The 57,304-nt window shown below is 72.3% G+C and carries 49 protein-coding genes and 1 pseudogene (1 of these 50 cut by a window edge); 26 read left to right on the plus strand and 24 right to left on the minus strand.

All coding sequences use genetic code 11. The features are described from left to right. Both AB0G35_RS21230 and coxB read right to left on the minus strand, forming a co-directional pair. Window positions 1–1,031 (minus strand): cbb3-type cytochrome c oxidase subunit I (locus tag AB0G35_RS21230; RefSeq protein WP_360951468.1); only part of this gene is annotated, 1,031 nt, incomplete at its 3' end. Next, window positions 1,028–1,990 carry a cytochrome c oxidase subunit II gene (coxB, locus tag AB0G35_RS21235; RefSeq protein WP_360951471.1) on the minus strand — a complete coding sequence of 321 codons (963 nt, stop codon included), beginning with the start codon at window positions 1,988–1,990 and terminating at the stop codon, window positions 1,028–1,030. The genes AB0G35_RS21230 and coxB, both read right to left, overlap by 4 nt. A gap of 329 nt (window positions 1,991–2,319) precedes the next feature. Between coxB and AB0G35_RS21240 the strand changes: the two genes are divergently transcribed. Next, window positions 2,320–3,774, plus strand: a complete 1,455-nt coding sequence (locus tag AB0G35_RS21240) for an aminotransferase class V-fold PLP-dependent enzyme (RefSeq protein ID WP_360951474.1) — start codon at window positions 2,320–2,322, stop codon at window positions 3,772–3,774. A gap of 48 nt (window positions 3,775–3,822) precedes the next feature. On the opposite strand, the gene AB0G35_RS21245 is transcribed toward AB0G35_RS21240, so the two are convergent. After that, on the minus strand, window positions 3,823–4,800 hold the full coding sequence (locus tag AB0G35_RS21245) for a carbohydrate kinase family protein (protein ID WP_360951477.1): 978 nt from the start codon (window positions 4,798–4,800) through the stop codon (window positions 3,823–3,825). A gap of 257 nt (window positions 4,801–5,057) precedes the next feature. On the opposite strand from AB0G35_RS21245, the gene AB0G35_RS21250 reads away from it, so the two are divergent. Next, window positions 5,058–6,569, plus strand: coding sequence for a hypothetical protein (locus AB0G35_RS21250; RefSeq protein WP_360951480.1), 1,512 nt, complete (start codon window positions 5,058–5,060; stop codon window positions 6,567–6,569). Between the two features lie 109 nt (window positions 6,570–6,678). Here the strand turns inward: AB0G35_RS21250 and erpA are convergent, their stop codons facing one another. Then, window positions 6,679–7,035, minus strand: a complete 357-nt coding sequence (gene erpA / locus AB0G35_RS21255) for an iron-sulfur cluster insertion protein ErpA (protein WP_360951483.1) — start codon at window positions 7,033–7,035, stop codon at window positions 6,679–6,681. 288 nt (window positions 7,036–7,323) lie between these two features. Here erpA and nadA point away from each other — a divergent pair, with 288 nt between their 5' ends. After that, window positions 7,324–8,523: a quinolinate synthase NadA gene (gene nadA, locus AB0G35_RS21260; RefSeq protein WP_201801949.1), complete on the plus strand. Its 1,200-nt coding sequence runs from the start codon at window positions 7,324–7,326 to the stop codon at window positions 8,521–8,523. A 42-nt stretch (window positions 8,524–8,565) separates the two neighbouring features. On the opposite strand, the gene AB0G35_RS21265 is transcribed toward nadA, so the two are convergent. Together AB0G35_RS21265 and AB0G35_RS21270 are read right to left on the minus strand one after the other, a co-directional pair. After that, window positions 8,566–9,054: a hypothetical protein gene (locus AB0G35_RS21265; protein ID WP_360951487.1), complete on the minus strand. Its 489-nt coding sequence runs from the start codon at window positions 9,052–9,054 to the stop codon at window positions 8,566–8,568. A 72-nt stretch (window positions 9,055–9,126) separates the two neighbouring features. Beyond that, window positions 9,127–9,378: a hypothetical protein gene (locus AB0G35_RS21270; protein WP_360951490.1), complete on the minus strand. Its 252-nt coding sequence runs from the start codon at window positions 9,376–9,378 to the stop codon at window positions 9,127–9,129. A 125-nt stretch (window positions 9,379–9,503) separates the two neighbouring features. On the opposite strand from AB0G35_RS21270, the pseudogene AB0G35_RS21275 reads away from it, so the two are divergent. Both AB0G35_RS21275 and AB0G35_RS21280 read left to right on the plus strand, forming a co-directional pair. Further along, window positions 9,504–10,349: pseudogene (locus AB0G35_RS21275) on the plus strand (helix-turn-helix transcriptional regulator). Further along, on the plus strand, window positions 10,328–10,543 hold the full coding sequence (locus AB0G35_RS21280; protein WP_360951493.1) for a DUF397 domain-containing protein: 216 nt from the start codon (window positions 10,328–10,330) through the stop codon (window positions 10,541–10,543). The pseudogene AB0G35_RS21275 and the gene AB0G35_RS21280 overlap by 22 nt, the downstream one beginning before the upstream one ends. On the opposite strand, the gene AB0G35_RS21285 is transcribed toward AB0G35_RS21280, so the two are convergent. The 3 genes from AB0G35_RS21285 to AB0G35_RS21295 are packed head-to-tail and all read right to left on the minus strand — an operon-like array spanning window position 10,540 to window position 14,491. Beyond that, the gene (locus tag AB0G35_RS21285) at window positions 10,540–11,712 is read right to left on the minus strand and encodes a ferritin-like protein (protein WP_360951496.1); all 1,173 of its coding nucleotides are present in this window, start codon (window positions 11,710–11,712) and stop codon (window positions 10,540–10,542) included. The genes AB0G35_RS21280 and AB0G35_RS21285 overlap by 4 nt on opposite strands. Continuing rightward, complete coding sequence (locus AB0G35_RS21290; RefSeq protein ID WP_360951499.1) at window positions 11,709–13,754, minus strand: GMC family oxidoreductase; 2,046 nt, start codon at window positions 13,752–13,754, stop codon at window positions 11,709–11,711. Before AB0G35_RS21290 ends, AB0G35_RS21285 begins: the two co-directional genes overlap by 4 nt. Beyond that, window positions 13,751–14,491, minus strand: coding sequence for a hypothetical protein (locus AB0G35_RS21295; protein WP_360951502.1), 741 nt, complete (start codon window positions 14,489–14,491; stop codon window positions 13,751–13,753). The genes AB0G35_RS21290 and AB0G35_RS21295 overlap by 4 nt, the downstream gene beginning before the upstream one ends. Before the next feature lie 256 nt (window positions 14,492–14,747). Here AB0G35_RS21295 and AB0G35_RS21300 point away from each other — a divergent pair, with 256 nt between their 5' ends. After that, a complete protein-coding gene (locus tag AB0G35_RS21300; RefSeq protein WP_360951505.1) occupies window positions 14,748–15,611 on the plus strand; it encodes a formyltransferase family protein in 864 nt (287 codons plus the stop codon). Here AB0G35_RS21300 and AB0G35_RS21305 read toward each other — a convergent pair. The 9 genes from AB0G35_RS21305 to AB0G35_RS21345 form a co-directional block, all read right to left on the minus strand. Continuing rightward, entirely contained in the window at window positions 15,608–15,997 is a 390-nt protein-coding gene (locus tag AB0G35_RS21305) for a hypothetical protein (RefSeq protein ID WP_360951508.1), read from the minus strand. The two genes, AB0G35_RS21300 and AB0G35_RS21305, sit on opposite strands and share 4 nt — an antisense overlap. Next, complete coding sequence (locus AB0G35_RS21310; protein WP_360951511.1) at window positions 15,997–17,580, minus strand: tetratricopeptide repeat protein; 1,584 nt, start codon at window positions 17,578–17,580, stop codon at window positions 15,997–15,999. The genes AB0G35_RS21305 and AB0G35_RS21310 overlap by 1 nt, the downstream gene beginning before the upstream one ends. A gap of 409 nt (window positions 17,581–17,989) precedes the next feature. After that, window positions 17,990–18,607 (minus strand): DUF6879 family protein, encoded by a 618-nt coding sequence (locus AB0G35_RS21315; RefSeq protein ID WP_360951514.1) that lies wholly within the window; start codon window positions 18,605–18,607, stop codon window positions 17,990–17,992. Further along, window positions 18,600–18,869 (minus strand): hypothetical protein, encoded by a 270-nt coding sequence (locus AB0G35_RS21320; protein WP_360951759.1) that lies wholly within the window; start codon window positions 18,867–18,869, stop codon window positions 18,600–18,602. The genes AB0G35_RS21315 and AB0G35_RS21320 overlap by 8 nt, the downstream gene beginning before the upstream one ends. Window positions 18,870–19,065: 196 nt before the next feature. Next, window positions 19,066–22,239: an efflux RND transporter permease subunit gene (locus AB0G35_RS21325; RefSeq protein WP_360951517.1), complete on the minus strand. Its 3,174-nt coding sequence runs from the start codon at window positions 22,237–22,239 to the stop codon at window positions 19,066–19,068. A 201-nt stretch (window positions 22,240–22,440) separates the two neighbouring features. Further along, window positions 22,441–23,127 (minus strand): response regulator transcription factor, encoded by a 687-nt coding sequence (locus AB0G35_RS21330; protein ID WP_360951520.1) that lies wholly within the window; start codon window positions 23,125–23,127, stop codon window positions 22,441–22,443. Beyond that, window positions 23,124–24,425: a sensor histidine kinase gene (locus tag AB0G35_RS21335; RefSeq protein ID WP_360951523.1), complete on the minus strand. Its 1,302-nt coding sequence runs from the start codon at window positions 24,423–24,425 to the stop codon at window positions 23,124–23,126. Before AB0G35_RS21335 ends, AB0G35_RS21330 begins: the two co-directional genes overlap by 4 nt. 130 nt (window positions 24,426–24,555) lie before the next feature. Beyond that, entirely contained in the window at window positions 24,556–24,834 is a 279-nt protein-coding gene (locus tag AB0G35_RS21340) for a hypothetical protein (RefSeq protein ID WP_360951526.1), read from the minus strand. 64 nt (window positions 24,835–24,898) lie between these two features. Then, a complete protein-coding gene (locus AB0G35_RS21345; protein WP_360951529.1) occupies window positions 24,899–25,678 on the minus strand; it encodes a PspA/IM30 family protein in 780 nt (259 codons plus the stop codon). 284 nt (window positions 25,679–25,962) lie between these two features. Here AB0G35_RS21345 and AB0G35_RS21350 point away from each other — a divergent pair, with 284 nt between their 5' ends. After that, entirely contained in the window at window positions 25,963–26,559 is a 597-nt protein-coding gene (locus AB0G35_RS21350; protein WP_360951532.1) for a DUF3043 domain-containing protein, read from the plus strand. Window positions 26,560–26,626: 67 nt separating this feature from the next. Here the strand turns inward: AB0G35_RS21350 and AB0G35_RS21355 are convergent, their stop codons facing one another. Next, window positions 26,627–26,842, minus strand: coding sequence for a hypothetical protein (locus AB0G35_RS21355; protein ID WP_360951535.1), 216 nt, complete (start codon window positions 26,840–26,842; stop codon window positions 26,627–26,629). 131 nt (window positions 26,843–26,973) lie between these two features. On the opposite strand from AB0G35_RS21355, the gene AB0G35_RS21360 reads away from it, so the two are divergent. From AB0G35_RS21360 to AB0G35_RS21380, 5 genes are all read left to right on the plus strand, one after another. Beyond that, window positions 26,974–28,254: a bifunctional adenosylcobinamide kinase/adenosylcobinamide-phosphate guanylyltransferase gene (locus AB0G35_RS21360; protein WP_360951538.1), complete on the plus strand. Its 1,281-nt coding sequence runs from the start codon at window positions 26,974–26,976 to the stop codon at window positions 28,252–28,254. A gap of 62 nt (window positions 28,255–28,316) precedes the next feature. Then, entirely contained in the window at window positions 28,317–28,946 is a 630-nt protein-coding gene (locus AB0G35_RS21365; RefSeq protein ID WP_360951541.1) for a hypothetical protein, read from the plus strand. Window positions 28,947–28,956: 10 nt separating this feature from the next. Continuing rightward, the gene (cobT, locus tag AB0G35_RS21370) at window positions 28,957–30,003 is read left to right on the plus strand and encodes a nicotinate-nucleotide--dimethylbenzimidazole phosphoribosyltransferase (RefSeq protein WP_360951544.1); all 1,047 of its coding nucleotides are present in this window, start codon (window positions 28,957–28,959) and stop codon (window positions 30,001–30,003) included. Between the two features lie 106 nt (window positions 30,004–30,109). Next, the gene (locus tag AB0G35_RS21375) at window positions 30,110–31,870 is read left to right on the plus strand and encodes a phosphatidylglycerol lysyltransferase domain-containing protein (protein WP_360951547.1); all 1,761 of its coding nucleotides are present in this window, start codon (window positions 30,110–30,112) and stop codon (window positions 31,868–31,870) included. Continuing rightward, window positions 31,867–32,595, plus strand: a complete 729-nt coding sequence (locus tag AB0G35_RS21380; RefSeq protein ID WP_360951550.1) for a hypothetical protein — start codon at window positions 31,867–31,869, stop codon at window positions 32,593–32,595. Before AB0G35_RS21375 ends, AB0G35_RS21380 begins: the two co-directional genes overlap by 4 nt. Here AB0G35_RS21380 and AB0G35_RS21385 read toward each other — a convergent pair. Next, entirely contained in the window at window positions 32,570–33,307 is a 738-nt protein-coding gene (locus AB0G35_RS21385; RefSeq protein WP_360951762.1) for a hypothetical protein, read from the minus strand. The two genes, AB0G35_RS21380 and AB0G35_RS21385, sit on opposite strands and share 26 nt — an antisense overlap. 74 nt (window positions 33,308–33,381) lie before the next feature. On the opposite strand from AB0G35_RS21385, the gene AB0G35_RS21390 reads away from it, so the two are divergent. The 7 genes from AB0G35_RS21390 to AB0G35_RS21420 all read left to right on the plus strand — a co-directional run bounded on the left by AB0G35_RS21390 (window position 33,382) and on the right by AB0G35_RS21420 (window position 44,992). Beyond that, window positions 33,382–34,176: an adenosylcobinamide-GDP ribazoletransferase gene (locus AB0G35_RS21390; protein WP_360951553.1), complete on the plus strand. Its 795-nt coding sequence runs from the start codon at window positions 33,382–33,384 to the stop codon at window positions 34,174–34,176. A gap of 189 nt (window positions 34,177–34,365) precedes the next feature. Then, a complete protein-coding gene (locus tag AB0G35_RS21395) occupies window positions 34,366–35,907 on the plus strand; it encodes a leucyl aminopeptidase (RefSeq protein WP_360951556.1) in 1,542 nt (513 codons plus the stop codon). Between the two features lie 321 nt (window positions 35,908–36,228). Further along, window positions 36,229–37,617, plus strand: a complete 1,389-nt coding sequence (gene lpdA / locus AB0G35_RS21400; protein ID WP_360951559.1) for a dihydrolipoyl dehydrogenase — start codon at window positions 36,229–36,231, stop codon at window positions 37,615–37,617. A gap of 55 nt (window positions 37,618–37,672) precedes the next feature. Further along, window positions 37,673–39,412, plus strand: a complete 1,740-nt coding sequence (gene sucB, locus AB0G35_RS21405; RefSeq protein ID WP_360951562.1) for a 2-oxoglutarate dehydrogenase, E2 component, dihydrolipoamide succinyltransferase — start codon at window positions 37,673–37,675, stop codon at window positions 39,410–39,412. 153 nt (window positions 39,413–39,565) lie between these two features. Continuing rightward, window positions 39,566–40,189 carry a GntR family transcriptional regulator gene (locus tag AB0G35_RS21410; RefSeq protein WP_030414848.1) on the plus strand — a complete coding sequence of 208 codons (624 nt, stop codon included), beginning with the start codon at window positions 39,566–39,568 and terminating at the stop codon, window positions 40,187–40,189. Window positions 40,190–40,485: 296 nt separating this feature from the next. Continuing rightward, window positions 40,486–43,173: a pyruvate dehydrogenase (acetyl-transferring), homodimeric type gene (gene aceE, locus AB0G35_RS21415; RefSeq protein ID WP_360951565.1), complete on the plus strand. Its 2,688-nt coding sequence runs from the start codon at window positions 40,486–40,488 to the stop codon at window positions 43,171–43,173. Window positions 43,174–43,873: 700 nt separating this feature from the next. After that, window positions 43,874–44,992, plus strand: coding sequence for a WYL domain-containing protein (locus AB0G35_RS21420; protein WP_360951568.1), 1,119 nt, complete (start codon window positions 43,874–43,876; stop codon window positions 44,990–44,992). 10 nt (window positions 44,993–45,002) lie between these two features. Here the strand turns inward: AB0G35_RS21420 and AB0G35_RS21425 are convergent, their stop codons facing one another. Together AB0G35_RS21425 and AB0G35_RS21430 are read right to left on the minus strand one after the other, a co-directional pair. Further along, entirely contained in the window at window positions 45,003–45,917 is a 915-nt protein-coding gene (locus AB0G35_RS21425) for an SDR family oxidoreductase (RefSeq protein WP_360951571.1), read from the minus strand. 499 nt (window positions 45,918–46,416) lie between these two features. After that, on the minus strand, window positions 46,417–48,357 hold the full coding sequence (locus AB0G35_RS21430; protein ID WP_360951574.1) for a hypothetical protein: 1,941 nt from the start codon (window positions 48,355–48,357) through the stop codon (window positions 46,417–46,419). 325 nt (window positions 48,358–48,682) lie between these two features. Here AB0G35_RS21430 and AB0G35_RS21435 point away from each other — a divergent pair, with 325 nt between their 5' ends. The 3 genes from AB0G35_RS21435 to AB0G35_RS21445 all read left to right on the plus strand — a co-directional run bounded on the left by AB0G35_RS21435 (window position 48,683) and on the right by AB0G35_RS21445 (window position 51,646). Beyond that, on the plus strand, window positions 48,683–49,201 hold the full coding sequence (locus AB0G35_RS21435; RefSeq protein ID WP_360951577.1) for a DUF4240 domain-containing protein: 519 nt from the start codon (window positions 48,683–48,685) through the stop codon (window positions 49,199–49,201). Window positions 49,202–49,276: 75 nt separating this feature from the next. Beyond that, window positions 49,277–50,167, plus strand: coding sequence for a TIGR01777 family oxidoreductase (locus AB0G35_RS21440; protein ID WP_360951580.1), 891 nt, complete (start codon window positions 49,277–49,279; stop codon window positions 50,165–50,167). A gap of 237 nt (window positions 50,168–50,404) precedes the next feature. Beyond that, complete coding sequence (locus AB0G35_RS21445; protein ID WP_360951583.1) at window positions 50,405–51,646, plus strand: FAD-dependent oxidoreductase; 1,242 nt, start codon at window positions 50,405–50,407, stop codon at window positions 51,644–51,646. Between the two features lie 57 nt (window positions 51,647–51,703). On the opposite strand, the gene AB0G35_RS21450 is transcribed toward AB0G35_RS21445, so the two are convergent. Beyond that, the gene (locus AB0G35_RS21450) at window positions 51,704–53,173 is read right to left on the minus strand and encodes a regulator (protein ID WP_360951586.1); all 1,470 of its coding nucleotides are present in this window, start codon (window positions 53,171–53,173) and stop codon (window positions 51,704–51,706) included. Window positions 53,174–53,455: 282 nt separating this feature from the next. Here AB0G35_RS21450 and lipB point away from each other — a divergent pair, with 282 nt between their 5' ends. The 4 genes from lipB (at window position 53,456) to AB0G35_RS21470 (ending at window position 56,519) form a co-directional block, all read left to right on the plus strand. Then, window positions 53,456–54,283: a lipoyl(octanoyl) transferase LipB gene (gene lipB, locus AB0G35_RS21455; RefSeq protein ID WP_360951589.1), complete on the plus strand. Its 828-nt coding sequence runs from the start codon at window positions 53,456–53,458 to the stop codon at window positions 54,281–54,283. A gap of 120 nt (window positions 54,284–54,403) precedes the next feature. Next, entirely contained in the window at window positions 54,404–55,354 is a 951-nt protein-coding gene (lipA, locus tag AB0G35_RS21460) for a lipoyl synthase (protein WP_360951592.1), read from the plus strand. A gap of 225 nt (window positions 55,355–55,579) precedes the next feature. Next, window positions 55,580–55,798: a hypothetical protein gene (locus AB0G35_RS21465; protein WP_360951595.1), complete on the plus strand. Its 219-nt coding sequence runs from the start codon at window positions 55,580–55,582 to the stop codon at window positions 55,796–55,798. Between the two features lie 10 nt (window positions 55,799–55,808). Continuing rightward, entirely contained in the window at window positions 55,809–56,519 is a 711-nt protein-coding gene (locus AB0G35_RS21470; protein WP_360951597.1) for a DUF4191 domain-containing protein, read from the plus strand. A 318-nt stretch (window positions 56,520–56,837) separates the two neighbouring features. Here AB0G35_RS21470 and AB0G35_RS21475 read toward each other — a convergent pair whose 3' ends face one another. After that, on the minus strand, window positions 56,838–57,304 hold the 3' portion of the coding sequence (locus AB0G35_RS21475) for an RDD family protein (RefSeq protein WP_360951600.1). The gene runs 1 nt beyond the window's last position; the window shows 467 of its 468 coding nt (coding positions 2–468); only part of the start codon is in view: it crosses the right edge, with 2 bases visible at window positions 57,303–57,304; its stop codon occupies window positions 56,838–56,840.

Below are 57,304 nucleotides of genomic sequence, written 5' to 3' on the forward strand. Positions count from 1 at the left end.
AAGAACTTCACACCGGTCGGAACGGCGATGAGGAACGTCATGAAGGAGAAGAACGGCAGCAGTACGCCGCCCGTGACGTACATGTGGTGCGCCCACACCGTGACCGAAAGGCCGGCGATCGAAATCGTCGCCGCGATCAGACCGAAGTAACCGAACATCGGCTTCCGGGAGAACACCGGAATGACCTCGGAAATGATGCCGAAGAACGGCAGCGCGATGATGTACACCTCTGGATGCCCGAAGAACCAGAAGAGGTGCTGCCAGAGCAATGCGCCGCCATTTGCGGCATCGAATACATGGGCACCGAATTTGCGGTCCGCCTCCAGGGCGAACAGCGCGGCGGCCAGGACCGGGAAGGCCAGCAGGACCAGCACACCGGTCAGCAGCACGTTCCAGGTGAAGATCGGCATCCGGAACATCGTCATGCCAGGCGCACGCATGCAGATGATCGTCGTGATGAAGTTGACCGAACCGAGGATCGTGCCGAAGCCGGAGAAGGCCAGACCCATGATCCACATGTCGGCGCCGACGCCCGGCGAGCGGACCGCGTCCGACAGCGGGGAGTAGGCGAACCAGCCGAAGTCGGCGGCACCCTGCGGGGTGAGGAAGCCGGCCACCGCGATCAGCGAGCCGAAGAGGTACAGCCAGTAGGCGAACATGTTCAGCCGCGGGAACGCCACGTCGGGCGCGCCGATCTGCAGCGGCATGATCCAGTTCGCGAAACCGGCGAACAGCGGCGTCGCGAACATCAGCAGCATGATCGTGCCGTGCATCGTGAACGCCTGGTTGAACTGCTCGTTCGACATGATCTGCGTGCCGGGGCGGGCCAGCTCGGCGCGCATGAGCAGCGCCATCAGGCCGCCGACGCAGAAGAACGCGAACGACGTGACCAGGTACATCGTGCCGATGGTCTTGTGGTCAGTGGTCGTCAGCCACTTCACGGCAGCGATACCGGGTTGCTTCTTGCGTACGGGCGGTGCAGCCGGAGCCGTATCGGCGGCGGCACCCTGAGGTTCGTTGAGGATGCTCACTGGTTCTTCGTCTCCGCATTCCTGGCGTGATCCGTCTGCTTGATGCCCGACGGCAGGTATCCGGTCTGGCCCTTCTTCGCCAGGTCCTTCAGGTGCGCCCGGTACCGCTCAGGGGACACGACCTTGACGTTGAAGAGCATCCGGGAGTGGTCGACACCGCAGAGTTCGGCGCACTTGCCCATGAAGGTGCCCTCCTTGTTGGGGGTCACCTCGAAGACGTTGGTGTGGCCCGGGATGACGTCCTGCTTCATCAGGAACGGCACCACCCAGAAGGAGTGGATGACGTCGCGGGAGGTCAGCACGAACTGAACCGTCTCGCCCTTCGGCAGCCACAGGGTCGGGCCGGGGTTGCCGGTCTGCGGGTTCCGCTCGCCCGGGGTACCCGTGTCGTAGACACCGTCGGCACCGGCCGGCGCGGTCTTCTTCCACTTGTCCGGGATCGCGGAGAGCGCGCTGGAGTTGATGTTGGTGGTCGACTTGTTGCCGTCGACGTCCTCCATGTAGTTGAACGCCCAGCTCCACTGGAAGCCCACCACGTTGATCACGTGGTCCGGCTTCTTGGAGGTCTTCAGGAGCGCGCTCTCATCACGCGCGGTGAAGTAGAACAGCACCGCGATGATGATGAAGGGGACGATCGTGTACAACGCCTCGATCGGCATGTTGTACCGGGTCTGCGCGGGGACCTCCACCTTGGTCCTGCTGCGGCGGTGGAAGATCACGCTCCAGATGATCAGGCCCCACACCAGCACGCCCGTTGCGAGGGCGGCGGCCCAGGAGCCCTGCCAAAGAGAGAGGATCCGCGGCGCCTCGTCGGTGACGGGCGTTGGCATGCCGAGGCGGGGGAAGTCCTTGTATGTGCAACCTGTCGCGGTCGCCAGGACCAGGCCCGCAGCAAGCACCTGCGGCAGCTTCCGCCGCATCGGGCGCCGCGACGAGCGGTCGGAGCCGTTGGGACTCACGTAGCGCCTTCCCGAGAGTCTCGCCCGAGCGGTCGGCTGCGGCCTTACTCGCTGGTCGGTCGCCGCCCTGCGTCGGGCAGGGGTTTGGATGTTTATGCGGACCAAACCCTACTGGACGCTATTTGGGGTCGCGCGGGGAGGGTGCCCAACGCGCCGCGCGGCACCCCTAAGGGGTGGCCGGGCCCCTCCTGGACCGCCTTCCGGACACCCGATTACCCGCTCCCACCTGGCATCTGACGGCCTGCCCGGCCCCGGGGTCCGGGCGGGTGGAACGGACCACTCCGGCGGAGGCACCGCCTGCCGCCGCCCGGGGGACTAACGTCGGGTACGTGCCCTACTTCGACGCCGCGTCCGCCGCTCCCCTCCATCCCGTCGCCCGTGAGGCGCTGCTCGCCTCGCTCGACGAGGGCTGGGCCGACCCGGCCCGGCTCTACCGCGAGGGCCGGCGCGGCCGGCTGCTGCTGGACGCCGCGCGGGAGGCCGCGGCCGAGGCCGTCGGCTGCCGCCCGGACGAACTGGTTTTCACCCCTTCGGGTACCCAGGCGGTGCACGCCGGAGTGGCCGGTGCGCTGGCCGGCCGGCGCCGGGCCGGCCGCCGGCTGCTGCACTCCGCGGTCGAGCACTCCTCGGTCCTGCACGCCGCCGAGGCCCATGCCGCGGCCGGCGGCACCCTCGCGGAGCTGGCCGTGGACCGTACCGGCCGGGTGGCCGCCGGGGACGTCGCGGCCGCGCTCACCCCGGACACCGCGCTGGTCGCCCTCCAGTCCGCCAACCACGAGGTGGGCACCGAGCAGCCGGTCGAGGAGGTGGCCGAGCTGTGCCAGGAGGCCGGGGTGCCGCTGCTGGTGGACGCCGCGCAGTCGCTGGCCTGGGGGCCGGTGTCCGGCGCCTGGTCGCTGCTGACGGCCAGCGCCCACAAGTGGGGCGGTCCGCCCGGCGTCGGGCTGCTCGCGGTCCGCAAGGGGACCCGGTTCGCGCCCCAGGGGCCGCGGGACGAGCGGGAGTCCGGCCGGAGCGCCGGTTTCGAGAACATCCCGGCGGTGGTCGCGGCCGCGGCGGCCCTGCGCGCGCTGCGGTCCGGGCCGGGGACCGACACCGAGGCGGCCCGGCTGCGGGCACTGGTGGACCGGATCCGCACCCGGGTGCCGGAGCTGATCCCGGACGTGGAAGTGGTCGGCGATCCGGTGCACCGCCTCCCCCACCTCGTCACCTTCTCCTGTCTCTACGTCGACGGGGAGACCCTGCTGCACGAGCTCGACCGGGCCGGATTTTCCGTCTCGTCCGGATCGTCCTGTACGTCCAGCACCCTGACGCCCAGCCATGTGCTGCGCGCGATGGGGGTGCTGTCCGAGGGCAACGTCCGCATCTCGCTGCCGTACGGCACGGCCGAGCAGGACGTGGAGCGGTTCCTGGAGGTGCTGCCGGGGGTCGTCCGGTCGGTGCGGGAGCGGCTGGGGGTGGCGGCTGCGGAGCCGGCGGCCGGAGCGCCGGAGCCTGCACCGGCCGTCGCGGGGCAGCCGGACGAGCCGGAGGAGCCCGCCGCGGCCGCGGAGGAGCCGGAAGGTGTCGTCGTCGATGCGCTCGGGCGGCGCTGCCCCATCCCGGTCATCGAACTGGCGAAGGCGATCGGGCAGGTGCCGGTCGGCGGGACGGTGACGGTGCTCTCCGACGACGAGGCCGCCCGGCAGGACATCCCGGCCTGGTGCGGCATGCGCGACCAGGAGTACGGGGGAGAGCGGGCAGCCGAGCGCGGCGTCGCGTACGTGGTGCGGCGCCGCGTCTGACGTGCGGAACGGGCCGGGCACAGCGGCCCGGCCCGGGTTTCGGCCGGGTCAGGCGGCCAGGTGCTCCTGGACCTCGGCCGCGGCCTCGTGGCCGTACGCCTTGGTGAAGCGGTCCATGAAGTGGCTGCGGTGCAGCTCGTACTCCTGGGTGCCGACGGTCTCGATGACCAGGGTGGCGAGCATGCAGCCGATCTGGGCGGCGCGCTCCAGGCTGACGCCCCAGGCCAGGCCGGACAGGAAGCCGGCGCGGAAGGCGTCGCCGACGCCGGTGGGGTCGGCCTTGGTCTTCTCCTCGGGGACGCCGACCTCGATGGCGGGCTCGCCGACCCGCTCGATGCGGACGCCGTTGGAGCCGAGGGTGGTGACCCGGGTGCCGACCTTGGCCAGGATCTCGTCGGAGGTCCAGCCGGTCTTGGACTCGATCAGGCCCTTCTCGTACTCGTTGGAGAAGAGGTAGGCCGCGCCCTCCATCAGGGTGCGGATGCCCTCGCCGTCCATCCGGGCGATCTGCTGGGAGAAGTCCGCGGCGAAGGGGATACCTCGGCTGCGGCACTCCTCGGTGTGCCGGATCATCGCCTCCGGGTCGTCCGCGCCGATCAGGACCAGGTCCAGTCCGCCGACCCGTTCGGCCACGTGCTGCAGCTCGATCAGCCGGGCCTCGCTCATCGCACCGGTGTAGAAGGAGCCGATCTGGTTGTGGTCGGCGTCGGTGGTGCACACGAAGCGGGCGGTGTGCAGGACCTCGGAGATGCGGACCGAGCGGGTGTCCACGTTGTGCCGGTCGAGCCAGGCGCGGTACTCCTCGAAGTCCGTGCCCGCGGCGCCGACCAGGATCGGCCGGATGCCGAGCTGGCCCATGCCGAAGCAGATGTTGGGGGCGACGCCGCCCCGGCGGACGTCGAGCTGGTCGACCAGGAAGGAGAGGGAGACCGTATGCAGCTGGTCGGCCACGAGCTGGTCGGCGAAGCGGCCGGGGAAGGTCATCAGGTGGTCGGTGGCGATGGAGCCGGTGACTGCGATACGCACGACGGGTCTGCTCCTGTGGGACGGCGTGAGGGGCGGCGGACGGGGGAAACGGTACCGGTCGGAGGGTGCGCCGGCCGGTGATCCGGAAGAGCTGGCAGCCGGTGGCCGCGCAAACCCTCCCATAGTAGATCCGCCCGGCCGGGCCGCCGGCCGCGGGCGTCGGGGAACCGGATCCGGCCCGGGTCCGTCCCACCGGCGTCCCCCACTCCAGGCGGACAGGCAGGTCAGAAGTTCAGCGGAGCTGAAGGAGCGATGCGGTGAACGCCGAGGACACCCCTGACACCACCCACCCCAAGGAGCGCACGCGGCGCACCCGGCTCGTGGTCGCCTCGATGGCCGCCGCGGTGCTGCTGGCCGGGGGCGGCGCGGCGTACTGGGCCTCGTCCGCGTCCGGCGGCGACGGCTCCGGTCCGGGCTCCGGGCACGGCAGTCCTCCGCCGCTGGCGCTCGACGGCTATTCGGGCGGGTCCATAGCGGCCGGGGAGCCCAACCCGCAGGGGGCGAAGTACCGGGCCGTGGCGAAGCTGCCGGGCGGGCCGGGGTCCGCCCCGGTGTACCGCCCGAAGGGCGAGATCAGCCGGGAGTCGGTGGAACGGCTGGCGAAGGCGCTCGATGTGGCCGGAAAGGTCCGGTCGGAGGGCACCACCTGGAAGGTCGGCGAGGTCACCCCGGACGCCCGGGGACCGATCCTCCAGGTGACCAAGACCGGCTCGGGCGCCTGGACGTTCTCCCAGTACGGCACGCCGGGCGGCACCAACTGCGCGCTGCCCTCCTCCCCCAAGGGCAAGACCGGCCAGGAGCGGCCGGGTGGCGGCGGGCCGTCGAGCCGGCCGGGCTGCCCCTCGTACCGCGGTGGCGGGGACATCGCGACCCAGGACGACGGCAGCGGCGAGGGCGCGGTGTCGCCGGAGAAGGCGAAGCAGGCGGTGCGGCCGGTGCTGAAGGCGCTCGGCCAGGAGGACGCCGCGGTCGATGCGAGCGGGCTGTCCGGCGCGGTGCGGATCGTCACCGCGAACCCGGTGCTCGGCGGTCTGCCGACGTACGGCTGGCAGAGCGATCTGCAGGTCGGCTCGGACGGTCAAGTGGTCGGCGGCAGCGGCCAGTTGGCGAAGCCGGTCAAGGGTGCGGTGTACCCGGTGCTGAGTGCGGACAAGACGCTTGAGCGGCTGAACTCGGGCGACGGCCGCAAGCCCGCCCCCTGCCCCTCGACGCCCGGCCGCAAGGGCGGCCCGGACGGCAAGGACGACCAGATCGCGCCCTGCGAGCCGGCGCCCACCAAGGGCCAGCAGCCGGCCGAGGTGACCGGTGCGGTCTTCGGGCTCGCGGTGCAGTACGTGGACGGCGGTCAGGCGCTGGTGCCGTCGTGGCTGTTCAAGGTGCGCCAGCCGGGCACCGGCAACGGTCCGGACGCGACCACGACGACGGTGACGCACCCCGCGGTGGACCCGAAGTACGTGGCCCACAAGGAGCCCACCTCGAAGCCGCCGTCCGGGAAGCCGGGCGTGATGGCGCTGGAGTCGTACGACGTCGGGGACGGCGGCCGGAAGCTGACCGTGCACTTCTGGGGCGGCGTGTGCAGCGTCTACTCGGTGAGCGTCGAGGAGTCGGCCACCGCCGTGAAGACCAAGGTCGTCGGCCGGGACAAGAAGCCGGGGCAGATCTGCGTGAAGATCGCCCGGGAGTTCACCAAGACCGTGGAGCTGAAGAAGCCGCTGGACGGCCGGAAGGTGATCGACGTGTCGACCGGTGAGTCCGTGCCGAAGCGGTGACGGCCGGGCCGGGCGGGTCTGCGCCCGGCAGCGCGAAGGCGGCGCCCCCTGGAGGGGACGCCGCCTTCGCGCGTTGCTGCCCGGCGCTCCCCGGCGGGAGCGGACTCCTTTAGCTGAAGGAGTCGCCGCAGGCGCAGGAGCCCGTGGCGTTCGGGTTGTCGATCGTGAAGCCCTGCTTCTCGATGGTGTCGACGAAGTCGATGGAGGCACCGCCGAGGTACGGGGCGCTCATCCGGTCCGTGACGACCTTGACGCCGTCGAACTCCTTCACGACGTCGCCGTCGAGCGAACGCTCGTCGAAGAAGAGCTGGTAGCGCAGACCGGAGCAGCCACCGGGCTGAACGGCCACCCGCAGCGCGAGGTCGTCCCGGCCCTCCTGCTCCAGCAGGCTCTTGACCTTCGACGCGGCCGCGTCGGACAGGATGATGCCGTCGCTGACGGTGGTCTTCTCGTCCTGCACGCTCATCTACATCTCTCCCGGGTTGTACGGACCGCTTGTCATCGGATGCCACAAGCTGCAACCGGCGACGCCCCGGAATTCATTCCGGCTGGGCGTTATCTCTTCTCATGCTCGCACACCGGCCGCCGGGAACCGGTGGCCGACGGCACACGGCGGGGTGCTGATGCGTCACATCGACACTATGGCCATCGTCAAAGTGACGTGAAGCAGCTATGATAGATAGCGTCAAATAGACGAAAAGGCATGCACCCGCAGAAAGGCGCGTGCCTCAGAGTTGTCTGCAGAGAAGAGAGGGTGCGTGTCGTGACCACCGCCCAGCCCCTGGACGTCCAGCCGACCCCGCTCGCGCTGCTCCTGCTCGGCCGCGAGGCCGACCCGAAGAGCGAGCGCGGCGTGGAGTGCCCCGGTGATCTGCCGGCCCCGTCGGACCCCGACCTCGTCGAGCGCGCCCGTGCGGCCAAGGCGAAGCTCGGGGACAAGGTCTTCGTCCTGGGGCACCACTACCAGCGCGACGAGGTCATCGAGTTCGCCGATGTGACCGGCGACTCCTTCAAGCTCGCGCGGGACGCCGCCGCCCGGCCGGACGCCGAGTACATCGTCTTCTGCGGTGTGCACTTCATGGCCGAGTCGGCCGACATCCTCACCGGTGACGACCAGCAGGTCATCCTCCCCGACCTGGCCGCGGGCTGCTCGATGGCCGACATGGCGACCGCCGAGCAGGTCGCCGAGTGCTGGGACGTGCTCACCGAGGCCGGCATCGCCGAGCAGGTCGTGCCGGTCTCGTACATGAACTCCTCCGCGGACATCAAGGCGTTCACCGGCAAGCACGGCGGCACGATCTGCACCTCCTCCAACGCCAAGCGGGCGCTGGACTGGGCCTTCGAGCAGGGAGAGCCCGGTTCAACAAAGGTGCTCTTCCTGCCCGACCAGCACCTGGGCCGGAACACCGCGGTCCGGGACATGGGCATGTCCCTGGACGACTGCGTGGTCTACAACCCGCACAAGCCGAACGGCGGCCTGACCGTCGAGCAGCTGCGGGACGCGAAGATGATCCTGTGGCGCGGCCACTGCTCGGTGCACGGCCGGTTCTCGCTCGACTCGGTCAACGACGTGCGCGAGCGCATCCCCGGCGTGAACGTGCTGGTCCACCCCGAGTGCAAGCACGAGGTCGTGGCGGCGGCGGACTACGTCGGCTCGACGGAGTACATCATCAAGGCGCTGGAGGCCGCCCCGCGCGGTTCGAAGTGGGCCATCGGTACGGAGCTGAACCTGGTCCGCCGCCTGGCGAACCGTTTCGCCTCCGAGGACAAGGAGATCGTCTTCCTCGACAAGACGGTCTGCTTCTGCTCGACGATGAACCGCATCGACCTCCCCCACCTGGTGTGGGCCCTGGAGTCGCTGGCGGCCGGCAAGGTCGTCAACCGCATCCAGGTCGACAAGGAGACCGAGAGCTTCGCGAAGCTGGCGCTGGAGCGGATGCTGGCGCTTCCGTAGCGGCGGCGGGCCGGGGCCGGGCGTGCGCCCGGCCCCCCTCGGCTACTCCAGGGACCACTTGACCTTGTCGGTGTCCTTGATCGCGGTGGCGCAGGGACCGGTCGTGATCTTGGTGTCGTTCACGTACGCGGTCCACTTCTTCCCGTTGGCGGCGTCCCCGTGGATGTTGTCGACGACGAAGTCCTTCGCGGTGGCGTCCCAGTGCGCCACCAGGCCGAAGTGGTACTCGTCCTCGGCGTCGACCAGCGCGGTGAACGGCGTGGGGGCGTCGCCGGCCGCCGCGCAGGGGTGGCCGTAGACGGTGCGCCCGGTCGTCCAGATGATGCCGAGACTGGCGGTGAAGAGCCCGCCGGTGATCGCCACCCGTACGCCGGCGAGCGGCCCGGCCGCCGGGCGGGCCGCGGCGGCGGGCGTGGTGACGGGCACGGCGACGGCGGGCGGGGCGACCGCGGGCCCCAGCGCGAAGGCGAGCGCACAGGCGAGCCCGGCGGCGGGCAGGACGGCGGCCTTGCCGGTCGGTGCGGAGAGCACGGGCAACCTGCCTTTCGCGTTCTGACGTCGCTTTGTCGTCTTTTCATACCAGCACTCACGGCTACATTCCCATCACCCCCCGCATTCCGCGAGCCGGTCGCCCCGGCTTACGGCGATCCGGATGACGTCCCGCAGCGCCAGCCGCAGCACCCGCGATTCCGCGGTGGGCTCGTCGAGCAGCAACTCGGCCGCGGCGAGCATCTGCTCCTCGATGTCGTCGGCCAGCATCGGCATCCGGGTCTCCGGGCCGTCCGTGCGCAGGTAGCGGGGCCGACCGTCCGGCCCCGTCCACGGCAACAGCCGCCACGGCGAACCATCGAACATATGACCTACTTTCGCTGAGCTGGTCGGCTGATTACGGTGTGCATTGCCATCGTTGCCGTGTGGGACCTGGTCTCAACAGGGGCCTGACATCCCGCTGTTGAGCTGGGACGATCGGAAGGCACCCCGTGAAATTCATGCCGAAGGAACTGACTCCGTACCTGTCCGCCCGGCACTACTTCGGGTCGGAGCAGCGTCGCCACCGCGAGCTGGCGAGACTGTCGCTGGTGCAGCTGGCGGACATCGTCAACTTCAGCAAGAGCGCGCTGGCGCGGGTGGAGACGGCGGAGCTGATGCCCGCACCGGAGCTGCGAATGCGCTCGATGCGGCCTTCGGCACCGAGCAGTACTTCCACGGCCTGTACCAACTGGCCAAGAGGGAGGCGCATCCGGACCAGTACCGGCGGTTCATGGACTTCGAGTCCCGCGCGGAGGTCATCGAGGTCTACGAGCCGCAAGTGGTCCCCGGCCTGCTGCAGACCAGGGAATACGCCCGGGCGTGCCTGGGCTGCCAGACGGACCTGTCCGCGGAGCAGCTCGAAGAGCGTGTCAACGCCCGGATCTCCCGCCAGGATCGGCTGGGGCTCCGACTCGGCTCCCCACCGGTGGGCCATCATCGACGAGGCCGTGCTCCGGCGGCGGGTGGGAAGCAGCGAGTGCACCCGTAAACAGCTGGCTCGGCTACTCGAACAGGTGGATACTCCGGACAGTAAGGTGCAGGTGATGCCGTTCAACGCGGGCCCGCACCCGCTGATGGGCGGCGCACTCAATCTGCTGACGCTTCCGGACGGCTCCGCCGTGGCCTACGAAGAGGGCATCGAGACCGCGCATCTCCACGAGGCCCCGGAAGCCGTGAAGAAGTGGCGGCGCAAGTACGAGGTGCTGCGCGCGAACGCCCTCTCGCTGGCGGAGTCGGCGGAGCTGATCCGAGAGGCAATGGAGGACCACAAAGCATGCGACACACCCCCGAGTTGAGCGCAGCTCGCTGGCGTAAGAGCAGCTACAGCAACACCAACGGCGGGAGCTGCGTCGAGATCGCCGACAACATCCCCGGCATCATCCCCGTCCGGGACAGCAAGAACCCCGGCGGCCCCGCCATATGCGTCGGCGAGGCCGCTTGGGCCGTGTTCGTCGGGATGGTCAAGGACGGGCCGTCCCTGGGCGGTTAGTGGGACGGGACGGGCGCGAGGTCGATGGGCTGGCCGGGCCGCAGGCCGGCCAGCCGTAGGTTTTCCTCCACCGTCGGGCTGACGGTGTCGAATTGCGACGGCTCCAACTCGAAGGTGGGGCTGGCGTACAGGCCGCGCGCGGCCAGTTTCGGGTCGGGGTGCGGGTTGCGGTAGAGCTGCTCGGAGCGGTCGCGGAGTTCCAGCATGGTGGGGATCGCGAGGGCCATCGCGCGCGGGGTGCCGTTGAACGCCGTGTGGAGGTAGCGCAGCAGCGCCGCGTAGCGGGTGTTGAACGCGACCGCCTGCTCGTGGACGGCGCTGGTCGCGGCGTACTTCCGGTAGTCGGCGATCTTGGAGTCGCCGTGGATGGGGTACGCGTCACCCCAGGTCACGTCGATCAGGGGGCCGCTGGGCGGGTCGGCGGGGGTGTCGTGGGGGCCGTAACTGCGGCCCGTGTAGATCTCGTTGAAGCGGAAGTAGTGGGCCGGCTGCCGCTGTTCGCCGAAGATCAGGTCGTCGCTGTCCCAGATCGTGCCGTCGGTGCCCTCGCCCTGGTCGCTGATCACCCGGATCGCCAACTGTGCGGATTTCAGGTCGTGGACGGCGAAGACCTCGCCACCGGAGTTGTAGAAGTCCTCCGGGCCGACCTGGCGGGCGGGGGCGCCGGTGAAGACCGCCGCCTCGCCCTGTTCCTCCACCAGCTTCTCCAGGCCCTGGCGGATGCAGTCGTAGAACTGGCCGATGGACGTCCAGCCGTCGCCGGGCTTGGGTTTGGGGGCCAGCTTGCGGGGGGTTTCGATGGTGAGGAAGGTCTGCAGCGCTGCGGGTGAGAAGTGCTGGAGGCCGATGAGGGGCAGTTGGTCGCTGCTGAACGGCAGTTTGGCGGGGTACTTCGCGACGAACCGGGAGTGGCCGACGTCCGGGGTGCCGCCGACCGCGTTGAGGAGGTTCGCGGCGAGCGTCATGTGGAGCATTTCCTCCAGCAGGACGCTGCGGAGGGTGAAGTGGGCGGGGCGGTTGGTGCCGGCGAAGATCGAGTACATGCCGGTCATGTAGACGGGGACGGTGAGGTGTTCCACCTCCAGGGCCGCCTGGAGGTAGCGGCGCAGGGCGGGGAGGTCCTGGGGGATGCCGAACCCCTGGGCGTCCAGGGCGAGTGCGGTGATCACGCGGTCACCTTCCCCTTCTCCGAGGTCTCCGACCCCGGGTTCGCCGACTCCGGGTTCGCCGATCCCGGGTTCGCCGATCCCGGGTTCGTCGATCCCGGTTTTCCCCACTCGCCCGCGGTCCGGACGGTCACCGGGCGGTGGGCGGCCGCGAGGTCGCGGTGGATCCGGGCGGCGCTGCGCAGGGCCAGCGCCAGCATCGTGAGCGTGGGGTTGCTGGTGCCGAGCGACGGCATGCTGCCGCAGCCGATGGCGTAGAGGTTGGGGTGGTCGTGGGTGCGCTGGTCGGCGTTGACCACGGACGTCGTGGGGTCGCTGCCCATGACGTGGGTGCCGGCTCCGTGGCCGGCGCCGCTGTAGGCGAGGTCCAGGGTCTGCCCGTCGACGGTGTGGACGAAGTGGCCGAGCGGCGGGACGCCGTCGTGCGGGGCGTGGTCGGTGTAGTCGGTGGCGCCGAGCCGCGCGAAGATCTTCCGGGCGACGAGGCGGGCGGCGAACAGGCCGGTGCGGACGTGCTCGTCGAGGTCGTAGGTGAGGATCGGCCGGGGGTTGCCCATCGCGTCGCGGTGGCGGGCGGGGTCGATGGTGACGCGATTGCCGGGGTCGGCGGACTGCTCGACGGCGATCTGGAGTTGGAGCTGGCGGCCGATGGAGCTGCCGAGCAGGCGGCGCAGTTCGGGGCCGAAGACGCCGTCCGGCCGGACGTCGCCGTCCTTGTCGCCGCCGATGCCCAGCGCGGTGGCGACGTTGCTCATGGGGGCGCCGGTGGCCCAGCCCCAGCCCCAGTTGCCGATCTCGATGCGGAACGGGGCGCGGGCGCGGCGCCCGGGGCCGCCGCGGAAGACCTCCCAGCCGGAGGTGTGGCCGGGGCCGCGGAACGGTCCGACCGGCCCGCCGGCCTCGGGGGCGAGCGCCCAGTTGAGGATCGTGGGGTGGTCCATGAGGTTGCGGCCGACCTGCCCGCTGGTGTTGGCGAGACCGGAGAACAGCAGCAGCCGGGCGTTCTCGACGGCGTGCGCGGCGAGCACCACCACATCCGCCTCGGCCAGGTAGGACCGGCTGACCGGGGAGGCGGGGTCGGTGTAGGTGCGGTACTCCACGCCGGTCACGGTGCCGGCCGAGGTGGCCCGGACGCGGGTGACCACGCACCGGGTGGCGAGGGTGACGGACGGCGGCCAGGCGGCCTGGAGGCGCAGCGGATGGGACTTGGCCTGGACGGGGCAGATCGGGACGCAGCTGGCGTTGCCCACGCAGCGCTCGCCGTAGTTGGGCAGTCCGACGGCGCCCTCGATGCGGTACGGGGCCCGGTGGGCGGGGTTGGGCGTGGAGTTGCGGGCCTGGGGCAGGCCGAACATCCGCAGGGTGTACGGGAGGCGAGCCACCGTGTCGTCGATGACCGCGTCCCCGAGCCGATGGTCGCAGTACTGGTCGATATAACTCTGCGGGATGTGGTGCATCGGGTACTCGTAGCCGGAGTCGGTGACCACCCCTAGTTCCTTCTGCTCCCGGGCGTGGCCGGCGACGCCCAGTTCCCCCTCGGCCTCGGCGTACCAGGGCTGGAGGTCCTCGGCGGTGAGCGGCCAGTCCAGGCCGTAGGAGTAGGTGCTGCGGGTGGCGAAGTCGTCGGGGAGCATCCGGGGGACGGCGCCGAGCCAGTGCATGCCGGCGCCGCCCAGTTCGCGCAAGTAGTCGGTGCCGTAAGGGAGTTGGCCGTTCTGGACGAAGTATCCGCGGGCGGTGAACTCGGGCTCGTCGGCCTGCGGATTGCGCACCGGGGCGAGGTCGAGGACGTCCGGGGAGGGGGCGGCCCTGTTGGGGCGGTAGGCGGAGTTGGGGACCTTGGCCACGGCCGAGTAGAAGGTGGACAGCGAGTCCAGGTAGCCGGGCCAGGTCTCGGTGCCGCCGTTGCCGGCCTCCAGGACGAGGATCCGCCAGCCCTGGGCGCCCAGGCGCTTGGCGACGGCGGAGCCGGCCCAGCCGGCGCCGACGATGATCGCGTCGTAGCGGCGGCGGGCGGCGCCCTCCGCGGGGACGGTCTCGGTCATGGCGTGCTCTCCTCGGGGGTGGCGGGGGCCTCCGGGGTGGTGGGGGCGGCCGCGGTGGGGACGGCGGACGGCGGGACGTCGCGACTGAGGCGCCGGCCGGGGAGCAGGTGGGCGGGGATGCTCTCCGGGGGGACCTCGTCGGTCAGGCCGGTGCGGCAGGGGACGTCCGCGAGGCCGAGGCGGTCCCGGAGCTCCGCGACGCCGGGCGGGTCGGGCGGCCGGACCGCCCAGGTGCCGAAGCCCGGTGGTTTGGCGCCCGCGGGGTGGCCGTGGAAGGTGCGCCAGACCAGGCCCTCCACGTAGGCGCTGGGGGCCGGGACGAACTCGGTGTTGGCGCTCTCCCGGCGGAGGTCGGCGTGCGCGGCCGGGGCGAGGCGGGGCCAGGCGCCGGTGTACCAGAGGTAGATCAGGGCCCGGGCCACCTCGCGGTGGGTGGGGCTGAGCGCCTCCGGGCCGTGGCCTTCCGCGAGGGCGCGTTTCCAGGCGGCCCAGAACGCGGTGAAGCGGTCCGTGCCGACCTGGCGGCGGGCGGTGTCGAGGTAGAGCCGGGCCGCGCCGGTGGCGTACAGATCGAACGCGGCGAAGCCGGTGAGCGGGACGCAGTGGGTGACGAAGTCGGTGAGTTCGTCGGAGAGTTGGGCGGGTCGACGGCCCGGGGGCTCTTCGGGCGGATCGTGCGGCGCGTCGTCGGGGAGTTCGTGCGGCCCGTTGCCGGCCGGTGATGCGGGGACGGTCATCGTTCTCCTCCCGGAGCGGCATATGCGGCACATGCCGGGGCCATGCTTCTCAACACCCAGCCGCACATGCGGACATGACGGCATAAACCACTGAAAGGCGTATGACGGAAGGTCAGTTGAGCCCGGAGGAGCCACCGGCGTGCGGCGCGGGGCGCACTGGCGGGCAGGGAGGCGGCCCGGCAACTCGCACCGATTGCTGGTGATTGCGCCTCTTCGCCACCCTCGTCCCACTAAGCTCAACGGCATGGAGGACGGCATGCGCATCGGCTTACTCTCCTTCGGCCCGGAGGAGTTCGCCACGCTGCACGAGACCTGCGTCGAAGCGGGACACACCCCCCTCGTCTACGCCTACTCCCGCTCCCTGCGGCCCAGGACGGCCACGGACGACGATGCGGCTCGTGCCGCGGGCCGGATCACCGCCGCGCTGCCCGAGGGGATCGACCTGCTGCTGCCGGGAAGCTCCGAGGGCCTGGGGGCCGCCCTGCGCGGATACCACCTCGACCTCGTCGTCTGCTACGGATTCTCGTGGCGGCTGCCTCCCTCCGTGCTGAGCGTCCCGCGCTACGGAGTGATCAACGTCCACTGTTCGCTGCTGCCCAAGTACCGGGGGCCGGCGCCGGTGTTATGGGCCATCCGCAACGGCGATGCCGAGCTGGGCGTGACCGTCCACCGCATGAACGAGGAGTTCGACGCCGGCCCCATCCTGGCGCAGCAAGCCGGTGTCCCGCTGCCGGACGATGTCACCCCCGGCCGGCTGTGGAGCGGTCTCGCCCCGGCGTTGCGTGCGGTGCTCCGTCGTGCGTTGCACCGGGTGCGGGACCCGGAGGCCGGTGAGCCCCAGACCACGGCCGGCGTCAGCTATGCCGGTCTGATGGAGCCCGAGTTCTTCCGGCTCGACACCACGAAGCCGGCGAGCGAGATCCATCATCAGGTGCGGACATGTCGCTTCATGGGGCCTCAGGCGGCCCCGGTGGCCGTCGTCGACGGCAGCCGCCGAAGGATCCTGCGCACCAGTCTCACGCCTGCCGACGGCTGGCGCCTCGATTGCGGCGACGGTTCACTGTGGATCACCGCCTCGGAGCTGATGGAACCCCACGGCCGGGAAGACGGGAACGACTAGCCGCGCTTCAGCAGCTGAGCCAGGCGGCGCGACCGTGCGGCTGCCTGCGGATCGTCGAATGCGCTGAGCAGTTCCCGGGCCTCTTCCCCGGCGGCGCGTGCCTGCTCGCGCTCGCCGAGCGCGTCGAGCGCGTCAGCCAGGTGGTGCAAAGCACATGCGAGCTGCCAACGAGCATCGAGGCCGCGGTGCAGGGCAACGGCCCGCCGGTGCAGCTCCACCACCTCCTCATGTCGTCCCAGCGCCTGGCACGCCCCGCCCGCGCCGTCCTGTGCGAGGGCCTCCCGGGCCCTGTCGCCGAGCCTGCGCTGGATGGCTGCGGACTCCCGGCACAGGCGTAGCGAGACCTCCGGGCGACGGCGCGCCAGTTCGAGCCTTGCCGACTCCATCAGCCAGTGCCCTCGCCACACCTGGTTGTCCTCGGCGCCGGCGATCGCCAGTGCGGCCTCGATGGCCTGCCCGGCCGCCTCCAGGTCGTCCGCACCGCGCCGGGCCCAGCACAGCAGGAACAGCGCGTTGCCCGCACCGCCCCGGTCGCCGAGGCACGGAAGTCCGCCAGCGCGGGTTCGAGGGTCCGCACCGCCTCGTCATACCGGCCGAGTTCGCACAGGGACTCGGCGAGATTGGCTTGGAGCAGGGCCGACCAGCGGCGATCGTTCAGCTCACGGAAGATCGCCCAGCTGTCTTCGAAATACGCACGGGCCTCGTACAGCCGGCGAAGGCGGAGACCGAGCAGCCCCAGCGCGTTGACGGAGACCGCCGCGCCCCGCCGATCACCGAGTTCCCGACGGATGGCCAGCGCGGACCGGTGGCAGTCCCGGGCCTCGTCGAGCCGTAGCGCTTGGAAGGCCGACTTGCCCAGACTTTCCAGCGCTTCGGCCTGTCCGGCGGGCTCTCCCGCACGCACCGCGGCGTCCACGGCGATCCGGGCCGTCACCTCCCAGTCGTCGAAGGCGTTGTGGTGCATGTACACGGCACGGAGCACCACGGCGAGGCGCCATGCCAGGCCCGGAAAGCCTGATGCGGCGGCGACCCGGACCGCCGTGGCGAGATTGCTGCTCTCCGTCCGGTACCACTGGAAGGCCGGCTCGTACCGGTCGAAGCGGAGCGGTGCGTCGGGTGCCGGGAAGCGGTCGTCGAGGTGATAGCGGTCGAACGGTGCGATGACGCTCTGCGCCGCGTCGGCGGCATGGAGGTACCACGTGAGGCAGCGTTCGAGGATGGTCCTCCGCTCGGACGCGCTGTCCACCTTCCGGGCCTGGTCGGCCGCGTAGGCCCGCAGGAGGTCATGGAATTCGTAGCGTCCCGACGGGCGTCGCTCCAGCAAATGGGCGCTCACCAAGGTGTCCAGCCGCGCCCGTGCTTCGGACGGCTCGACGCCCGCCATCCCGGCGACGGCGGGAAGGCCGAACTCGTTTCCGGGGTGGAGGCCGAGGATGCGGAAGAGGCGAGCGGCGGGCGCGGGCAGGGCCCGGTAGGACCACTCGAAAACGCTGCGCATCGCGTCGGGGCCGCCCTTCTCTTCGGCTGTCAGGACATTCCAAAGTGCCGACTCGTCGCGCAGGTCGTCGATCAGCTCGCTCAAGGGCATCGACGGCCAGCTGGCAGCCCGTTCGGCGGCGATCCTCAGAGCCAGCGGCAGCCGTGCGCACAAGCCGGCGAGTTCGGCCAGGTCGGCGCGCCGGTCCCGGCCTCGGTAGTCGGCAGTGGCGGTGCGCAGCAGCGTGATCGCGTCCGCCGCCGGGAAGGTCTCCAGTCGCACGCGTAACGCACCCTGCTGCGCGACCAGCCCGGACAGGTCGTCTCTGCTGGTCACCACGGTCAGGCAGGCTGCGCTCCCGGGGAGCAGCGGGCGCACCTGCCCGCTGTCCACGGCGTTGTCGAGGACGACCAGCATGCGGCGGTCCGCGAGCAACGAGCGGAACATCGACTCCCGGCGCTCCCGTTCCACCGGCACCAGCGCGGCGGGCACACCGAGGTCTTCGAGGAAGCGTCCCAGTACCTCTCGGGCGACACCGGCGAGTCGACGGCGTAGCCACGCAGATTGGCGTACAGCTCGCCGCCCGGGTAGTGCGACCGGATGGTGTGCGCCCAGTGCGGTGCGAGGGAGGTCTTGCCCACCCCGGCAGTTCCGGTGATGACCGCCAGCGGCAGCACGGCGGGGGTGCTGCGACCGTCCGCGACGAGCCGGCCCAGGCGGCTCAGCTCGCGCGAGCGGTTGACGAAGTGCCGTGTGGCGCCCAGGAGTTGGTGGGGCACTATGACCGGGGCGTCGGGGACGTGCTGATGGAGGTGGACCCCGCCATGGACGTCCCGCGCCTGGACGACGCCGTGCGCCGAGGCCGAACCCTCGAACCTGTTGGAGTGCGCGGCAGCGTCACTCATACCGACGTGCGGCACGGGGGCGGCAGTGGGGCCACGTGGTCGCCGAACCAGTCCTCCAAGGGTTCGCCCACCTCGTAGAGGCCCTGGATGAACTTTTGGCAGTGCGCAATGAGCTCGGTGTCGACGAATTTGCGGGCGGACTCCAGAATTCCCTGGTCGTCGTAGACCGCCTGATACATCACGTGTGATCCGAGGGTGTAGATCTCCGGAAGCGGAGCGTCCGACTCGAATTGCGAGACCTGGTCAGCTCTGACGATACGCGTCGGGCCACCGCACTGACTGCGGATACGCAAAGCGTGAAGTTCCCACTGCAAATAGTCGCTCAGGGGCTCTTCGACCACTCTCACCCGGCGGGCGACGAAACCGTGCCGCTCCACCTTGCGGTGGTAGCCGTCCATCTCGGCCCGGCCCGCTTCCAGCAGGCGCAGGGACTCGTTCCAGTCGCCGCGCGCGAACGCCTCCCAGCTGTCATAGCCGGGCTCCTGGAAGGTCTGCTGCCGCTCCAGCTTCCAAAAGCCCAGGTCAGCGCTCTGCCAGAAGTGTTGCTCGAAGTCGGCGTAGTAGGCGTCGAGCGGCATGCGCTCGCCGATCGCTCCTCCGAGCAGACTACTCATCCGGGATGTCCACCTTGGCGGCGACGATGGTCGCCCTGGGAATGATGACCAACCGCTCACCGGGGTCGACACTCACACCGTCGGGCAGCCGTCCCTCATACGAAGTGGTCAGATCGGTCCCGATGACAGCGACGTCGCCGTTGTCCAACTCCCAGATGTCGGGGCAGCTGGAATTTCCGGACGTCTGCCCGAGTTCATGCGACGACTTGCCGAGCCGCCGCATTAAGGACGCCGAGGGTTCGGCCACCCACCTTTTCCCCATCTTGCCTCCCGATGTTGCCACTTGACGGAGTCTCAGGAACCTGAGGCGGCCGAGGATAGCACTCAGGGAATTGAATTGGACACGGTGCGCTACCAGCCGTAGCGCGCGATTGCGCCATACGGGGAGGGCGGCGGACGTACGGAGCCCCCGCGGCCGGGGGGCGGCTGCAGGGGCTCGTTCGGGAGGCCGGGGGCGGTTACACGCCCGCGGGCTCCGGGGTGGGCTCGTTCGCCTCGTCGTGCGCGCCGGCCTTCTTGGCGCGCTTGGCGGCCTTCTTCTTCGCGCGGCGCTCCTTGCGGAGTTCGATCATCGCGTAGAGCGTCGGGACGAGGAGGAGGGTGAGCAGGGTGGAGCTGATCAGACCGCCGATCACGACCACGGCCAGCGGCTGGGAGATGAAGCCGCCGTCGCCGGTGATGGACGCGGCCATCGGCAGCAGCGCCATGATGGTGGCCAGCGCGGTCATCAGGATCGGGCGGAGCCGGTGCCGGCCGCCCTCGACGACCGCCTCGACGACGCCGTAGCCCTGGGCCCGGTACTGGTTGATCAGGTCGATCAGCACGATGGCGTTGGTGACCACGATGCCGATCAGCATCAGCATGCCGATCATCGCCGGGACGCCCAGCGGGGTGCCGGTGGCGAGGAGCAGGCCGATCGCGCCGGTGGCCGCGAACGGGATGGACACCAGCAGGATCAGCGGCTGGATCAGCGACCGGAAGGTGCCGACCAGCAGCATGAAGACGATGGCGATGGCGGCCAGCATGGCCAGGCCGAGCGAGGAGAACGCGTCGGACTGGTCCTGGGAGACACCGCCGATGGTGGCGGTCGCGCCGTCCGGCAGCTTCAGGCCGTTGATCTTGCTCTGCAGCTCGGCGCTGACCGCGCCGGTGTTGTCACCGGTCGGCTTGGCGGTGATGGTCGCCGAGCGGGCCCCGTCGATCCGGGTCATCTGGACCGGTCCGGGCACGGTCTTGACGGTGGCGAGGGTGCCGAGCGGCGCCGGGCCGGCCGGGGTCGGGATCGCCAGCTTCTTCAACTGCGCCACGGTGGTGGCCGGGTGGGCCGTCTTGATGACGATGTCCCGCTCGGTGTTGTCCAGGACGGCCTGGCCGGTGGTGGTGCCGCGGACCGCCTGGGTGACGGCGCCGCCGAGGGTGGTCTGGTTGTAACCGGCCGCGGCGGCCTTGGCGTTGGGCGTGACGGAGATCCGCGGCACGCTCTGCGCGAGGTCGCTCTGGACGTCGGTGACGTGGTCGAGTCCGGCGACGGCCGTGCGGACCTGCTCGCTGGCCCGCTTCAGCACGTCGGCGTCGCCGGCCTTGACGACCACGCTGAGGTCCTGGCTGCCGAAGCCGCCGCCCGCGGTGATGGTGGTGTCGCCGATGGCCGGGCCGAGCTTGTCGAGCTCCGCGCGCAGATGGTCGGTGACCTTGCCGGAGTCCGCCGAGTTCGTCAGCTTGAGCTGGTAGGACGCCTGGTTGGCGCCGGTGCCGCCGCCGAAGGCCGCCATGAAGCCGGAGGAGCCGACGGTCACCTGGTAGTCGGCGATGTCGTCGTCGGCCGCGAGCAGCTTCTCGACCTTCTTCGCCTGGGCGTCGGACGCGCCCAGGCTGGTGCCGGGCTTGAGCTCCTGCTTGACGGTCAGGGTGTCCTGGTCGCCCTGGTCGAAGAAGTTGGTCTTCAGCAGCGGGCCCATGGCGAACGTGCCGAGGAGGACGACGACCGCGATGACCAGGCTGGTGACCCGGCGGCGGGTGGCGAAGCGCAGGACCGGGACGTAGAGGCGCTGCAGGGCGCTGCGGGTCTCCTTCTCCTCGGCCTGGCGGCGCAGGTCGTCCGGGCTGGTGCCCTCGGGGATGACCGGGGCGCGCAGGAACCAGTACGACAGGACCGGGACGACCGTGAGGGAGACGATCAGCGAGGAGAGCAGGGCGACGGTGACGGTCAGCGAGAACGAGCCGAACAGCGCGCCGACCATGCCGCCGACCACACCGATCGGGAGGAACACCGCGACGGTGGTGAGGGTCGAGGAGGTGATCGCGCCGGAGACCTCCTTGACCGCGGAGAGGATGGCCTCGCGGCGCTCCTCTCCGTAGCCCAGGTGCCGCTTGATGTTCTCCAGGACGACGATGGAGTCGTCGACGACCCGGCCGATCGCGATGGTGAGCGCGCCGAGGGTGAGCATGTTCAGGGACAGGTCACCGGTCCACAGCACGATCAGGGTGATGACGACCGAGAGCGGGATGGACACCGCGGTGACCAGCGTCGAGCGCAGGCTGAGCAGGAAGACCAGGATGACGATGACGGCCATGGCGAGGCCGAGCATGCCCTCGGTGGTCAGCGACTCGATGGACTTGGAGACCGCCGGGCCCTGGTCGGAGACGACCGTGACGGAGGTGCCCTCGCCGAGCTTCTGATGGATCTTCGGGAGCTCGTCCTTGACCGCGTCGGAGATCGCGACCGCGCTGCCGTCCTGGTCCATCGTCACCATGACGGCGAGGCTGGGCTTGCCGTTGGTGCGGGTGAGGGAGGTCGGCGCGGCCGGCTCCTCCTTGACGGTGGCGACGTCGCCGAGCCGGACCGCCTTGCCCGCGGACGGGCCGCCCGCGGCCCCACCGGCGCCCGCGGCCGGCGGGACGGTCAGGTCCTTGATCTGCGCGACGGAGGTGAAACCAGCGCCGACCTGGACGGTCTTGCTCTTCCCGTCCTCGGCGAACGAACCGGCCGGCACGGACGTGCCGCCGGCCTCCAGTGCCTGGCCGAGCGCCTGCGTGGTCAGCCCGGCGGCGGCGAGCTTCTTGTCGTCGGGGGTGACGGCGACGATCCGGTCCTGGACGCCGCTGACGGTGACCTGGCTGACCCCGTCGATGTTCTTCAGGTCCGGGACGACGCTGCGGTCGAGCTGGTCGGCGAGGGTTTGCTGGTCCTTCTTCGAGGACGCCACGGCGAGGACGACGGTCGGGATGTCGTCCGTCGAGCCGGCCACCACCTGCGGGTCGACGTCCTTGGGCAGCTTGGCCCGGGCCCGGTTGACGGCCTGCTGGACGTCGGCGACCAGCCGCTTGGAGTCGTTGCCGTAGTCGAACTGGGCCATGATGACGCCCGAGCCCTCGCTGGACGTCGAGGTGACGCTCTTGATGCCGTCGACCGCCTGGACACCGTCCTCCAGCGGCTCGATCACCTGCTTCTCGACGACATCGGGCGAGGCGCCCTGGTACGGCGCGAGCACGGAGACCATCGGGAGTTCGATGGAGGGCAGGAGCTGCTGCTTGAGCTGGGGTATCGCGATGGCGCCGAAGGCGATCGCGACGATCGACATCAGCGCTATCAGGCCCCGTTGTACGAGGCTGAGCCGGGACAGCCAGGACATGGGTGGGGTCTCTCTCTTCTGTTCTGAAGGCGGGACGGTCGGCGGGGCCGGGGGCGGCAAGGCGCCCTCGTCAGGCCCGACGGCGGGGGCCCTGCGCGGGCCCACTTACACCTTCGGCCATGACCAGGCCGGTTTTCCTCGCTCGCAGGTCGGTTTCCGTCCCGGGCCCGTACCGCGTTCGGAGTACGGGCCGCTCCACCCCTACTGCACCCGTGGGCGTACGAGGCCCGATTCGTAGGCGATGACGACCAGCTGGGCGCGGTCGCGCGCCCCGAGCTTGGCCATCGCCCGGTTGACGTGCGTCTTGACCGTGAGCGGGCTGACCGCGAGCTGCTCGCCGATCTCGTCGTTGGACAGTCCGCCGGCCACCAGGACGAGCACCTCGCGCTCCCGGCCGGTCAGCGTCGCCAGCCGTTCCGCGTCCGCGCCGCCGGGCCCGCCGTCGCCCGGGCCGCTGCCCTGGGCCAGGAACTTGGCGATCAGGCCCTTGGTCGCCGCGGGCGACAGCAGCGCCTCACCGCCCGCCGCGATCCGGATCGCGCCCAGCATCTCGTCCGGTTCGGCGCCCTTGCCGAGGAAGCCGCTGGCGCCGTTGCGCAGCGACTGGACCACGTAGTCGTCGACCTCGAAGGTGGTCAGGATGACCACCCGTACGTCGGTGAGGTCCGGGTCCTCGCTGATCATGCGGGTGGCGGCCAGCCCGTCCACACCGGGCATCCGGATGTCCATCAGCACGACGTCCGGCCGCTCGGCCTTGGTCAGTTCGTACGCCTGGGCGCCGTCGGAGGCCTCCCCCACCACCCGCATGTCCGGCTCGGAATCCACCAGCACCTTGAACGCGCTGCGCAGCAGCGCCTGGTCGTCGGCGAGCAGCACCTTGATCGTCATGTCGTCTCCCCCGTACGGACGGTCTGCAGTGGAAGGGTGGCCCGCACCTGGAAGCCGCCGGCCGCGCGCGGGCCGGTCACGATCGTGCCGCCCAGCGCGTGGACCCGCTCGCGCATCCCGATCAGGCCGTGGCCGCCGCCGTTCTCCTCCGGCCCGTCGGTGCCGCCGGGCGAGGGGGCGGGCCGGTCGGCGGCCCGCTGACGCGGCGCTCCGGGCCTGCCCGCGCCGTCGTCGAGGACGGTCACGGTCAGCGCGGTGGCGTGGTACGCGATCCGGATGGTGGCGCGGGCGCCCTCCCCGGCGTGCTTGTGCACGTTGGTCAGCGCCTCCTGGACCACGCGGTAGGCGGTGAGGTCGACGGAGGCGGGCAGCGGCCCGGGCGCCTCGGGCACCTCCAGCTCCACCGGGAGCCCGGCGCGCACGAACCCGTCGACGAGCTGGTCGAGCACGCCGAGGCCGGGCGCGGGCTCGGTCGGTGCCTTCGGGTCGTCGGACTGCCGCAACAGGCCGACCGTGGCGCGGAGTTCCTCCAGCGCCGAACGGGACGCCTCGCGGACGTGCGCGAGGGCCTGCTTGGCCTGGTCGGGGCGGTTGTCCATGACGTGCGAGGCGACCCCGGCCTGGACGTTGACCAGGGCGATGTGGTGGGCGACGACGTCGTGCAGCTCCCGGGCGATGCGCAGCCGCTCCTCGGCGACCCGGCGGCGGGCCTCCTCCTCGCGGGTGCGTTCGGCCCGTTCGGCCCGTTCCCGGATGGCGTCGATGAAGGCGCGGCGGCTGCGGACCGCGTCGCCCGCGGCGGCGGCCATACCGGTCCAGGCGAAGATCCCGAGGTTCTCCTGGGCGTACCAGGGCCGGGGGCCGCAGAGCATCGCGGAGGCGGTCAGGACGACGACGGTGAGGGCGCCGATCCGCCAGGTCGTGGGGCGGTCGGTGCGCGAGGCGACGGTGTAGAGGGCGATCACCGCGGCGACCGCGACCGGGGCGCGCGGGGTGCTCGCGCCGGCGATCAGTTCGACGAGGGTGAGTGAGCCGGTGGCCGCCAGGACCGAACGGGGCAGCCGGCGGCGCAGCACCAGCGGGGCGCAGGCGAGCGCGGCCAGCACCACGGTGGTGGCGGTCAGCTCGTGCGGGACGATGCGCGGTCCATGGACGCGGTGCGGGTCGGCCACCGCGCCGAACAGGATGCAGACGAAGACGGCCACCGCCAGGGCCGCGTCGAACGCGAACGGATGCGTCCGGTACCAGGCGAAGCGGCCGGCGCGGGCCGTGTCCGGGCGGGGGTCGAGAAGGCTCACAACAGCAAACGGTAGCGCCCCGGTTCCGCGGAGGAACCGGGGCGCCGGGTGCCGGTGCACTGGAAAAGGGGCGGCCGGTGGCGGCCGGCCGCGCGGGCGCGGACGGCCGGGTGGCCGTCCGGAGGCGGACTCAGCCCGGGATCAGGCCGTCGTCGCTGAGCATCTCCCGGACCTCGTCGAGCGTGGCCTCGGGGGACGGCAGGATCAGTTGGGACGGTTCGAGGGAATCGTCGGGGAGCGGGGTGCCCATACGGCGCACCGCCTCCAGGAGAGCGCCGAGTGTGCGCCGGAAGCCGGCCTCGTCGCCGCTCTCCATCTCTTCGAGCAGTTCGTCGTCCAGCTTGTTGAGCTCGATGAAGTGGGCATCGTCCAGCTTCACCTGGCCCTCCCCCATGATCCGTACGATCACGACGGTCTCCCTTGGTCCGCTCCGACGGTCTCCCGATCCCTGCGAGGCTAACCGCCGCCGGTCGTCACTGCTTGTCGAAACGCGGCTGGTCCTGCTGGGGCTTGCCGCCTTCGATGGCCTGCTGGCCGGCCGGCGAACCGCCCGCGAGCTCGGCCTTCATCCGCTGCAGCTCCAGCTCGACGTCACTGCCGCCGGAGAGCCGGTCCAGCTCGGCGGTGATGTCGTCCTTGGCCATGCCGGACGGGTCGTCCAGCGCACCGGACGCCATCAGCTCGTCGATCGCGCCGGCCCGGGCCTGCAGCTGCGCGGTCTTGTCCTCCGCGCGCTGGATGGCCAGACCGACGTCGCCCATCTCCTCGGAGATGCCGGAGAACGCCTCGCCGATCCGGGTCTGCGCCTGGGCCGCGGTGTACGTGGCCTTGATCGTTTCCTTCTTCGTCCGGAAGGCGTCGACCTTGGCCTGCAGCCGCTGCGCGGCGAGGGTGAGCTTCTCCTCCTCGCCCTGGAGCGTCTGGTGCTGCGTCTCCAGGTCCGTGACCTGCTGCTGCAGCGCGCTGCGCCGGGTCAGCGCCTCGCGGGCCAGGTCCTCACGGCCGAGCGCCAGCGCCTTGCGGCCCTGGTCCTCCAGCTTCGCGGACTGGCCCTGGAGCTGGTTGAGCTGCAGCTCCAGGCGCTTGCGGGAGGTCGCCACGTCGGCGACTCCGCGGCGTACCTTCTGGAGCAGCTCCAGCTGCTTCTGGTACGAGTAGTCGAGGGTCTCGCGCGGGTCTTCGGCCCGGTCCAGGGCCTTGTTGGCCTTCGCGCGGAAGATCATCCCCATCCGCTTCATGACACCATCGCTCATGGGCCTCGCGCGCCCCCTTCTGACCGACTTGCATCGGGCTTAGGCTCCAGCACATCTACAGACCCCACAGTACGGGCCCTGGTTCCATTACCGCACTGTTCGCGCCCGGATGCGCTCCTCCTCCAGGACGATCGGGACGGCCTTTCCTCCCGCCCAAGGAGTAGGGAGAGGGTTGCGGGGAGTCGCCGGACGGGGCGTGACCGCCGCCTTCCGAGGGGTGCCGTTGCCGGATCGTGCCCGTCGGCCCCTGGCTCCCGGGCGGCGACCACGTACTCTTGGGTGTTGTGTTCCGAAGCCGTTCGAAGGATGAGCAGGCCGCGACCGCCAAGGTGACCGCGGACCAGCCCCAGCAGCCCCGCGACCCGCAGGCCCCCAAGGGCCGCCCGACGCCCAAGCGCAGCGACTCCCAGTCGCAGCGCCGGGCCCGTGCGCACACCCCCACCAACCGCAAGGACGCGGCGAAGGCCCAGCGTGAGGCCCGCCGTGCCGATCTCGCCCGGCAGCGCGAGGCGCTGGCCAACGGCGACGAGCGGTACCTCCCGGTGCGGGACAAGGGACCGGTGCGCCGGTTCGCGCGCGACTTCGTCGACTCGCGCTGGTGCGTCGCCGAGTTCTTCCTGCCGATGGCCGTGGTGATCCTGGTGCTGACCATGATCCGGGTGCCGTCGATCCAGAGCATCGCGCTGCTGCTGTGGCTCGTGATCATCGTGCTGATCGTGCTGGACTCGATCCTGATCTGGTTCCGCCTGAGCAAGCGGCTGCAGGAGAAGTTCCCCAACGAGAACCTCAAGGGCGTGAAGGCCTACGCGGTCATGCGCACGCTCCAGATGCGGCGGCTGCGGCTGCCGAAGCCGCAGGTCAAGCGGGGCCAGCGGCCGTAGTTCCGGTATGCCGAAGGGCCGGACCCGCCTGGGCGGGTCCGGCCCTTCGTGCCGTCCGGGGTGCTGCTCAGCCCTCCTGGGCCGCGTGCAGGCTCATCGGGCCCGCGTAGACCTCCTGGCCGTCCTCGAAGAGGCGGACCTGGTCGACGCCGCCTTCGAGGAGGGCCTTCCACTCCTCGCCGATCCAGGATTCCGCGTCGCCCTGCGTCGTGAACTCCTCCGGCTCCACGGCGGGCACCGCCTCCGTACCGTCCGCCTTCTCGAACCGCCACGTCCACGCCATGTCCGCCTCCTGGGTCCCACCGGGTACGTGAGTCGTGCTTGTCGCGCCTGTCGTACTGATCGAGAGCCTAACGGCCGTGTCGAGTCCGCCCCCGCCGCGCTCACCGGGAGCGGACGCGAGAAACTCGCGGTGTGGATGTGACTCTCCTCGGCACCGGCGCCCCGCTCGGGCTGCCGCGCCCCGACTGCCCGTGTGCCTCCTGTGCGACCGCCGTCGGCGACGAGGCACGGGCGGCGACCGCGCTGCTGGTCGACGGCGCGCTGCTGATCGATCTCACGCCGGGTCCGGCCTTCGCGGCGGCCCGCGCCGGGCGGTCGCTGGCCGGCGTACGGCAGGTGCTGCTGTCGCATCCGCACGAGGGGCCGGCGCTGGAGGTGCCGGCCGGGCTGCCGACGCCGGGCCGGGTCGCGGACGGGCGGGAGCTGGCGCTGCTCGACGGGCACCGGATCCGGGCCCTGGCGGTGGACATCCCGGGCACCGCGTACGAGATCTCCGGGCCGGCCGGCGAGCGGCTGCTGTATCTGCCGCCGGGTGCCGCGCCGGCCGGGCTGACGGACGGGAACGGCACCGCGAGCGGCGGCTACGACGGCGCCGGCGGGAACGGTCCGTACGACCTGGTGCTGCTCGACGTGCTGGGCCGGCCGGACGCGCTGGCGCGGCTGCGGGCGAGCGGGGCGGTGGACGCGGCGACGGACGTGGTGGCGGTGCACCTCGACCACGAGGTGCCGCCGGGGCCCGAACTGCACCGCAGGCTGGCGGCGGTGGGCGCGCGGGCGGTCCCGGACGGCAGTTCGCTGGTGGTCGGCGAGTACCACGCGGTGCCGGACCTGCCGCGCCGGACGCTGGTGCTGGGCGGGGCGCGCAGCGGGAAGTCGGTGGAGGCCGAGCGGCGGCTGGCGGCGTTCCCGGACGTGCTGTACGTGGCCACCGGCGGCAGTCGGGACGGCGACGCGGACTGGGCGGCGCGGATCTCGCTGCACCGGGAGCGGCGGCCGAGCAGCTGGCGGACCGTGGAGACCTGCGACCTGGTGCCGTTGCTGGCGGATGCCGGGCCGGACGGCGAGGCGGGGGCGGCGGACCGGGCGGGCGGCGGGTCGCCGCTGCTCATCGACTGTCTGGCGCTGTGGCTGACGCATGCGATGGACGAGGTCGGGGCGTGGGACGACGCGGCCTGGGAGGGCGGCGGCCGGAAGGCGCTGCGGGAGCGGACCGATGCGCTGGTGGCGGCGGTGCGCGCGACGCACCGGCCGGTGGTGGCGGTCAGCAACGAGGTCGGCTCGGGGGTGGTGCCGGCGACCCCGGCGGGCCGCCGGTTCCGGGACGAACTGGGGCGGCTGAACGCGGCGTTCGGCGCCGAGTGCGAGCAGGTGCTGCTGGTCGTCGCGGGCCAGGCGCTTGCGCTGCGCGGATGACGCGGGCCCGGCCGCGCCCGTGTCCGCTTGCCCGGGAGCGCGGCGCCGGGTGCTCTTGACCCGTGACCGGATACGGGCTGACCGAGTGTGTCGACGCGGCCGTGCGCGCCTATCTGGCGGAGCACCCGGAGGCGACCGTGGTCGCACTGGACGAGGGGCTCGGCACCGGCTTCTGGCGGCTGGACAACGGGCGGCTGCACTGGCTCTCGGTGCTGCCGGAGGAGGCCGCCGCGGTGCGCCGGATGCTGCTGCCGGACACCGCCCGGCGGCACACCCTCGCCCGGGAACCGGCCGGCCGGGCGTGGCCGGCCGCGGTGCCCGCCGGGACGTCCGGCGGGGTCGTGGTCATCGCGGCGGGGGTGCTGCGGCGGCTGCCGCTGCCGGCCGGGCGGGCGCTGCTGGCGGTGTGCGCGGCGCGGTTCCCCGGCGGTGCGCTGGTCTTCGACGCGCTGCCGCGGCGCGCGGCCGCCCTGGTCGCGGGCCGTGGGGGCCTGGTACCGGGGTCCGTCCGCCGGCCGTCGGCACCCCGGTACCGGCCGCCGGTGCCGCGGGCGCTGCGGCCGCGGGTGTACGAGGTCCGCTTCGCCGCGGGGCCCGCTGCCCCGCGCGGCGACGAGCGGCCGCGGCGGGGCGGGAGCGGGGCCGGCGACGGCGGCCGCAACCCCGCCGCACGCCGAACGCATTGCCGGTAATCTGCGCCCAATGAGCGCCCTGAACCTCGATGACTTCGCCCATCTGATCGAGCGCCCCGATGGCGGGGTGCGCCGTGACGCCGAGGAGCGACGGGCGCGGCTGGCCGTACCGCCGGGCGCGCTCGGCCGCCTCGACGAGCTGGGCGAGTGGCTGGCCGGCGCGCAGGCGCAGGTGCCGGTGCGGCCGATCCGGCAGGCCCGGCTGGTGCTGTTCGCCGGCGATCACGGGGTGGCGGAGCTGGGTGTCTCGGCCCGGCCGGCCGGCGGGACGAAGGACCTGGTCCGGGCGGTGCTGGAGGGTGCGAGCCCGGCCGCGGTGCTGGCCCGGGGTGCCGGGGCGCAGCTGCGTGTGGTGGACATGGCGGTGGACTGCGAGCCCGGGGAACTGCCCGAGGAGGTCACCCGGCACCGGGTGCGGCGCGGCAGCGGCCGGATCGACGTCGAGGACGCGCTGACCGCCGAGGAGGCCGAGGCGGCGTTCCGGGCCGGGATGACGGTCGCGGACGAGGAGGCGGACGCCGGTACGGACCTGGTGGTGCTGGGCGATCTGAGCGTCGGCGGCACGACCGCGGCGAGCACCCTGGTCGCCGCGCTGTGCGGTACGGACGCCTCGGTGGTCACCGGCCGCGGCGGGGCGCGGATCGACGACCTGGCGTGGATGCGCAAGTGCGCGGCGATCCGGGACGCGTTGCGGCGGGCCCGGCCGGTGCTCGGCGACCAGCTGGAGCTGCTGGCCACGGTCGGCGGCGCGGACCTGACGGCGATCACCGGGTTCCTGCTGCAGAGCGCGGTGCGCCGGACGCCGGTGATCCTGGACGGCGTGGTCTCGGCGGCCTGTGCGCTGGTGGCGCAGCGGGTGGCGTTCCGGGCGCCGGACTGGTGGCTGGCGGGTCAGGCCAGCGGTGAGCCGGCGCAGGCCAAGGCGCTGGACCGGATCGCGCTCAACCCTCTGCTCGACCACGGCGTCACTGCTGGCGAGGGGACGGGGGCGCTGCTGGCCCTGCCGCTGGTGCAGGCGGCCGCGGCCCTGGCGGCAGAACTTCCCGTACGCGACTGAGGCGCGCGCCGCCCCGGCCGGGGCGGCGCTCCTTCCCGCCCGTACCGGACCACCGGCGACGCCCCATAAGATCACGGCTTTACACGTTTTTTATGGGAGACATCGCTTGAGTCCGGACGAACGCCGCCGCGAGCAGCGCGGCGGCACCTGGTCACGGCGCGGCGCCTGGTTCGGCATCTGGTACCTGCGCACGGTCACGTTCCTCAACCTGCTGAGCGCGGTGTGGGTGTCGTTCGGCACCGACATCCGCCGGCACAACGTCGAGGAGTACTTCACCCCGTACCTGCTGACCGCGGGGTTCGCCTCGGGGGCCTTCTCGCTGTTCCTGTCGGTGACCCTGCGGCGGCGCAAGCGGGCCGCGTGGATCCTGAACCTGGTGCTGTCCGGGCTGCTGGTGGGGCTGTTCGGCTTCGCGCTGGCCGCGGCGCCGGAGTTCCGCGGGCATCCGCAGAACTGGGTGTCGCTGGTGGTGACGGCGGTGTTCGCGGTCGCCCTGGTGGTCGGCCGGCGGGAGTTCTACGCCAAGGGCGACCGGTCGAACCCGAAGCTGGCGGCGGCGGTCGCGGTCGGCGGGCTGCTGGTCACCTCGCTGCTGGCGGCGCTGCTGGTGACCGTCACCAACACCGCCCACGACGCGTCCTCGACGTTCGTCACGCGCTGGCGCTACGGCCTGATGCGCCTGGTGTCGCTGGCCGCCGACGACCACCGCTTCCCCGGCATCGACACCCCGAACTGGGTCAACGTCGCCATCAACGTGCTGAGCACGCTGCTGCTGGTGGCCGTGCTCTGGGCGGCGTTCCGGTCCGTGCGCAGCACCGAGCCGCTCACCGAGGACGACGAGGAACGGCTGCGCGCCCTGCTGGACCGGCACGGCGACCGGGACTCGCTGGGCTACTTCGCGCTGCGCCGCGACAAGAGCGTGCTGTTCTCCCCCAGCGGCAAGGCGGCGATCACCTACCGCGTGGTGGGCGGGGTGTCGCTGGCCTCCGGCGATCCGCTGGGCGACCCCGAGGCGTGGCCCGGGGCGATCGAGGGGTGGCTGGCCGAGGCCCGGGCGCACGGCTGGGCGCCGGCCGTGATGGGCGCGAGCGAGGAGGGCGGCACGATCTACGCCCGGCACGGCCTGGACGCGCTGGAGCTGGGCGACGAGGCGATCGTGGAGACCGCGGAGTTCACCCTCGACGGCCGGGCGATGCGCACCGTGCGGCAGGCGTACAAGCGCATCCAGCGGGCCGGCTACACCGTCCGCATCCGGCGGCACGAGGACATTCCCGCCGAGGAGATGGCCCGGCTGCTGGAGCTGGCCGACGACTGGCGGGACGGGGAGACCGAGCGGGGCTTCTCGATGGCGCTGGGCCGGCTCGGCGATCCGGCGGACGGCCGCTGCGTGATGCTGGAATGCACCGACGCGCAGGGCGAGTTGCGGGCGGTGCTGAGCTTCGTGCCGTGGGGGGCGAAGGGCCTGTCGCTGGATCTGATGCGGCGGGACCGCGCGTCGGAGAACGGGCTGATGGAGTTCATGGTCCTGGAGCTGATCCAGCGGGCGAAAGAGGTGGAGATCACTCAGCTCTCGCTGAACTTCGCGATGTTCCGTTCCGTCTTCGAACGCGGCGCGCGGCTCGGCGCGGGCCCGGTGCTGCGCCTGTGGCGCTCGCTGCTGAGCTTCTTCTCCAGGTGGTGGCAGATCGAATCGCTGTATCGCGCCAACGCGAAATACCGGCCCATCTGGGAGCCGCGGTACATGCTCTTCGAAAAGAGCACCGATCTGCTGCGGATCGGCCTGGCCGCCGCCCGGGCGGAAGGCTTCCTGGAAGCACCTGGTCTGCCGAAGTGGCTGAACCGCAAGCACCTGGAGAACGTGAGATGAGTGTGGCCCGTGCGGGACGGCGGGAGATAGCCGTTCTGCGCCGGGCGGCGCGGGCCGAGTGGGGACCGCTGCTGCGGACGGTGCGGTCGGAGCTGGTCGCGGCCAGGCTGCGGGCGATCCCGGTGACGCTCGCCGCGGTCTGCCTGACGCTGGTCTTCCAGTTCGTGCAGAACCAGGCGTGGGGCTACCACGCCGTCCAGGACATCGGCTCGGTCCAGGCGTACGAGCACCTGTGGATCGCGCTGCTGCGCACCCCGCTGTCGCTGTTCGTGCCCGCGCTGGACCTTCCGGTGTGGGGCGCGCTGGCGCAGATCCTGGTGGTCTTCGGCATCGCGGAGACCTGCCTGGGCTGGCGCAGGACGCTGCTGGTCGCGTACGTGGCCACGCTCGCCGGGACGATGTACGCCCGGATCGGCATCTGGATCGGCCCGCAGAGCCCGCTGGGCCTGCCCGACTCCGACAAGTACGTCATCGACACCGGCCCGTCGGCGGCCGTGGTCGGCCTGGCGGTGTTCGTGTGCTGGCGCTACCGGGCGTGGTTCACCGGGTCCCTGGTGGTGCTCTCGATGGTGTTCGAGGTGCTGTTCATCAAGAACAACCTGGCCGGCAAGGAGCACCTCGCGGCGATCCTCGGGGTGTTGGTGGTGTGCGGGCTGTGGGAGGCCTGGCGGCCGGTGAAACCGCGGGACGCGCAGCGGGTCACCGGTCGGGAGCACCCCCGATGAGGTGCTCCACCTTGCGGCGGACGGCGGACCAACGGCGGTCGTGGCGGTAGGCGCGGACCCGGGCCCGGGCCAGCGCCCGGGGGCGGTTGCGGTAGAGGCGCCTGGCCCACGGTGAGTGGGGCCGGGCCAGCCGGACCGCGCCGAACAGCGCGACGAACGGCACGAAGACCCCGATGACCGCCAGCCGCGCCTTCCCCTTCAGCAGTGCGAGCAGCGCGAAGAGGAAGTTCACCGCGACCGTCCGGGCGACGGTGAGGCGGTCGGCGGTCTCGTCCGGGGTGAGTTCGTTGACGCCGAACGGCAACGAGCCGCCGAGGATCAGGGCGACCAGGGCGACGGTGAGGATGACGACCTCGACGCTCTTGGTGCCCTCCTCGGTCCAGTACACGTCGTCCAGGTGCAGGATCAGCGCGAACTCGTCCAGGACCAGGCCGACTCCCATCCCGAAGACCACCGCCGCGACCCCCGCCCCAAAACCGCGCCGGTCGCCGGCGATCGCGATGAACCCGCCGACGACCATCAGCACCACGCCGGGCACCACGTGGTGGACGTGCAGCCCACCGGGCGAGATGTTGCGGAACGGGCCCTTCCCGGCCCGGATCAGCCGGGTGATGACCCGGGTGACGAGGAAGGTCAGCACGAAGGAGGCCAGGGCGAGCAGCAGCAGGAGCTTTCCCGGCTCGACGATGTTGCGGTACCACCAGTGACCCATGGGCACCATTAGGCCCCCTCAGGACGGCCGGGGGCGGGAGGCGGGCGCGGCGGACGCCCGGATAGCCTGCCGCGATGACCGAGTCGCCCGCTCCCCCGGCCCGCTTCGACGCCCTGCGCTTCGCGTTCGGCACGCTGACCGTGCTGCCGGTGCGGGTGCACCGCTGGGACCGGGCGGCGGCCCGCGGCGGGATGCTCTGCGCGCCGCTGGCCGGCCTGGTCGTCGGGGGCTCGGCGGCCGCGCTCGGCGGCGGCCTGCTGCTGCTCGGCGGCGGCCCGCTGCTGGCCGCGGTCGGCACCGCCGCGGTGCCCGCCGTCCTCACCCGCGGACTGCATCTGGACGGGCTCGCCGACACCGCCGACGGGCTGGGCAGCGGCAGGCCCGCCGAGGACGCGCTGCGCATCATGAAGCAGTCCGACATCGGCCCGTTCGGTGTCCTCACGCTGCTGTTCACCCTGCTGGCCCAGGTGGCGGCGCTGGCCGGGCTGTACGGGGCGGGCTGGGCGTACGGCGCGCTGGGGGCGGCGGTGGCCGCGGTCACCGGCCGGTGCGCGCTGACCCTGGCCTCCCGTACGGGGGTGCCGGCGGCCCGTCCGGAGGGGCTGGGCGCGGCGGTCGCGGGGACCGTGCCGGTGCGTGCGGCGCTGCTGTGCGCCGCCCTGGTGGTCGCGGGTTGTGCGGCGGCGGGCGCGGTGTGGGGCCCGTACGGGGCGGTGCACGCGGGGCTGGCGGCGGTGCTCGGACTGGCGGCCGGCGAACTGCTGCTGGGGCACTGCCGGCGGCGGTTCGGCGGGGTGACCGGGGACGTGTTCGGTGCGCTCGCGGAGGGCGCGGGGCTGACCGCGCTGCTGGCGCTGACCCTCGGGTGATCCGCCCGTTTCCGCCAATTCCCTTGTATCGTCCATGAGTTGACCGTGATCGGTACGACCTGCCGCGCAACGGTCCGCGCCGGTACGGCGGCAGGCCGGGCCTCGCGGCGCCGCCGAGCGTAGGCTCGGCCGCAGCAGCGCGCCTAGGCGCGACAACGGATTCCCGGACGGAACAGGACTCTCATCACCGTGACTGCACTGACCCTCAGTACTTCTTCCGCCGCAACGGTGCGTGCGGATGCCGTCGTCGTCGGCGTGGCCAAGGGCGCCAAGGGCGTCGTCGTGGCTCCCGGCGCCGAGGCCGTGGACAAGGCGTTCGGCGGCAAGCTCGCCGGTGTGCTGGAGACCCTCGGCGCGAGTGGTGCCGAGGGCGAGGTGACCAAGCTGCCCGCGGCGGACGGTCTCAAGACGCCGGTCGTGCTGGCGGTCGGCCTGGGCGACGCGCCGGCCAAGGGTGACGGCTACGACCACGAGGCGCTGCGGCGCGCCGCGGGCAGTGCCGCCCGGGCGCTGGCCGGCAGCAAGAAGGCCGGCTTCGCGCTGCCGGTCGAGGACGCCGAGGCGGCCGCCGCGGTGAGCGAGGGCGCGCTGCTCGGCGCGTACACCTTCACCGCGTTCCGCAGCAACGGCAACGGCAGCGGCAAGAACGGCAAGAAGAACGACGGCAAGTCGGCGCCGCTGGGCGAGGTCGCGCTCCTCGGCGGCAAGCCGCGCGACAAGGAGTTCAAGGCCGCCGCCGAGCGCGCGCAGGCGCTGGCCGCGGAGATCAACCGCGCCCGCGACCTGATCAACACCCCCTCCAACGCCCTGGACCCGAAGTCCTTCGCGGCCGAGGCGCAGGCCGCGGCCAAGGAGTTCGGTCTCAAGGTCGAGGTGCTGGACGAGAAGGCGCTGAAGAAGGGCGGCTACGGCGGTCTGCTGGGTGTCGGCCAGGGTTCGGAGGCCCCGCCGCGGCTGGTGCGGCTCGCCTACACCCACCCCAAGGCGGACAAGACCCTGGCGCTGGTCGGCAAGGGCATCACCTACGACTCGGGCGGCATCTCGCTCAAGCCGGCCGGCCACAACGAGACCATGAAGTGCGACATGAGCGGGGCCGCCGCGGTGTTCGCCGCCGTCGTGGCCGCGGCCCGGCTGGGCCTGGAGGTGAACGTCACCGGCTGGCTGGCGCTCGCCGAGAACATGCCGTCCGGCTCCGCCACCCGCCCGGGTGACGTGCTGACCATGTACAGCGGCAAGACCGTCGAGGTGCTGAACACCGACGCCGAGGGCCGGCTGGTCCTGGCCGACGCGCTGGCCCGGGCCTCGGAGGAGTCGCCGGACGCGATCGTGGACGTCGCCACGCTGACCGGTGCGATGGTGCTGGCGCTCGGCCACCGCCACTTCGGGATCATGGCCAACGACGACGCGTTCCGCACCTCGATCCACGAGATCGCGGAGGAGGTCGGCGAGCAGTCCTGGCCGATGCCGATGCCCGAGCACCTGCGCAAGGGCATGGACTCTCCGGTCGCCGACATCGCCAACATGGGTGAGCGGATGGGCGGCGGCCTGGTCGCCGGTCTCTTCCTGAAGGAGTTCATCGGCGAGGGCATCCCGTGGGCCCACCTGGACATCGCCGGCCCGGCCTTCCACGAGGGCTCGCCCTGGGGCTACACCCCCAAGGGTGGTACCGGCTCCGCGGTCCGCACCCTGGTGCGGCTGGCCGAGCGCACCGCCGCGGGCGACCTCGGCTGACGCTGGCCCGTCTGGTCTGTTTTGTCCGTACGGCCCCGAGCTCACAGCCCGGGGCCGTCGGTGTGCGTACCGGGGGCATGTTCGCCCTCGACGAAATCCGTACGTGCATACGCACGGGTAACCCGCCGGCAGCCCCCTCAGGCGGCGACTCAGCCGTCCAGAGTCCGGCCCGCCGTCCCGGCTTCGTTGAACAAGTGCGAAGATGGGTTCTCGGCAGGACAGGGCCCCCCTTACCCAGGGCCGAAATTAAAGCGGCCGAACAACAGCCGCGGTCCGGTCATCGCAGACCGGTCCGGCGCATCCATGCATGGAGGACGTGACGTGGCGAACGACGCCAGCACCGTTTTCGACCTAGTGATCCTCGGAGGCGGTAGCGGTGGTTACGCCGCTGCCCTGCGCGGGGCGCAGCTGGGCCTGGACGTCGCCCTGATCGAGAAGGGCAAGGTCGGCGGTACCTGCCTGCACAACGGCTGCATCCCCACGAAGGCTCTGCTGCACGCCGGTGAGATCGCCGACCAGGCTCGCGAGAGCGAGCAGTTCGGTGTCAAGGCCACTTTCGAGGGCATTGACATGGCGGCGGTCCACAAGTACAAGGACGACGTCATCTCGGGCCTGTACAAGGGCCTGCAGGGTCTGATCGCCTCCCGCAAGGTGACGTACATCGAGGGTGAGGGCCGTCTGTCCTCGCCGACCTCCGTGGACGTGAACGGCCAGCGCGTCCAGGGCCGCCACGTCCTGCTGGCGACCGGCTCCGTGCCGAGGTCGCTGCCGGGCCTGGAGATCGACGGCAACCGCATCATCTCCTCGGACCACGCGCTGAAGCTGGACCGCGTGCCGAAGTCCGCGATCGTCCTGGGCGGCGGCGTGATCGGCGTCGAGTTCGCCTCGGCGTGGAAGTCCTTCGGCACCGACGTCACCATCGTCGAGGGCCTCAAGCACCTCGTCCCGGTCGAGGACGAGAACAGCTCCAAGCTGCTGGAGCGGGCCTTCCGCAAGCGGGGCATCAAGTTCAACCTCGGCACCTTCTTCGACAAGGCCGAGTACACCGCCGACGGCGTCAAGGTCACCCTCGCCGACGGCAAGACCTTCGAGGCCGAGGTGCTCCTGGTCGCGATCGGCCGCGGGCCGGTCTCGGCGGGCCTGGGCTACGAGGAGCAGGGCGTCGCGATGGACCGCGGCTACGTCCTGGTCGACGAGTACATGCAGACCAACGTGCCGACCATCTCGGCCGTCGGTGACCTCGTCCCCACCCTCCAGCTCGCGCACGTCGGCTTCGCCGAGGGCATGCTGGTGGCGGAGCGGCTGGCGGGCCTGAACGTGGTCCCGATCGACTACGACGGCGTGCCGCGGGTGACGTACTGCCACCCCGAGGTCGCTTCGGTGGGCATCACCGAGGCCAAGGCCAAGGAGCTGTACGGCTCCGACAAGGTCGTCGCCCTCAAGTACAACCTCGCGGGCAACGGCAAGAGCAAGATCCTCAAGACCGCGGGCGAGATCAAGCTCGTCCAGGTCAAGGACGGTGCCGTGGTCGGCGTCCACATGGTCGGTGACCGTATGGGCGAGCAGGTCGGTGAGGCCCAGCTGGTCTACAACTGGGAGGCCCTGCCGGCCGAGGTTGCGCAGCTGGTGCACGCGCACCCGACGCAGAACGAGGCGCTCGGCGAGGCCCACCTGGCCCTGGCCGGCAAGCCCCTCCACTCCCACGACTGACCCGAGTCCGGGCGCGACGACCACATCCTGCAATTCGTAAGGAGCAACCGAAACCATGGCGGTTTCCGTAACCCTTCCGGCGCTCGGCGAGAGCGTCACCGAGGGCACCGTCACTCGCTGGCTGAAGGCCGAGGGTGAGCGCGTAGAGGCCGACGAGCCCCTGCTGGAGGTGTCGACCGACAAGGTCGACACCGAGATCCCGGCCCCCTCCGCCGGCGTCCTGACCTCCATCAAGGTGGCCGAGGACGAGACCGTTGAGGTCGGCGCCGAGCTGGCCGTGATCGACGACGGCACCGGTGCGCCGGCTGCTGCCCCGGCCCCGGCCGCCGCCGAGGCGCCCGCCCCGGCCGCGCAGCCCGAGCCCGCCGCGGCTCCGGCCCCGGCTGCCGAGGCCCCGGCCCCCGCCGCCGCCCCCGCGGGCGGTGCCGAGGGCACGGACGTCGTCCTCCCCGCGCTCGGCGAGAGCGTCACCGAGGGCACCGTCACCCGCTGGCTGAAGGAGGTCGGCGAGGAGGTCTCGGCCGACGAGCCGCTGCTGGAGGTCTCCACCGACAAGGTCGACACCGAGATCCCGGCGCCGGCCTCCGGCACCCTGCTGGAGATCGTGGTCGGCGAGGACGAGACCGCCGAGGTCGGCGCGAAGCTCGCCGTCATCGGCGCCAAGGGCGCGGCCCCGGCCGCCCCGGCTCCGGCCGCCCCGGCTCCCGCTCCCGAGCCCACCCCGGCTCCGGCGCCCGCCCCGGCCGCTCCGGCCCCGGCCCCGGCGGCTGCCGCCCCGGCCGCCCCCGCCGCTCCGGCTCCGGCCCCCGCGCCGGCTCCGGCTCCGGCCGCCCCGGCGCCCGTCACCCCGGCCCCGGCCGCCGGTGAGGGCGAGGGCGCCTACGTCACCCCGCTGGTGCGCAAGCTCGCCGCGGAGAGCGGCGTCGACCTCGCCACGGTCAAGGGCACCGGTGTCGGTGGCCGGATCCGCAAGCAGGACGTCATCGCCGCCGCCGAGGCCGCCAAGGCCGCCGCGCCGGCCGCCGCCCCGGCTGCCGCCGCGCCGAAGGCCCCGGCCCTTGAGGTCTCGCCGCTGCGCGGTCAGACCGTCAAGATGCCGCGGATGCGCAAGGTCATCGGCGACAACATGATGAAGGCCCTGCACGGCCAGGCGCAGCTGACCTCCGTGGTCGAGGTGGACATCACCGCGATCATGCGGATGCGCAACAAGGCCAAGGACGCCTTCGCGCAGCGTGAGGGCGTCAAGCTCTCCCCGATGCCGTTCTTCGTCAAGGCCGCCGTCCAGGCGCTGAAGGCCCACCCGGTCGTCAACGCCCGGATCAACGAGGACGAGGGCACCATCACCTACTTCGACACCGAGAACATCGGTATCGCGGTGGACGCGGAGAAGGGCCTGATGACCCCGGTCATCAAGGGTGCGGGCGACCTCAACATCGCCGGTATCGCCCGCAAGACCGCGGAGCTGGCGGGCAAGGTCCGGGCCAACAAGATCACCCCGGACGAGCTCTCCGGTGCGACCTTCACGATCTCCAACACCGGGTCGCGCGGCGCGCTGTTCGACACCGTGATCGTGCCCCCGAACCAGGTCGGCATCCTGGGCATCGGCGCGACCGTCAAGCGTCCGGTGGTCATCAACCACCCGGACCTGGGCGAGACCATCGCGGTGCGCGACATGACCTACCTCGCGCTCTCCTACGACCACCGTCTGGTGGACGGCGCCGACGCCGCCCGCTACCTGACCACGGTCAAGCAGATCCTGGAGGCCGCCGAGTTCGAGACCGAGATCGGTCTCTGAGTCCGGCAGCCACCCGGTAGGCGTGTAACAGGGGCCGGCCCCGGTCCGTACGGCGTCCGTACGGACCGGGGCCGGCCCTTCCGCATGCCGCCGTCCCGGATAATGGCCCCCTCGCCACCAGCCGCGTCACCACCCGCTCTGAAGGAGCACGTCATGACCCCGCCCGTCGTCCATTCGCTGCGCGAGCAGATCCGCGAGCACATCCTTGAGGGGATCGTCAGCGGCCGCTGGCAGCCGGGCGAGCGGATCGTCGAGCGGCGGATCGCGGTGGAGTTGGAGGTCAGCCAGACGCCCGTGCGGGAGGCGCTGCGCGAACTGGAGTCGCTGCGGCTGATCGAGTCGGCGCCCAACAAGGGCGTACGGGTCCGGAACCTGACCGCGGCCGACCTCAAGGAGAGCTACCCGGTGCGGGCCGGGCTGGAGCAGGTCGCGGCGGAGCTGGCCGCCGGGCGGCTGGCGGAGGACACCGCGGCGCTGGAGCGGGAGGTGGCGGCACTGCGTGAGGCGGACCTGGCGGGCGACGGGGAGGCGCAGGTGCGGCACACCGTGGCGTTCCACCGGGAGATCGTGCGGGCGGCCGGCAACGCGGTGCTGCTGCACACCTGGGAGTCGCTGGGCATCGAGGTCTGGACGGCGCTGTCGATCCGCTGGTTCAGCCCGGAGCAGCGCTCGCACGCCCAGGACCACCAGGAGATCGTCGACGCGTTCCGGCGGCGCGACCCGAAGATCGGCACGCTGCTCAAGACACACGTGCTGAGCTGCGCACCGAGGGTCTGAGCGGGCGCGCCGGGCAGGTCCGAGGGGTCCGGCGGGGCGTATCGGAGGGCACCTCCGGGCTGGCACCGAGTGCCCGAAATCGCGACACCCCGTGCCGACCTGCGGTTTTTCCCTCGCTGAGCGTTGATCGATCATCGATCAGGGGCGTATCGTCTTCCGACGGGGCGCGACACCCTGCCTGCCGAAACTGCCGCACTCGCATTCCGGGTGCCGTCGAGAGCCCGCCGCCGCCCACGTGCGCGGCCCGCTCTCGACGGCACCCCCGAGCTTCCCACCCGTCCGGAAAGGGGCCACCCATGCCCGACCCCGTGCGCCTGCCGTACAGCCAGCTCGACCAGCTCCCGGACCGCGACCCCGAGGAGACGGCCGAGTGGCGCGAGTCGCTCGACGCCGTCACCAAGGCGGCGGGCCCGCATCGCGCCGCCTACCTGATGCGCCGCACCCTGGAGCAGTCGGGGCTCGCGCTCCCCCAGCTCCTGGAGAGCGACTACCTCAACACCATCCCCACCGCCGCCGAGCCCGCCGTTCCGGGCGACGCGGCGATGGAGGCCAGGATCGCCGCCTGGAACCGCTGGAACGCGGCCGCGATGGTCTCCCGCGGCGCCAAGTACGGCGTCGGCGGCCACATCGCGACCTTCGCCTCCGCGGCCTGGCTCTACGAGACCGGCTTCAACCACTTCTTCCGCGGCAAGGAGGGCGACGGCAGCGGCGACCAGCTCTACATCCAGGGCCACGCCGCGCCCGGCATCTACGCCCGCGCCTTCCTCGACGGCCGCCTCACCGAGGAGCACCTCGACCACTTCCGCCGCGAGGCCGGCGGCAAGGGCATCCCGTCCTACCCGCACCCGCGGCGGCTGCCCTGGCTGTGGGAGTTCCCCACGGTGTCGATGGGCCTCGGCCCGCTGTCGGCCATCTACCAGGCGCGCTTCAACCGCTACCTGACCCACCGCGGCATCAAGGACGTCTCCGACTCGCACGTCTGGGCATTCCTGGGCGACGGCGAGATGGACGAGCCGGAGTCGACCGCCGCACTCGCGCTCGCCTCCCGTGAGGGCCTGGACAACCTCACCTTCGTCATCAACTGCAACCTGCAGCGCCTGGACGGCCCGGTCCGCGCCAACTTCAAGATCGTGCAGGAGCTGGAGGCCCAGTTCCGCGGCGCCGGCTGGAACGTCGTCAAGACGCTGTGGGGATCCGCCTGGGACGAGCTCTTCCAGCTCGACACCACCGGCGCGCTGGCCCGCCGGCTCCGCGAGGTGCCGGACGCCCAGTTCCAGACCTACGCGACCCGCGACGCGGCGTACATCCGCGACCACTTCTTCGGCGCCGAGCCCGCCCTCGTCGAGATGGCGGGGCTGCTCTCCGACGACAAGATCCTGGAGTGCTTCCACCTCTCGCGCGGCGGCCACGAGCCGCGCAAGGTGTACGCGGCGTACCAGGCCGCGATGGAGCACAAGGGCGCCCCGACCGTGATCCTCGCGCAGACGGTCAAGGGCTTCACCCTCGGCAAGGGTTTCGAGTCCAAGAACGCCAACCACCAGATGAAGAAGCTGACGGTGGACGAGTTCAAGGTCATGCGCGACCTGCTCGAACTCCCCATCTCCGACAGCGACTTCGCCGACGGCCAGGTCCCCTACGGCCACCCGGGCGCCGACTCCCCGGAGGTCCGCTACCTCCAGGAGCGCCGCGCGGAACTGGGCGGCCCGGCCCCGGCCCGCCGCTCGCACCCCCTCGCACCGCTGCCGGCCCCGGCCGACAAGGCCTTCGCCGCCTTCGACAAGGGCTCCGGCAACCAGTCCGTGGCCACGACCATGGCCTTCGTCCGCCTGGTCAAGGACCTCATCCGCGACAAGCAGACCGGCAAGCGCTGGGTGCCGATCGTCCCCGACGAGGCCCGCACCTTCGGCATGGAGTCGCTCTTCCCGTCCCTCGGTATCTACTCCCCCAAGGGCCAGACGTACGAGCCGGTCGACCGCGACCAGCTGATGTACTACAAGGAAGCCAAGGACGGCCAGATCCTCAACGAGGGCATCACCGAGGCCGGTTCGATGGCGGACTTCATCGCCGCCGCCACCGCGTACGCCACGCACGGCGAGACGATGATCCCCTTCTACATCTTCTACTCGATGTTCGGCTGGCAGCGCACCGCCGACCAGATGTGGCAGCTCGGCGACCAGCTCGGCAAGGGCTTCCTCGTCGGCGCGACGGCCGGACGGACCACGCTCACCGGCGAGGGCCTGCAGCACGCCGACGGCCACTCGCCGATGATCGCGGCCACGAACCCGGCGGCACTGACGTACGACCCGGCGTTCGCGTACGAGGTCGCGGCGATCGTCAAGGACGGCCTGCGCCGCATGTACGGCGAGAGCGCCCCCGGCGAGGACCCGAACGTCTTCTACTACCTCACGGTCTACAACGAGCCGATGCCCCAGCCGGCCAAGCCGGAGGGCGTCGACGAGGGCATCGTCCGCGGTCTGTACCGCTTCAACACCGCGGCCACGGCGGGCGCCACGGTGCCCGCCGATGCCCCGGGGATCCAGCTGGTGGCCTCCGGCACCGCGATCCACTGGGCGCTCAAGGCCCAGCAGATGCTCGCCGAGGAGTGGGGCGTGGCCGCCGACGTGTGGTCCGCGACCTCCTGGACGGAGCTGCGGCGCGACGCGATGGCGGCCGACGAGGCCACGCTGCGCGGCGAGCAGCGCACCCCGTACCTCCGCGAGGTGCTCAGCGGCGTCGAGACCCCGGTCCTGGCCGTCAGCGACTACATGCGCCAGGTCCCGGACCAGATCGCGCAGTGGGTCGAGCAGGACTACTCCTCCCTCGGCGCGGACGGCTTCGGCCTGTCCGACACCCGCGACGCGGCCCGCCGCCACTTCGGCGTCGACGCCGAGTCGCTCGTGGTCGCCGCACTGGCCCAACTCGCCCGCCGCGGCGACGTCCCGGCCTCCTCGGTCAAGGAGGCCCGCGACCGCTACGGCTTCTGACCGGCCCGCGGACGGCGGCACCGGGCCGGCCGACACCGGCCGTTCGGCGCCGCCCGCGGCGGAGCGGCCCTCCGACGGCCGCGGCGCGCCCCGCCCCTTCGGGCGGGCGCACCACCTGCCCGTCGTCCCAGGCTCACCACTCGCCTGACGCGGGCGCACCACCGCCCCCTTGAGGGCGCCCCATACTCCCGTGCGGAGGTCACCCACCCGCGCCCGGAACCTCCGCACGGGAACCCACGGCCCGGCCGGTCACGCCCTGACAACGGCCGGGCCTTCTCATGCTTTTCCCTGCTTTATCCCTGCATTTTTCCCCGCTCCTCCACCGCTTTTTCCCCGCTTCCCCTCCGCTTCCCCTCCCCCGCTTTTTCCCCGCTCCCCCCGCTTCCCCTCCCCCGCTTGTTCCCCGCCGCCCACCCCCCTTCGGGGGGTGGGCGGGTGTAGTGGTGCGGAATGCGCTGCTCCGCCTGCGGGCGTCCGGGCCCGCACCACGCACCCCCACACCCCCGCACCCCCGCGGCGACAGGCGCGGCGTGGCACGCAGGGGGCCGCCGCGGTGTGGCGCGCCGTAGTGCGGCCCGCCATGGCCCCGCGAGGTATGACCTGCGGGGGGGGCCGGCGGGGTGTGGCCTGCCGGGGGCCGGCGAGGCCTGCTGGGGGCCGCAAGCCCGGCGTTGTCAGTGGTCCCCGGCATCATGAAGGCATGCGTGCTGCCCGGCTGATCAAGATGGTGTTGCTGCTCCAGTCGCGCCCGTCGATGACCGGGGCCGAGCTGGCGCGGGAGCTTGAGGTGTCCGAGCGTACGGTCGCGCGGGACGTGCTCTCCCTCTCCGAGGCCGGCGTGCCCGTGTACGCCGACCGGGGCCGGGCCGGTGGGTACCGCCTGATAGGCGGGTACCGCACCCGGCTCACCGGACTGGGCCGTAGCGAGGCGGAGGCCCTGTTCCTCTCCGGAGTGCCGTCCGCGCTGCGCGAGATGGGGCTCGCGGACGCCGCCTCCGCCGCCCGGCTGAAGGTCTCCGCCGCCCTCCTGCCGGAGCTGCGGGACGCCGCCGAGGGCGCCGCCCAGCGCTTCCACCTCGACGCCCCCGCGTGGTATCAGGAGCCGGCAACACCCGATCTGCTGCCCGCCCTCGCCGAGGCGGTGTGGTCCGATCTCCGGATCGTCGCTCGCTACCGGAGGAAGGCGAACGACGATGCCCAACCGACCGAAGTACGGCGGGAGTTGGAGCCGTACGGGCTGGTACTGAAGGCGGGCGTGTGGTATCTGGCGGCGCGGGCGCAGGGGGACTTCCGGGTGTACCGCGTGGACCGGTTCACCGCCGTGGAGGTGAGGAGCGACGAGCCCGGCGCCTTCGAGCGGGACGAGTCGTTCGACCTGCCGGCGTTCTGGGCCGAGCGGGCCGCGCAGTTCGCCCGCTCGATCCTCCGCGCCGAGGTGGTGCTCCGCCTCTCCGAACGCGGCATACGCATCCTGCCGCATGTCACCGAGCGCGCGGCGGCCCGTGAGGCGATCGACACGGCGCTGGCCGCCGGCGGCCCGGACGCGCACGGCCGGCTGACCGTCACCCTGCCCGTGGAGTCCGACGAGGTCGCCTACGCCCAGCTGCTGGCCCTCGGCCCGGAGGGCGAGGTCCTCGCACCCGCCGCGCTGCGCGAACGCTTCGCGGCGGCCGCCCGCCGGACGGCCGCCCTGTACGACAAGACTCCGGTCCAGGGAACTCCGGCTCAAGGAACCCCGATCCAGGAGGCTCCAGCCCAAGGAACTCCGGCTCAAGGGCCCCCGATCCAGGGGACTCCTCCGGCCCGGGTCTCGTCGTAGGGGATACCTCCTAGCGGTAGTCGGCCGCGGTCGCGTCCTTTCCGCCGAAGACCACGTCCTCGAAGTAGCCGAAGCAGTCGGGGCGGGAGCCGTCCGTGTCGGTGAAGTCGTACTCCTTCGCCAACTGGCCGCTGGAGAGCGACCGGCCGGTCCAGCGCGCCTTGTCGGGGTCGGCGGCCAGCGCCCGTACGGCCCGGCCGATCAGGGCCGGTGACTCGGCGATCGCGAAGTGCGGTTCCTTGGCCACCGCATCGCGCCAGGTCTCCTCGGTCACCCCGAAGTGGTCCAGCATCTCCTCGGACCGCAGGAAACCGGGGGTGAGGGACACCACCGTGCCGCCCAGGTCCTTCACCTCGGCAGCGAGGCCGAAGGCGATGCGGTGCGGGGCGTTCTTCGTGAGGTCGAAGCAGAGGTTCTCGCGGTAGGTGCGGTTGAAGGAGGCGGTGCCGTCGGTGACCTCGACCAGCAACGCGCCGGGCCGCCGGTTCATCAGCGGCAGCGCGTAATGGCTGGTGATGACGTGGGTGTCGACGCCGAGGCGGAACATCCGCAGGCCGTTGGCCAGGTCGAGGTCCCAGAGCTTGGTGTTGAATTCGAGCAACCGGTCGCCGCCCCAGACGCTGTTGACCAGGACGTCCAGCCGCCCCTGCTCCCGGTCGATGCGCTCGATCAGCGCCTGGACCTGCGCCGGCTCCAGATGGTCGGTCGGTACGGCGATGCCGGTCCCGCCGGCCGCGGTCACCAGCTCCGCGGTCTGCTCGATCGTCTCCGTGGGGCGACCCACCTCGCTGACCCGGTCGCGGGTCGTCCGCCCGGTGACGTACACCAGCGCGCCCGCCCGGCCCAGTTCCACGGCCATCGCCCGGCCCGCGCCCCGGGTCGCCCCGGCGACCAGCGCCACCCGCCCGGTCAGCGACGCGGTCACGGGCCGGTCCGGCCCCGCGCTCGCGGAGACCGCGTTTCCACCGCTCGCAGTCCGGCCGGCCGAGGTCCCGCCGGCCGCGTGCCCACCCGACGCGTTCCCGGCCGACACGTTCCTGGCCAACGCGCTGCCGCCCGCCAGGTCACCGTTCGTCGCGTGTCCACTCGTCACGTGTCCACTCGTCACGTTCCCGCCCGACGCGTTTCCGCCGGACGCGCTTCCACCCGCCGGGTCACCGTTCGTCGCGTGCCCACTCGTCATGTTTTTCCACTCCCCACTGTCAGGTGCCGATCGCCGGACCCGCGGCCCACCAGTGCTGGCCCCGCGCCCGCGCACCGCGACCCTGACAGCGAATCCCGACACCTTCTGTCCGGTATTCGTGCTGACCGGTTGTTCGTGCCCTCCGGCATTCCTGCCGCCCGGCATTCCTGCCCTCCGGCATTCGTGCCGTCCGGTATTCGTGGGGCAGACATGCGGGCGGGAGGGGCAGAGCATCGCGAGCTCACCCCTTACGGACTCCGCCCCGGAACTCCCGCACGCTCCCCCCGTCCCGCAGCCGTCCGACGACCTCCGCCACGGGGGACGGGCCGGAGTCCGGGCCCGGTGCCGGAGCGGCGAGGGTGGTGCCCCGGGCGGTGGTCCGCAGGGCGCCGGTGGCGTCGAGGGCGGCGACGTCCGGGCTGCCCGCCGCCAGCAGGTACGACTTCCCGGACGGCGAGCGCCAGGGGACGGCCCCGACGACGTGTGGGCCGTAGCGGCTGCAGGCGGCGGTGCCGTCGGACCGGCCGGCGATCCGGCCGGGGTCGTCCGGCCGTACGGTCGGCGGCAGGAAGCGGACGGTCGCGCTCCCGGGTCCGCGCCAGGTGTCGGCGCGGGTGCACACCCAGGTCGCGCTGCCCCCGCCCTCGGGGAGGTGCTGCACGGCGAACGCCCAGTTGCTGACGGACCGTACGCCGGCGCCGCGCAGCGCACCCAGCCCGCACGCCGTGCGGGCCCAGGTCTGCAGCGCCGCCGGGTCGGTGGCCTCGCGCTGCCCGGCGACCGGGCCCGCCGCGCCGGCGGGCGGCGGCGGTACGTAGGTGAGATGGACCGGGACGAGGTCGTTGAGGTCGGCCAGCAGGAAGGGCGGGGCCGGCGCCCCGATCCGTGTGGAGGGGCGGAACTGCGCCACCGGCCAGTGCCCGCAGCCGCCGCCCGCCTGCGGGGGGAGCGGGATCCGGTCGGTGACGCCGTCCGGGGCGACGTGCAGCCCGCGCGGCGGGGCGCCCGGCGCCAGCAGGTCGCGGGCGGCGACGTCGGAGATCCAGGGGGCGAGCAGATAGCGCATCCAGCCGTTGCCGCGGCCGATCACCAGCGCGGCGCCGGTCGTCAGATCCGCGCCGTCCACCCGCGCGAAGTGCAGGGTGACGGTGGCGTCTTCGGGTTCGGCGTAGCGGACCAGCCGTTCCCCGTCGTACAGGACGACCACCATGACGTTGTCGATCAGACCGGCGTACAGCAGCTGCGGCGGGTGGTCGGGCGGGCGGGTGGAGGTGTCGGCGGACGCGGTGATCCGGGCGTCGGCGGGCGGTGCCGCCCAGGCCCGCAGCGCCCGGCCCAGGAGTTCCTTGTCGCCGGCCTGCCGCCCGCGCGCGGGCCAGGCGGTGAAGTCCACCCGTGCGGTGTCGGACCACTGCTCGGTGGGGGTGCGCAGCAGCTTCGTGGGGTCCAGCGCCTGCTGGGCGAGGGTCGGCGGCCGGCCCACCGGGTCCGCGCCGCGCGGCACCACGGCGACCACCGCGCCGATCGCCGCGACGGCCGCCAGCGCCACCGCGGCCCGCAGCCGCTGCCGGCGGCGCAGCAGGTCCGTCGGCCGGGTCTGCACCGTACAGGGGTCGAACTCCCCGGAGTTCAGCAGCGCCGCGGCGCCCGCGCCGGTGTCCCGGTCCAGCTGCTCGGCCGCCCGCTGCGCGGCCTCCGGGTCGGTGACCCCGGCCCGGTCCAGCAGCGCCCGTACCGCGTCCTCGTCCAGGCCCTCCAGCTGCCACAGTCCGATGGCGGCCCGGACCGACGCCGGGACGGCGGACAGCGCCTGGTCCAGGGCGAGTTCGTCGGCGCCGCCGGCCCGGGGGAACAGGCGCAGGCCCCAGACCTGGGGCACCGCGGGCAGTCCCCGGCCGGCCCGGCCCTCGTGCGCCAGGGCCAGCCGCAGGGTGCGCAGCCGTACCAGGTCATAGCCGTTCTCGGGCAGCGGGCCGCGCTGGGCCGGCAGCCCGCCGTCCGGGTGGCGCCGGCGGCCGGTGCGCGGCAGTGCCCGCTGGACCAGGCCGTGCGCGGTGAGCACCCGGCGGTGGCGGCCCATCGACGGGGGCAGGACGAGGTAGGCGAGGCGGACCAGCCGGGGGTAGTGCTCGACGAGGGCCGCCTCGGCCCGTTCGACGTCGGCCCGGGTGCGTTCGTCCATGGGCATGGCCTGAAACAGCCCTTCAGAAATTGGCAGATTTACCGACTATGCCGTGTATGCCGTCGTTCGGTTGTTGCACGCCTTCCAACGAGTGATTCTTGGGGCGGTCACCCGGCGGCCCGCCCGGCCCGCGCGCTCCCGGCCACCGTCCGCGCCGGGCCCGCCCGTCCGCCCGCTCCCTGCCTGCTCATCCCCCGTTCCCCGCCCCGGCCGGCGGCCCGCGCCCGGCCACCCTCCGGCCACCCTCCGGCCCGGACGACGGCGCGGCAGCATCCGGGGGACTCCGCATGCGGCACACCCAGGCAGGGCAGATGCTGGAGCGGTGATGGACGAGACGGAGTTCTGGGAGCTGATCGACGACTCGCGCGAGGCGGCCGAGGGTGATCCCGAGGAGCAGGCCGACGCGCTGGTCGAGCGGCTGCTCAGGCGCGACCCGGACGCCGTCGTGGACTTCGCCCGCCACTTCGAGTCCCGCTACAACCGGGCGTACACCTGGGACCTGTGGGCGGCGGCCGCGGTCCTGCTGGACGGCTGCAGCGACGACGCGTTCGACTACTTCCGCTGCTGGCTGATCGCCCAGGGCCGGGAGGTCTTCGAGGGCGGGGTGCACGACCCGGACCAGCTCGCCGAGCTCCTCGACGACTTCGACGAGTCGGTCGACGGGGACGCCGAGGAGGTGGGGTACGCGGCCGACGAGGCGTACGAGCAGATGACCGGCGGGTCGATGCCGGACCTGGAGCTGCCCCCGCCGCCCCGTGAACCGCTCGGCAGGTACGTCGACTTCGACGACGACGAGACCCTGGCCGAGCGCTTCCCCCTCCTCTGGGACCGTTTCCGGCCATAGCCCGGCCGGAGGCGACTCGGCTCCCCCGCCGGGGAGTTGTCGTCGCCTGGCGCCGGGCCCGGGCAGTATGGGCCCATGCGGATCGCGATCACCGGCTCGACCGGACTCATCGGCACGGCCCTCGTACGGTCCCTGCGCACGGACGGCCACGACGTCGTCCGGCTCGTCCGGCGCGCCCCGGCGGCCGCCGACGAGGTGCGCTGGGACCCCGAGCGGCAGCAGGTCGACACCGCGGGGCTGACCGGCTGCGAGGCGGTGGTCCACCTCGCCGGCGCGGGCGTCGGCGACCACCGCTGGACCACCGCGTACAAACAGCAGATCCGCGACAGCCGGGTGCTCGGCACCCGGGCCCTGGCGGAGGCGCTCGCCTCGATGGACGTCCCGCCGCGGGTCTTCGTCTCGGGCAGTGCGATCGGCTACTACGGGGACACCGGGGACCGGCGGACGGACGAGAGCGCGCCGGCCGGCCACGGTTTCCTGCCGGAGGTGTGCGTGGACTGGGAGGCCGCCGCGCAGCCCGCCCGGGACGCGGGCATCCGCACCGTCTTCGCCCGCACCGGCCTGGTCGTGGCACGCTCGGGCGGTGCCTGGGGGCGGCTCTTCCCTCTCTTCCGGCTCGGGCTGGGCGGGCGGCTCGGCGACGGCAGCCAGTACTGGAGCTTCATCTCCCTGCACGACCACATCGCGGCGCTCCACCACCTCCTGGCCACCGAGGAGCTGACCGGTCCGGTCAACCTCACCGCGCCGGAGCCGGTGACCAACCGGGAGGTCACCGCCGTGATGGGCCGGGTGCTGCACCGGCCCACGCTGTTCTCCGTCCCGGCGCCGGTGCTGCGGGTCGCCCTCGGTGAGTTCGCCGAGGACGTGCTGGGCAGCCAGCGGGTCGTACCGAAGCGGCTGCTGGAGTCCGGGTTCACCTTCACGCACCCGCGGATCGTCGAGGCGGTCCGGGCCGCGGTCGTCTGAGGGGCGGTCGGGCCGCGGTCGTCTGAGGGCCGGGCCGGCGGGTGCCGTCCAGCCCCGTTAGACGCCCCCGCCCACCGGCAAACCGTGACGAAGGACGCTTCGACGCGCCCCGGGCGCCCCCTGTCGTACGCGCCGGCGCATGCCTACCTTTCCGCACACATCACTCGGCATTCCCCGCGGCCTCAGAGGGCATGACAATGCGTGCACCCGCCGCTGGGACCGACCTCGGGAGGCCATGTGCTGCGCACCGCATCGACCGTGGACGTCGTCGTCGTGGGGGCCGGCCCGGCCGGTCTCGCCGCGGCCCGCCACCTGACCGGCGCGGGGGTGTCCGTGACGGTCCTGGAGGCCGCGGAACGGATCGGCGGCCGGTCCGCCACCGACCGGCTCGACGGCTTCCGGCTGGACCGCTGCGGCCGGCCGCTGGCCGTCTCCGCCGCCGAGCTGCGCCGCACGCCGGGCCTCGGAGATCTGACGCTCCGTCCGTTCGCCCCCGTACTGAGCGTCCACAACGGCCAGCGGGCGCAGCACATCAGCGGCTCCCGGAGCACAAGGGGCGCACTCTCCGCGGCGCGCGCCCTCTCGCGCGCCGACCGCCCGGTCCAGGACGCCCTGGCGACCCGGCCCACCTTCCCGCCCCGCGCCCCGGACGTCTTCCTGCGGCCGCTGCTGGGCATGCTGCTGTGCGATCCGCGGCTGCGCGGCTCCAGCCGGGGCGCCGCGCTCGCGCTGCGCGGGTACGCGGAGGCCGGGCGGCTGTGGCTGCCGGCCGGCGGCGCCTCGGCCGTCCCCGACCTGCTCGCGGCCGGTCTGCCGCCCGGCACGGTCCGTACGTCCGTGCAGGTCACCTCGGTCTCCACCACGGGCGTCAACACGGCCGGGCACGGCCGGATCCCCTGCCGGGCGGTCCTGCTGGCCACCGGTGCGCGGGACGCCGCCGAGCTCCTGCCGGGCCTGCGGGTGCCCGCCTTCCACCCGGTGACGGTGCTGCACCACACCGCCCCGGCCCCTCCCGGCGGCCGCGGCGGGCCGGCCAAGGACGCCACCGCGGCGATCCTGCCGGTGGACGGACCGGTCGCCTGCAGCTACCGCGCCGGCGCGGTCGACCCGTCCCGTACGCCGCCCGGCCGGCCGCTGATCACCACGACCGTGCTCGGCGCCGCGGCGGCGCTGCCGCTGTCCGTCCTCGACAAGACCGTCCGGCCCCAGCTGGAGCGGCTCTACGGGGCGCGCACCGACGACTGGGAACTGCTGACCGGCCATCACGACCCGTACGCCGTCCCGGCGATGCCGGCGCCGCACGATCCGCAGCGCCCCGTACGGGTGCTGTCCGGGCTCTACGTCTGCGGCGACCACCGCGATGCCGGCACGCTCCTGGGGGCGCTGAACTCGGGCCGGCGGGCGGCCCGCGCCCTGCTGACGGACTTCGGGCTGCCGGCCCTCACCACCGAACCGGACGCGCTGCGCCCGGCGGCCTGACCACCGGGGCCGGCCGGGCCCTGCGCACCCCGCCCGGCCCGGCTCCCGTGCGGCTCCTCAGCCCAGTGCGGCGATCCGCTCGCGGTAGCCGCGCACCGGCGCCGCGTCCCGGTACGGCTCCAGGCGGCGCTCGAACTCCCTGACGTACTCATGGGCGCGTACCGACCGCATTTCGGACGCCTGGAGCGCCGCCTCCGCGCCGAGCGTGCAGGCCTGTTCCAGCTCGCCCAGGCCCAGCCGTGCGGTCGCCAGCACCACCCGGCAGAACAGCCGGCTGCGGGCGAATCCGGCGGCGCGCAGCTGCAGGGAGCGCTCGGCGTGCTGGGAGGCCGCGCGGTACTGCTGGAGATCGCGGTGGCAGTGCGCCAGTTCGTCGGCGAGCTGCGCCTCGTCGAAGAAGCGGGCCCAGTACGGGGTGTCGTCCCCGGGGCGGACGGTCTCCAGCGCCCGTTCCGCGCGCGCCAGCGCCGCCGTGCAGGCCCGGACCTCGCCCATGACGCCGTGCCCACGGGCCTCCGCGGAGTGCAGCAGCGCCTGGACGGCGGGCGGCGCGCCGCTGCCGATCCCCTGCTGGGCGACGCGCGCCAGCTGGACGGCCTCCCTGCCGTGCCCCAGATAGACGGCCTGCCGGCTCATCGTCACCAGGACGTAGGCGCCGTACGCCCGGTCGCCGGCCGCCTGGGCCAGCCGCAGTGCCTGGACGAAGTACCGCTGCGCCAGGCCGTGCGCGGCGATGTCGTACGAGGTCCAGCCCGCGAGCCGGGTCAGATCGGCGACCGCGGCGAACAGCCGGCGGCCGGTGGTCTCGCCGTAGGTGCCGCGCAGCATCGGCTCGGCCTCGTGCTCCAGGTAGCGCACCAGGGCCTGCCGGGCGTGGCCGCCGCCGTAGGCGTGGTCCAGCGCCCGGAACAGTTCGCCGACCGAGCGCAGCGCGGCGATGTCACCGGAGGTGACCTTGGAGCCCTGGGTGCGGTCGACCCGGTCGGTGGTCCGGCGCTGCCGGGGCACCGAGGCCCGGCCGCCCTGCACGGGGACCCGGGCCTCGGCGGCGGCCGCGCCCTCGCCGGCCGGCTCACCGCGGGCCACCCGTTCGTCGGGGCGTCCGATCAGCCAGTCGCGGCTGGGCACCACGAGCCCGGCCGGGGTGAAGGCGATCTTGCGCAGCTCGGCGTGGCTGCCGGAGTCCTTGCGCCACAGCCCGCTGACGATGTCCACCGCCTCGCCGGGGCCCGCGGCGAACTCCAGCCCGGCGTACACCGGCGCACAGGCGTCCAGACCGAGGTCCTGGGCGGACAGCCGGCGCCCGAGGCGGCGGGTGAAGACCTCCGCGATCAGCGCCGGGGTGGTGCCCCGGGGCTGCTGGCCGCGCAGCCAGCGGGTGACCGAGGTCTTGTCGTAGCGGAGATCGAGGCCGTGCTCGATGCCGAGTTGATCAACCCGTCTGGCCAGACCGGCGTTGGAGAAGCCCGCCTCGGCGATGAGCGCGGCGAGCTGTCGGTTGGGAGTGTGTGCGGGTCGTTCCGTCATCAGCTTTACGGTCTCCTGCCTTCCGGTCCGGGCGCCGGTTTCGGCCCACCCGGTCCGGCATGCTCATCGCCCTCTTGGAACGGCGTGAATGTAACGGCCTTCGGTGCCGTTCTCGCGGCCTGCGTCCCGCGTTCATCCGATCGTGTGAGCAGGGACGGGGCTGTGGTTGCTGGTGGGTACACCGGCCGCCTGCGGGAACCGGATCCGGCCGCCGTACAGTTGCTGGGGGCGCGAACGCATCGAAAGGCATCAACGTTGCCGCACAGTGCAACAGAGGTTCGGATGGGAGCTGCCGTGACTGCGATCTCTCGGGGGGAGACCCCCGCACCCGAGGGGCTGCGCTTTGTGCACCTGGGCTTCGGGGCCGACGCGGTGGACTACGAGTCGGCCTGGCAGGAGCAGCGCCGGATCCACGCCGCCCGGTTCGCGGACGAGGTGCCCGACACCTGTCTGCTGCTGGAGCATCTCTCCGTCTACACCGCGGGCCGGCGCACGTCCGACGACGAGCGCCCCCTGGACGGCACCCCGGTCGTCGACGTGGACCGCGGCGGGAAGATCACCTGGCACGGCCCCGGCCAGCTGATCGGCTACCCGATCCAGAAGCTGCCGCGCCCGGTGGACGTCGTCGCCCATGTGCGCCGCCTGGAAGAGGCGCTGATCCGGGCCTGCGCCGAGTTCGGCGTCGAGGGCACCCGGGTCGAGGGCCGCAGCGGCGTGTGGATCCTGGGCGACCCGATGGAGGAGCGGCGAGCCCTGGGCGGGCTGAACCTGGACTTCGACCCGCGGCTGGCGGATGAGCTGTTCGACCCGCGGCTGAACGGCCCGGAGTACGCGCCGTCCAACGCCGGCCAGCGCCGGGAGGACCGCAAGCTCGCCGCGATCGGCATCCGGGTCGCCAAGGGCGTCACGATGCACGGCTTCTCGCTGAACGTGAACCCGGACAACACCTCGTTCGACAAGATCGTGCCGTGCGGCATCCGGGACGCGGGGGTGGCCTCGCTCGCCGGTGAGCTGGGCCGGGAGATCACCATCGCCGAGGTGCTGCCCGTGGTGGAGAAGCATCTGCGCGACGTCCTGGAGAACGCCGAGCTGCTGCCCCGGGCGGTCTGACCGCCCCGGCAGTGCGGGAATGCAACCCTGCGACCTGGGGTTGCCATGCACGTATGGACGTGCGAATTATCGGGCGTACCCTGGTGTGCGCCGAAGAAACGAAGTTGTAGGGAGCCGGTCGTGTCCGCAGTCGCACCCGACGGACGCAAGATGTTGCGCCTGGAGGTCCGGAACAGCCAGACCCCCATCGAGCGCAAGCCCGAGTGGATCAAGACCCGGGCGAAAATGGGTCCCGAGTACAACCACCTCCAGGGCCTGGTCAAGAGCGAGGGCCTGCACACGGTCTGCCAGGAGGCGGGCTGCCCCAACATCTTCGAATGCTGGGAGGACCGCGAGGCGACGTTCCTCATCGGCGGTGAGCAGTGCACCCGCCGCTGCGACTTCTGCCAGATCGACACCGGCAAGCCCAAGGAGCTGGACCGCGACGAGCCGCGCCGGGTCGCCGAGTCCGTGCAGACCATGGGCCTGAAGTACGCCACGATCACCGGCGTCGCGCGTGACGACCTGGAGGACGGCGGCGCCTGGCTGTACGCCGAGACCGTCCGGCAGATCCACTCCGTGATGCCCGGCACCGGCGTCGAGCTGCTGATCCCGGACTTCAACGCGGTCCCCGAGCAGCTCGCCGAGGTCTTCTCCTCCCGCCCGGAGGTGCTCGCCCACAACGTCGAGACGGTCCCGCGGATCTTCAAGCGGATCCGCCCCGGCTTCCGTTACGAGCGGTCGCTGGAGGTGATCACCAAGGCCCGCGAGGCCGGCCTGGTCACCAAGTCCAACCTGATCCTGGGCATGGGCGAGGAGCGCGAGGAGATCAGCCAGGCCCTCCAGGACCTCTACGACGCGGGCTGCGAGCTGATCACGATCACCCAGTACCTGCGTCCCTCGGTCCGGCACCACCCCATCGAGCGCTGGGTCAAGCCGGCCGAGTTCGTGGAGCTCAAGGAGGAGGCCGAGGAGATCGGGTACGCGGGCGTCATGTCCGGCCCGCTGGTCCGCTCCTCGTACCGCGCCGGCCGCCTTTACCAGCAGGCCATCGAGCGGCGCGAGGTCGAGGCCTCCAGTCAGGCGGTCTGAACCCGGTCGGACCTCCCTGGCGCGCCTTCTTGTGAAATGTGGCACATGCTGGGAAACACGCGGCCCGCACTCCCCTCAGGACGGGGGCGTGGCGGGCCGCGTCAATGTTTCATTGGTGTTTGACCGGCAGGTCATCCGTTGGTAACACCGTTGAGTGACGATGGATGCACGCACCGCTCCCACACCACTCCTGCTTCTCCGAACAGCCAGAGGGAGTCACTGACCATGCAGGCCGCGCCGCTCCGCGCCATCCCCGCCCGCCCCGTCCCTTCCGTCACCGGTGCCCTGCGTGCCGTCGAGGCCGTCCTGATGCGCGGCGGCCAGCGCACCGCCCGCCGCAACGCCTGGACGTCGGTCCTGGAGGACCGCCGGCGCGCCAAGGACCGTTACGAGGCGGCATACGTACTGGAGGCCGCGGCGACCCGCCGCCCGCACGCCACGTAAACTTCGCTGTATGGCGAGGAAGGCACAAACCAACGGCGCTGCCGGCGCTGAGAACCCCGGGCGGCTGAAGCAGATCGCCCTGACCTACAAGATGACCCGTCGGGTCGACTCCAAGGTCGGTCTTGTCGTCGCTGGTGTAGGCATCGTCGTATTCGGCGTCCTCCTCGCCATCGGCTTCGCGATCGGCCACCCCGTCTACGCCGGAATCCTGGGCTTCGTCCTGGCCTTCCTGGCGATGGCGATCGTCTTCGGACGGCGTGCCGAGCGTGCGGCCTTCGGGCAGATGGAAGGCCAGCCGGGTGCCGCGGCCGCGGTGCTGGACAACGTCGGGCGCGGCTGGACGGTCACCCCGGCGGTGGCCATGAACCGCAACCAGGACGTGGTGCACCGCGCGGTCGGCAAGGCCGGCATCGTGCTGGTCGGCGAGGGCAACCCGAACCGTCTGCGCGGTCTGCTGGCCGCCGAGAAGAAGCGGATGGCGCGCACCGTCGCCGATGCCCCGGTCCACGACATCGTGGTGGGCGACGGCGAGGGCCAGGTCCCGCTGAAGAAGCTCCGCACGACCCTGCTGAAGCTCCCCCGGGTCCTGCCCGGTGCCCAGGTCACCGCGGTCAACGACCGGCTGCGCGCGCTGGGCGACCTGATGAGCAACATGCCCGTACCGAAGGGTCCGATGCCGAAGGGCATGCGGATGCCCAAGGGCGGCGGCAAGATGCGCTGAGCGCCGACTCTGAACCGATACGGGTGGGGCCCGGGACCGTCGCGGTCCCGGGCCCCACCCGTGTCAGGTCCGTCACCCGTGTCACGTCTGTCCGGCGTGTCGGATGCGTCCGGCGCGCGTGTCGGGTCCGTCCGGGGTGTCGTGCCCACCCGGCGTGCGTGTCAGGTCCGTGCGGGGTGTGCATGTTCACCCGGCGTGCGCGTGGCAGGTCCCGTCCGTCCGGCGTGTTCGTGTCCGTCCAGACGCCTGGATCCGGACCGCCGACCGGATGCGGACCTGTCTGACCTCTGGCCGGATTCCGATCTGGCCGGATTCCGACTAGATACGGACCTGTACGGCACGCGCCAGGCGGTCGTGCAGCCCGCGGCCGTCCCGGTCCCAGACGACAGCCGGGATGACGAGGACGAGCAGCAGCGTCCGCAGCACCACCCGCGGCAGCGAGATCCGGCCGCCGCCCTCGGCGACCACCCGCAGGCCCAGCAGCCGCTTGCCCGGTGTGAAGCCGACCGTGCCGACCGTCAGCACGCTGAGCACCGCGAAGACCACCAGTGCCCAGTTGCTCGCCGCCTGTGCCCGGCCGCCGCTGAGCAGCCCGTAGGCGACCAGCAGGCACAGCGCCCAGTCGATGAAGAGCGCGGCGAACCGGCGCCCGGGACGGGCGAGCGATCCCGGCCCCTCCTCCGGCAGCCCGAGCCGCTGCCCGCGGTATCCGAATTCGACGCCCATGTCCTCGGCTGCCGCGCGGGGCCCGGAGATCCACGATCCGATTGCTTGCCTGTTGTCCA

The sequence above is a fragment of the Streptomyces sp. NPDC021749 genome (assembly GCF_040640655.1).
Taxonomy (GTDB): domain Bacteria; phylum Actinomycetota; class Actinomycetes; order Streptomycetales; family Streptomycetaceae; genus Streptomyces.

Bases quoted from the DNA above. Each gene is read 5' to 3' on its own strand.
- AB0G35_RS21290 (WP_360951499.1), bottom strand. From the start codon at position 13,754: ATGACCGAGACCGTCCCCGCGGAGGGCGCCGCCCGCCGCCGCTACGAC.
- AB0G35_RS21385 (WP_360951762.1), bottom strand. From the start codon at position 33,307: ATGGGTCACTGGTGGTACCGCAACATCGTCGAGCCGGGAAAGCTCCTG.
- AB0G35_RS21450 (WP_360951586.1), bottom strand. From the start codon at position 53,173: ATGACGGAACGACCCGCACACACTCCCAACCGACAGCTCGCCGCGCTC.
- AB0G35_RS21430 (WP_360951574.1), bottom strand. From the start codon at position 48,357: ATGGACGAACGCACCCGGGCCGACGTCGAACGGGCCGAGGCGGCCCTC.
- lipB (WP_360951589.1), top strand. From the start codon at position 53,456: ATGGGAGCTGCCGTGACTGCGATCTCTCGGGGGGAGACCCCCGCACCC.
- AB0G35_RS21470 (WP_360951597.1), top strand. From the start codon at position 55,809: ATGGCGAGGAAGGCACAAACCAACGGCGCTGCCGGCGCTGAGAACCCC.
- AB0G35_RS21305 (WP_360951508.1), bottom strand. From the start codon at position 15,997: ATGGAGTCGGCAAGGCTCGAACTGGCGCGCCGTCGCCCGGAGGTCTCG.
- AB0G35_RS21420 (WP_360951568.1), top strand. From the start codon at position 43,874: ATGCGTGCTGCCCGGCTGATCAAGATGGTGTTGCTGCTCCAGTCGCGC.
- AB0G35_RS21300 (WP_360951505.1), top strand. From the start codon at position 14,748: ATGCGCATCGGCTTACTCTCCTTCGGCCCGGAGGAGTTCGCCACGCTG.
- AB0G35_RS21330 (WP_360951520.1), bottom strand. From the start codon at position 23,127: ATGACGATCAAGGTGCTGCTCGCCGACGACCAGGCGCTGCTGCGCAGC.
- AB0G35_RS21435 (WP_360951577.1), top strand. From the start codon at position 48,683: ATGGACGAGACGGAGTTCTGGGAGCTGATCGACGACTCGCGCGAGGCG.
- cobT (WP_360951544.1), top strand. From the start codon at position 28,957: ATGAGCGCCCTGAACCTCGATGACTTCGCCCATCTGATCGAGCGCCCC.
- AB0G35_RS21355 (WP_360951535.1), bottom strand. From the start codon at position 26,842: ATGGCGTGGACGTGGCGGTTCGAGAAGGCGGACGGTACGGAGGCGGTG.
- sucB (WP_360951562.1), top strand. From the start codon at position 37,673: ATGGCGGTTTCCGTAACCCTTCCGGCGCTCGGCGAGAGCGTCACCGAG.
- AB0G35_RS21270 (WP_360951490.1), bottom strand. From the start codon at position 9,378: ATGTTCGATGGTTCGCCGTGGCGGCTGTTGCCGTGGACGGGGCCGGAC.
- AB0G35_RS21410 (WP_030414848.1), top strand. From the start codon at position 39,566: ATGACCCCGCCCGTCGTCCATTCGCTGCGCGAGCAGATCCGCGAGCAC.
- AB0G35_RS21320 (WP_360951759.1), bottom strand. From the start codon at position 18,869: ATGGGGAAAAGGTGGGTGGCCGAACCCTCGGCGTCCTTAATGCGGCGG.
- AB0G35_RS21465 (WP_360951595.1), top strand. From the start codon at position 55,580: ATGCAGGCCGCGCCGCTCCGCGCCATCCCCGCCCGCCCCGTCCCTTCC.
- AB0G35_RS21295 (WP_360951502.1), bottom strand. From the start codon at position 14,491: ATGACCGTCCCCGCATCACCGGCCGGCAACGGGCCGCACGAACTCCCC.
- AB0G35_RS21325 (WP_360951517.1), bottom strand. From the start codon at position 22,239: ATGTCCTGGCTGTCCCGGCTCAGCCTCGTACAACGGGGCCTGATAGCG.
- AB0G35_RS21315 (WP_360951514.1), bottom strand. From the start codon at position 18,607: ATGAGTAGTCTGCTCGGAGGAGCGATCGGCGAGCGCATGCCGCTCGAC.
- AB0G35_RS21390 (WP_360951553.1), top strand. From the start codon at position 33,382: ATGACCGAGTCGCCCGCTCCCCCGGCCCGCTTCGACGCCCTGCGCTTC.
- AB0G35_RS21440 (WP_360951580.1), top strand. From the start codon at position 49,277: ATGCGGATCGCGATCACCGGCTCGACCGGACTCATCGGCACGGCCCTC.
- AB0G35_RS21345 (WP_360951529.1), bottom strand. From the start codon at position 25,678: ATGAGCGATGGTGTCATGAAGCGGATGGGGATGATCTTCCGCGCGAAG.
- AB0G35_RS21380 (WP_360951550.1), top strand. From the start codon at position 31,867: ATGAGTGTGGCCCGTGCGGGACGGCGGGAGATAGCCGTTCTGCGCCGG.
- aceE (WP_360951565.1), top strand. From the start codon at position 40,486: ATGCCCGACCCCGTGCGCCTGCCGTACAGCCAGCTCGACCAGCTCCCG.
- AB0G35_RS21280 (WP_360951493.1), top strand. From the start codon at position 10,328: ATGCGACACACCCCCGAGTTGAGCGCAGCTCGCTGGCGTAAGAGCAGC.
- erpA (WP_360951483.1), bottom strand. From the start codon at position 7,035: ATGAGCGTGCAGGACGAGAAGACCACCGTCAGCGACGGCATCATCCTG.